At 57.8% G+C, this 57,671-nt stretch carries 51 protein-coding genes and 1 CRISPR repeat array (1 of these 52 running past the window's edge); of the genes, 43 read left to right on the forward strand and 8 right to left on the reverse strand.

The genetic code is table 11. The features are described from left to right. Together AAAV21_RS08590 and AAAV21_RS08595 are read left to right on the forward strand one after the other, a co-directional pair. Nucleotides 1-959, forward strand: a 959-nt coding sequence (locus AAAV21_RS08590; RefSeq protein WP_349108885.1) for a BspA family leucine-rich repeat surface protein, incomplete at its 5' end; no start/stop codon positions are given. A gap of 415 nt (nucleotides 960-1,374) precedes the next feature. Beyond that, nucleotides 1,375-2,208, forward strand: a complete 834-nt coding sequence (locus AAAV21_RS08595) for a PBECR4 domain-containing protein (protein ID WP_349108887.1) — start codon at nucleotides 1,375-1,377, stop codon at nucleotides 2,206-2,208. A gap of 266 nt (nucleotides 2,209-2,474) precedes the next feature. On the opposite strand, the gene AAAV21_RS08600 is transcribed toward AAAV21_RS08595, so the two are convergent. The 3 genes from AAAV21_RS08600 to AAAV21_RS08610 all read right to left on the reverse strand — a co-directional run bounded on the left by AAAV21_RS08600 (nucleotide 2,475) and on the right by AAAV21_RS08610 (nucleotide 3,787). Further along, nucleotides 2,475-2,705, reverse strand: a complete 231-nt coding sequence (locus AAAV21_RS08600; RefSeq protein ID WP_349108889.1) for a hypothetical protein — start codon at nucleotides 2,703-2,705, stop codon at nucleotides 2,475-2,477. Next, complete coding sequence (locus AAAV21_RS08605) at nucleotides 2,695-3,003, reverse strand: BrnT family toxin (protein ID WP_349108891.1); 309 nt, start codon at nucleotides 3,001-3,003, stop codon at nucleotides 2,695-2,697. The genes AAAV21_RS08600 and AAAV21_RS08605 overlap by 11 nt, the downstream gene beginning before the upstream one ends. 619 nt (nucleotides 3,004-3,622) lie before the next feature. After that, nucleotides 3,623-3,787, reverse strand: coding sequence for a hypothetical protein (locus AAAV21_RS08610; RefSeq protein ID WP_349108892.1), 165 nt, complete (start codon nucleotides 3,785-3,787; stop codon nucleotides 3,623-3,625). Nucleotides 3,788-4,036: 249 nt separating this feature from the next. Between AAAV21_RS08610 and AAAV21_RS08615 the strand changes: the two genes are divergently transcribed. Further along, nucleotides 4,037-4,960: a DNA cytosine methyltransferase gene (locus AAAV21_RS08615; protein WP_349108895.1), complete on the forward strand. Its 924-nt coding sequence runs from the start codon at nucleotides 4,037-4,039 to the stop codon at nucleotides 4,958-4,960. A 680-nt stretch (nucleotides 4,961-5,640) separates the two neighbouring features. On the opposite strand, the gene AAAV21_RS08620 is transcribed toward AAAV21_RS08615, so the two are convergent. Next, nucleotides 5,641-8,277 carry a hypothetical protein gene (locus AAAV21_RS08620; protein WP_349108897.1) on the reverse strand — a complete coding sequence of 879 codons (2,637 nt, stop codon included), beginning with the start codon at nucleotides 8,275-8,277 and terminating at the stop codon, nucleotides 5,641-5,643. 494 nt (nucleotides 8,278-8,771) lie between these two features. On the opposite strand from AAAV21_RS08620, the gene AAAV21_RS08625 reads away from it, so the two are divergent. Continuing rightward, nucleotides 8,772-9,026: a hypothetical protein gene (locus tag AAAV21_RS08625; protein WP_349108899.1), complete on the forward strand. Its 255-nt coding sequence runs from the start codon at nucleotides 8,772-8,774 to the stop codon at nucleotides 9,024-9,026. A gap of 78 nt (nucleotides 9,027-9,104) precedes the next feature. Here the strand turns inward: AAAV21_RS08625 and AAAV21_RS08630 are convergent, their stop codons facing one another. Both AAAV21_RS08630 and AAAV21_RS08635 read right to left on the reverse strand, forming a co-directional pair. Beyond that, nucleotides 9,105-9,524: a helix-turn-helix transcriptional regulator gene (locus tag AAAV21_RS08630; protein ID WP_349108902.1), complete on the reverse strand. Its 420-nt coding sequence runs from the start codon at nucleotides 9,522-9,524 to the stop codon at nucleotides 9,105-9,107. Nucleotides 9,525-9,653: 129 nt separating this feature from the next. Continuing rightward, nucleotides 9,654-10,079, reverse strand: a complete 426-nt coding sequence (locus tag AAAV21_RS08635; protein WP_349108904.1) for a helix-turn-helix transcriptional regulator — start codon at nucleotides 10,077-10,079, stop codon at nucleotides 9,654-9,656. A 244-nt stretch (nucleotides 10,080-10,323) separates the two neighbouring features. Between AAAV21_RS08635 and AAAV21_RS08640 the strand changes: the two genes are divergently transcribed. The 39 genes from AAAV21_RS08640 to cas2 all read left to right on the forward strand — a co-directional run bounded on the left by AAAV21_RS08640 (nucleotide 10,324) and on the right by cas2 (nucleotide 53,580). Beyond that, nucleotides 10,324-10,611, forward strand: a complete 288-nt coding sequence (locus AAAV21_RS08640) for a hypothetical protein (protein WP_349108905.1) — start codon at nucleotides 10,324-10,326, stop codon at nucleotides 10,609-10,611. Nucleotide 10,612: 1 nt separating this feature from the next. Beyond that, nucleotides 10,613-11,089 carry a hypothetical protein gene (locus AAAV21_RS08645; RefSeq protein WP_349108907.1) on the forward strand — a complete coding sequence of 159 codons (477 nt, stop codon included), beginning with the start codon at nucleotides 10,613-10,615 and terminating at the stop codon, nucleotides 11,087-11,089. A gap of 208 nt (nucleotides 11,090-11,297) precedes the next feature. Next, a complete protein-coding gene (locus AAAV21_RS08650) occupies nucleotides 11,298-11,630 on the forward strand; it encodes a MarR family winged helix-turn-helix transcriptional regulator (RefSeq protein WP_349108909.1) in 333 nt (110 codons plus the stop codon). A 10-nt stretch (nucleotides 11,631-11,640) separates the two neighbouring features. Then, nucleotides 11,641-12,087, forward strand: coding sequence for a hypothetical protein (locus AAAV21_RS08655; protein WP_349108910.1), 447 nt, complete (start codon nucleotides 11,641-11,643; stop codon nucleotides 12,085-12,087). Between the two features lie 91 nt (nucleotides 12,088-12,178). Continuing rightward, on the forward strand, nucleotides 12,179-13,420 hold the full coding sequence (locus AAAV21_RS08660) for a hypothetical protein (RefSeq protein ID WP_349108911.1): 1,242 nt from the start codon (nucleotides 12,179-12,181) through the stop codon (nucleotides 13,418-13,420). Nucleotides 13,421-13,438: 18 nt separating this feature from the next. Next, the gene (locus AAAV21_RS08665) at nucleotides 13,439-15,223 is read left to right on the forward strand and encodes a hypothetical protein (protein ID WP_349108913.1); all 1,785 of its coding nucleotides are present in this window, start codon (nucleotides 13,439-13,441) and stop codon (nucleotides 15,221-15,223) included. Nucleotides 15,224-15,375: 152 nt separating this feature from the next. Then, a complete protein-coding gene (locus AAAV21_RS08670; RefSeq protein WP_349108915.1) occupies nucleotides 15,376-16,797 on the forward strand; it encodes a hypothetical protein in 1,422 nt (473 codons plus the stop codon). Then, nucleotides 16,797-18,902 (forward strand): type IV secretory system conjugative DNA transfer family protein, encoded by a 2,106-nt coding sequence (locus tag AAAV21_RS08675; RefSeq protein ID WP_349108917.1) that lies wholly within the window; start codon nucleotides 16,797-16,799, stop codon nucleotides 18,900-18,902. The genes AAAV21_RS08670 and AAAV21_RS08675 overlap by 1 nt, the downstream gene beginning before the upstream one ends. Before the next feature lie 501 nt (nucleotides 18,903-19,403). Next, on the forward strand, nucleotides 19,404-19,694 hold the full coding sequence (locus AAAV21_RS08680; protein ID WP_349108920.1) for a hypothetical protein: 291 nt from the start codon (nucleotides 19,404-19,406) through the stop codon (nucleotides 19,692-19,694). A 4-nt stretch (nucleotides 19,695-19,698) separates the two neighbouring features. Continuing rightward, complete coding sequence (locus AAAV21_RS08685; protein ID WP_349108922.1) at nucleotides 19,699-20,199, forward strand: PrgI family protein; 501 nt, start codon at nucleotides 19,699-19,701, stop codon at nucleotides 20,197-20,199. After that, on the forward strand, nucleotides 20,199-22,985 hold the full coding sequence (locus tag AAAV21_RS08690; RefSeq protein WP_349108924.1) for a VirB4-like conjugal transfer ATPase, CD1110 family: 2,787 nt from the start codon (nucleotides 20,199-20,201) through the stop codon (nucleotides 22,983-22,985). Before AAAV21_RS08685 ends, AAAV21_RS08690 begins: the two co-directional genes overlap by 1 nt. A gap of 108 nt (nucleotides 22,986-23,093) precedes the next feature. Then, nucleotides 23,094-26,531 (forward strand): phage tail tip lysozyme, encoded by a 3,438-nt coding sequence (locus AAAV21_RS08695; protein ID WP_349108929.1) that lies wholly within the window; start codon nucleotides 23,094-23,096, stop codon nucleotides 26,529-26,531. A 23-nt stretch (nucleotides 26,532-26,554) separates the two neighbouring features. Then, nucleotides 26,555-27,445: a hypothetical protein gene (locus tag AAAV21_RS08700; RefSeq protein WP_349108932.1), complete on the forward strand. Its 891-nt coding sequence runs from the start codon at nucleotides 26,555-26,557 to the stop codon at nucleotides 27,443-27,445. Continuing rightward, nucleotides 27,442-28,635: a type IV secretion system protein gene (locus AAAV21_RS08705; RefSeq protein ID WP_349108935.1), complete on the forward strand. Its 1,194-nt coding sequence runs from the start codon at nucleotides 27,442-27,444 to the stop codon at nucleotides 28,633-28,635. Before AAAV21_RS08700 ends, AAAV21_RS08705 begins: the two co-directional genes overlap by 4 nt. Beyond that, on the forward strand, nucleotides 28,635-29,030 hold the full coding sequence (locus AAAV21_RS08710) for a helix-turn-helix transcriptional regulator (protein WP_349108936.1): 396 nt from the start codon (nucleotides 28,635-28,637) through the stop codon (nucleotides 29,028-29,030). The genes AAAV21_RS08705 and AAAV21_RS08710 overlap by 1 nt, the downstream gene beginning before the upstream one ends. After that, the gene (locus tag AAAV21_RS08715; RefSeq protein WP_349108938.1) at nucleotides 28,990-31,101 is read left to right on the forward strand and encodes a DNA topoisomerase; all 2,112 of its coding nucleotides are present in this window, start codon (nucleotides 28,990-28,992) and stop codon (nucleotides 31,099-31,101) included. Before AAAV21_RS08710 ends, AAAV21_RS08715 begins: the two co-directional genes overlap by 41 nt. Further along, complete coding sequence (locus AAAV21_RS08720; RefSeq protein WP_349108940.1) at nucleotides 31,098-31,541, forward strand: hypothetical protein; 444 nt, start codon at nucleotides 31,098-31,100, stop codon at nucleotides 31,539-31,541. Before AAAV21_RS08715 ends, AAAV21_RS08720 begins: the two co-directional genes overlap by 4 nt. After that, nucleotides 31,538-32,191: a CPBP family intramembrane glutamic endopeptidase gene (locus tag AAAV21_RS08725; protein WP_349108943.1), complete on the forward strand. Its 654-nt coding sequence runs from the start codon at nucleotides 31,538-31,540 to the stop codon at nucleotides 32,189-32,191. The genes AAAV21_RS08720 and AAAV21_RS08725 overlap by 4 nt, the downstream gene beginning before the upstream one ends. Before the next feature lie 120 nt (nucleotides 32,192-32,311). Further along, entirely contained in the window at nucleotides 32,312-32,857 is a 546-nt protein-coding gene (locus tag AAAV21_RS08730; RefSeq protein ID WP_349108945.1) for a DUF5067 domain-containing protein, read from the forward strand. A 104-nt stretch (nucleotides 32,858-32,961) separates the two neighbouring features. Further along, nucleotides 32,962-33,603: a hypothetical protein gene (locus tag AAAV21_RS08735; protein ID WP_349108947.1), complete on the forward strand. Its 642-nt coding sequence runs from the start codon at nucleotides 32,962-32,964 to the stop codon at nucleotides 33,601-33,603. Between the two features lie 261 nt (nucleotides 33,604-33,864). Next, nucleotides 33,865-35,598: a hypothetical protein gene (locus tag AAAV21_RS08740; RefSeq protein WP_349108949.1), complete on the forward strand. Its 1,734-nt coding sequence runs from the start codon at nucleotides 33,865-33,867 to the stop codon at nucleotides 35,596-35,598. 2 nt (nucleotides 35,599-35,600) lie between these two features. After that, nucleotides 35,601-36,929: a hypothetical protein gene (locus tag AAAV21_RS08745; protein WP_349108951.1), complete on the forward strand. Its 1,329-nt coding sequence runs from the start codon at nucleotides 35,601-35,603 to the stop codon at nucleotides 36,927-36,929. A 139-nt stretch (nucleotides 36,930-37,068) separates the two neighbouring features. After that, complete coding sequence (locus AAAV21_RS08750) at nucleotides 37,069-39,063, forward strand: hypothetical protein (RefSeq protein ID WP_349108954.1); 1,995 nt, start codon at nucleotides 37,069-37,071, stop codon at nucleotides 39,061-39,063. Nucleotides 39,064-39,224: 161 nt separating this feature from the next. After that, entirely contained in the window at nucleotides 39,225-40,496 is a 1,272-nt protein-coding gene (locus AAAV21_RS08755) for a hypothetical protein (protein WP_349108956.1), read from the forward strand. Nucleotides 40,497-40,506: 10 nt separating this feature from the next. Continuing rightward, entirely contained in the window at nucleotides 40,507-41,055 is a 549-nt protein-coding gene (locus AAAV21_RS08760; protein ID WP_349108959.1) for a hypothetical protein, read from the forward strand. 109 nt (nucleotides 41,056-41,164) lie between these two features. Beyond that, entirely contained in the window at nucleotides 41,165-41,374 is a 210-nt protein-coding gene (locus tag AAAV21_RS08765) for a hypothetical protein (RefSeq protein WP_349108961.1), read from the forward strand. A gap of 6 nt (nucleotides 41,375-41,380) precedes the next feature. Next, nucleotides 41,381-41,935: a hypothetical protein gene (locus AAAV21_RS08770; protein ID WP_349108963.1), complete on the forward strand. Its 555-nt coding sequence runs from the start codon at nucleotides 41,381-41,383 to the stop codon at nucleotides 41,933-41,935. 21 nt (nucleotides 41,936-41,956) lie between these two features. Beyond that, entirely contained in the window at nucleotides 41,957-42,463 is a 507-nt protein-coding gene (locus AAAV21_RS08775) for a hypothetical protein (protein WP_349108966.1), read from the forward strand. 42 nt (nucleotides 42,464-42,505) lie between these two features. Beyond that, on the forward strand, nucleotides 42,506-43,012 hold the full coding sequence (locus tag AAAV21_RS08780; protein WP_349108968.1) for a hypothetical protein: 507 nt from the start codon (nucleotides 42,506-42,508) through the stop codon (nucleotides 43,010-43,012). An 8-nt stretch (nucleotides 43,013-43,020) separates the two neighbouring features. Beyond that, the gene (locus tag AAAV21_RS08785) at nucleotides 43,021-43,590 is read left to right on the forward strand and encodes a hypothetical protein (protein WP_349108971.1); all 570 of its coding nucleotides are present in this window, start codon (nucleotides 43,021-43,023) and stop codon (nucleotides 43,588-43,590) included. A 505-nt stretch (nucleotides 43,591-44,095) separates the two neighbouring features. Next, nucleotides 44,096-44,968, forward strand: coding sequence for a DUF6273 domain-containing protein (locus tag AAAV21_RS08790; protein ID WP_349108974.1), 873 nt, complete (start codon nucleotides 44,096-44,098; stop codon nucleotides 44,966-44,968). Nucleotides 44,969-45,174: 206 nt separating this feature from the next. After that, on the forward strand, nucleotides 45,175-45,570 hold the full coding sequence (locus AAAV21_RS08795; RefSeq protein WP_349108977.1) for an HNH endonuclease: 396 nt from the start codon (nucleotides 45,175-45,177) through the stop codon (nucleotides 45,568-45,570). Between the two features lie 19 nt (nucleotides 45,571-45,589). Continuing rightward, complete coding sequence (locus AAAV21_RS08800; RefSeq protein WP_349108980.1) at nucleotides 45,590-45,805, forward strand: hypothetical protein; 216 nt, start codon at nucleotides 45,590-45,592, stop codon at nucleotides 45,803-45,805. A gap of 201 nt (nucleotides 45,806-46,006) precedes the next feature. After that, nucleotides 46,007-47,068 carry a DUF6273 domain-containing protein gene (locus AAAV21_RS08805; protein ID WP_349108983.1) on the forward strand — a complete coding sequence of 354 codons (1,062 nt, stop codon included), beginning with the start codon at nucleotides 46,007-46,009 and terminating at the stop codon, nucleotides 47,066-47,068. Between the two features lie 206 nt (nucleotides 47,069-47,274). Continuing rightward, on the forward strand, nucleotides 47,275-47,496 hold the full coding sequence (locus AAAV21_RS08810; protein WP_349109015.1) for a DUF6290 family protein: 222 nt from the start codon (nucleotides 47,275-47,277) through the stop codon (nucleotides 47,494-47,496). A 293-nt stretch (nucleotides 47,497-47,789) separates the two neighbouring features. After that, a complete protein-coding gene (locus AAAV21_RS08815; RefSeq protein WP_349108986.1) occupies nucleotides 47,790-48,758 on the forward strand; it encodes a DUF6273 domain-containing protein in 969 nt (322 codons plus the stop codon). 983 nt (nucleotides 48,759-49,741) lie between these two features. Further along, on the forward strand, nucleotides 49,742-50,644 hold the full coding sequence (locus tag AAAV21_RS08820; RefSeq protein ID WP_349108989.1) for a hypothetical protein: 903 nt from the start codon (nucleotides 49,742-49,744) through the stop codon (nucleotides 50,642-50,644). Between the two features lie 71 nt (nucleotides 50,645-50,715). After that, a CRISPR array of direct repeats spans nucleotides 50,716-52,005; the repeat unit is 36 nt; unit sequence GCCCTAGCAGAGTGCCATTCATTGAGATGCTAGAAT. A gap of 322 nt (nucleotides 52,006-52,327) precedes the next feature. Then, nucleotides 52,328-53,257: a type II CRISPR-associated endonuclease Cas1 gene (gene cas1 / locus AAAV21_RS08825; RefSeq protein WP_349108992.1), complete on the forward strand. Its 930-nt coding sequence runs from the start codon at nucleotides 52,328-52,330 to the stop codon at nucleotides 53,255-53,257. Next, nucleotides 53,254-53,580: a CRISPR-associated endonuclease Cas2 gene (gene cas2 / locus AAAV21_RS08830; RefSeq protein ID WP_349108995.1), complete on the forward strand. Its 327-nt coding sequence runs from the start codon at nucleotides 53,254-53,256 to the stop codon at nucleotides 53,578-53,580. Before cas1 ends, cas2 begins: the two co-directional genes overlap by 4 nt. A gap of 52 nt (nucleotides 53,581-53,632) precedes the next feature. Here cas2 and cas9 read toward each other — a convergent pair whose 3' ends face one another. Both cas9 and AAAV21_RS08840 read right to left on the reverse strand, forming a co-directional pair. Next, on the reverse strand, nucleotides 53,633-56,716 hold the full coding sequence (cas9, locus tag AAAV21_RS08835) for a type II CRISPR RNA-guided endonuclease Cas9 (RefSeq protein ID WP_349108998.1): 3,084 nt from the start codon (nucleotides 56,714-56,716) through the stop codon (nucleotides 53,633-53,635). Nucleotides 56,717-57,016: 300 nt separating this feature from the next. Further along, a protein-coding gene (locus AAAV21_RS08840; RefSeq protein WP_349109001.1) for a hypothetical protein crosses the window boundary here: on the reverse strand, nucleotides 57,017-57,671 show its 3' end. Its footprint extends 902 nt past the window's final position; the window shows 655 of its 1,557 coding nt (coding positions 903-1,557); its start codon lies off the right edge, out of view — the gene reads right to left on this strand; the stop codon is at nucleotides 57,017-57,019.

Consider the following 57,671-nt stretch of genomic DNA (forward strand, 5'->3'; position numbering starts at 1 on the left):
GGGGGGGGGTATCTCCGAGATTTACCCGCCTCCCGAAAGGGCAGTCGACTATCGAGTACGTCCTGATCATCGCGATCATGGTCCTGGTGGTGCTGATCGCGGGACCGTGGGTCTCGTCTGCGATCAGGAACCAGTTCAACACGGTGGCGGGGACGCTCGACAACGGGATCGACAAGGGGAGCTGGGAAGCTGGTGGCACGGGCGGCGGCAACGGGTCGATGACAGACGCCGATATCGTCGACCCCGTACACGGAACGGCGTTCGCCGTATACTCCGAGGACGATCACAGCCTCATGTTCTACAAACGTAAGGGTCTGCCGAAAGTCGGTGACATGCTGAATAACCGCAGGGTGACTGAGGTGTACACAGGGTTCGAGACGGAAACGTATCGGGCAACTTGGGACACCGATCACAGTTCTAATAACAACGGTCCGACAAATTGTCCTTGGTTTAAGCATCACGATGACATCTTGTCTGTTTCTGTTGTCGATTACGGCATCAAACCGCATGATATGAGCTTTTGGTTCCAGCTGTTCTCAATTTTGAGAACAGTCGATATCAAGAGATTCAACATGTCCGACTGCATAAATTGGCAACACGCCTTTTGGCACTGTGATGCCTTGACCGTCCTCGATCTCTCGGGGATGAATGTCGAACGCCTTGCCAACATTGAGTCGATGTGCACCGCGTGCTACTCGCTTAAAACCGTCAGTTTCGCCGGATGGAATGGATCTCCGACCTTCATTGGCATAATGTTTAGTGAGTGCCACGCCCTCGACAGCGTTGAATTCGGCGGACTCGACTTCGCAAAAATGAAAACCGCATGCTACGCCTTCTCTAATTGCCGCTCCTTAATGCTCGATTGCTCGAATTGGGATGTCTCAATTTCTGCCGACCGTACTGGATTCAATGCCGGTGCTCCCGGCGTGATTGCGCCGAAGGTTTGGACAGCGAAATGATCTCCGTATTCTTCCCTAGGCGTAGCCATGTAGCTCTGTAGCTGAGTAGTCCGATTGTATTCAAATGTGTCAGGTCATTTCGGATTTGTGGATGCTATAATATCTTTGCTCTCGAACGAGAGTTCAGCCCCGGCTGGTAAACCTGACGTTTGGCGTGGTGTGCGTCTACACGCATAGCGGGCATGGCCGCGATAGAACTTCCCATGTATAGGGGCTCGACCCCAAGCACCCCGATGGTTTCGGGGGGAGCGAACTGGCAGGCAGGTAACCGGGCTATAGACTATCTAGGAGGAGGGGCTTCGCGCCCCTCCTCCTTTTTTGGCATTCAGTTCGCGCTTGTCAAATACCGCTGCGGCATGACTCGCTGGGTTTCCACTGTCTGGGCAATCCTTGTCGAAAAGGCAAGGAGGACGCTATGAAAGCCGACAACAGGGACGTTCAGAGAATTTCCAATCTCGCAAAAGGATACGACCGTAATCTCTGCGGAAAGGATTTCCTCATCTGCTATGGAGAGGAAGGAAACACCCGCATGCTCGAGGTGACATTTTCCAAGAAGAGATTTAACCACCTTGTTGGCATCGATATCGATCAATGCCATGTCAAACCGTGGGTACTCTATAAGAAAGCGGTCACCGGGACGTTGACTACGCGTGACTTGGGGAGCTCGCTCTCGCAATACTTCCCTTCTAAAGCCTTGGCGGCACGCATGATGAATCTCTTCGCCAGCTCCGCCACCCATGTCAGCAAGGTCGACCCCCTATCAACCCGAGTCAACGCCGAGATCTGGATATCGGGCGATGCGGCGCAATTTGCCATCGGGTGCCTAAAGGTAAATGCCGAGTACCACAGCTCATCCTGCTATGTACCGAGTAGCCTGCAGCTTCTGAAACCCGAAAAGGTAGACAAGAAGTCAAACGGTGAGCGGATGTCCATCGTCGCCATGCTCAGCAAAGACGCATCGGCAAAAGGCTACGACACCCTTCTCTACGTCAACGATCAGCTGCTCGAATCCAGCCGCAACAGCCTCGGATTCATCATCCGCAGCTTCGGCGATACCGATGCCCTCCGGACATCCTATCCGGTCATCATGGATACAGTCTTGGGCTTGGATCCGGATAAGGATATGAGTGTCGATGACCTGTTCGAAGACAAGACCGCCCTCGCTCACGAACTCGATGAACTCAATCGGCGGCGGGAGGGCTTCAGGAATATGCTGTCGCACTCCCCCGCCGATAAGAGCGGTAGGTAGCTACGCAGGCTGGCGGCTATGCGTGTGGCTGTGTAGTCCGGTAGGCGTGTAGCTCTGTAGACGTGTTGCACGGTATGAGTGTAGCGCGGTAGTCTCGTAATTCGATAGGCGTATAGCGCGGGAAGAACCACGGCCTGAGTGGGACCGCGACGTTGACGGTCATTGAGGGATAACGTGAAAAAGGGTCGAGCTTGCGGCACGACCCTTAGGACAATTTACCTGTGTTGCTTCGCCTTATCACCTCGCGTCACTCACCAGCCGGTGTGCTAGGAGAATGCAAGATGCTTTCCCTGTTCGCGACACTCGGTGAGAAACATGTTGATGATGACCTGGTACGGCACGCCCGTACGGGCGGCTTCCGCCTTGAAGTAGTCGATGTTCTCGCCGTCGATATTCATGGTGACGCGGCGGCGGACCTTGCCGATGTAGGGGTTCGGAACGCTGTCGGAGAAGTCGACCTCGGCGGGCATCTCCATAATCTCGTCCTTACCATTCATTTCGATACCTCCAATACTGCCGTTCCTCTGTCCTCGTCGATTTTCTCGCCGAGATTATCCTGATGGTGGAGCCACCATTCCTCTCGCAGTGGCAGACCGTCAGCACACGCGATTCCAAGTCCATTCCTATCAGAAAGAATCTCTCCTCGTAGTCCGAGTGCTTGCCATCCGACACGACGCGGGCGTATGGATCCGAGAACGCATCGGCCGCCGATTCGAAGCTCACTCCGTGCTTCTTTACGTTGATGGCGGCCTTGCGCTCGTCCCACTCGAATTCTATGTATCCGTTCTCAATCATACTGACATGATACATATATAGTGCATATAAGTCAAAATCCACCCTATCGGATGGAGCAAAAATCGGACTGAAACTTCCTGTCTATTCGAATAGCTCTGTATCCGTGTAGCCACATAGCCCGATAGGTCTGTAGCTTGGTAGCGACGAAGCCGTATAGGGCGAAAACTTCTGATCGATATAGGTCGATAGATAGCTATCTAGCTGCGAAATTGCCGCTGCGGCAAGACTCCGTCGGGTCTTTCTTGGTGCCAGAGACTGGGAACCGTTGTAGGTTCGCGGTCAGGAGGACCCCTTGGGCTTTCGCTACGTAAGCATTTTTTCCGGCGTCGAGGCGGCGACACTCGCCTGGGAGCCACTCGGCTGGGAGCCGTTGGCCTTCTCGGAAATCGAGCCGTTCCCGTGCGCCGTGCTGGCCGAGAGATGGCCAGACGTTCCCAATCTGGGAGACATCACCAAAATCGACTGGAAGGAAGAAATCGATGGAGCTATCGACCTTGTTGTTGGCGGATCCCCGTGTCAATCGTTCTCGGTGGCGGGTAAGCGCGAGGGTCTCAAAGGCGCGTCCGGCCTTATGTTCGAGTACATTCGATGCGTACAGGAGCTTCGTCCTCGCTGGTTTCTATGGGAAAACGTCCCAGGAGCGCTCACGAGCGAGGATGGGGGCGCTTTCGGGCAGCTGCTCAGCGAAATGGATGAACTCGGGTATAGTCTCGCATGGCGAGTACTGGACGCGCAATTCTTCGGAGTGGCCCAGCGACGCCGCCGTCTGTTTCTTGTCGGACATCTTGGATCCGAATCCCCCGCAGAGGTTCTCTTTGAGCCCGACTGCCTGTCGGGGAATCCTCAATCGAGCCGTGAAAAGAGGCAGGAGCTTGCCCGCCGAGCTGGACGCAACGCTGCGTGCGCAGGCTTCAAGTACAGCGCCGCGCCCCGAGCAAACACGCTAGGATACGCAGAAGAGCAGGCGAACACGCTCACCGCGGATTGGCATGCACCGGCAGTCTTGCCACTGAACTGCGCTGACCGACAGGGTATGGCCTTGTCGCAGTACAGCACCGAGATCGCGGGATGTCTGACGGCTCGGGGCGATTCATCTCCCTGCGCTGACAGGGGCCAGAATGTCGTCTGCATGACTGGCACGCAGGCTCACTGCCATATCAGCGATGAGATTGCTGGTTGCCTGACTGCGCATATGGGCAAGGACGATGCTCCAGTGGTGGTGGACGGCTCAAATCTACAGACGCCTGTCTGCGAGACAGCGCACTTGGGCAGCAACGGTCTTGGGGTCGGTGAGTCCGATATCTTCCCAACGCTCGACACCTCATCCGGCCCCGCCGTCTGGGCCCGTGAAAACAGCGTTCTACCGCCCTTCGGATTCGCGCAGAACGTGCGCAACGAGGTGCGTATCGGCGGTGACGGAACCATCAGCGGGGCGCTTGCCGCCAGACCCGGCGTGAAGCAGACCACTTTCGTATGCACGGGCGGCACCTATCCCATCAATAAGCAAGTCGCAACCCGTCACAAGAAGCTCGGGCGCGGAACGGCCCTTGGAATCGGTGCGGACGGCGATCCCGCCTTCGCGCTGCTCGCGAACCATCCGCATATGGTCGCCGCCGGCAGCGGGAGCAAACCTATCGCCATGGGCGACCTCAATGCGCATACGGCAATCTGCCGCAACGTCTGCCCGACCCTCAAATGCGGTGGCGATGAAGCAATGGTTGCCTCTGAAACCGCAGACAAGATCATGGAGGCAAATCCCATGCTCGTCCGCAGGCTCACCCCGCTCGAGTGCGAACGCCTCCAGGGTTTCCCCGATGGGCATACGCTTATCAGATGGAAGGGCAGGCCCGCCGAGGAATGCCCCGATGGGCCACGCTACAAGGCTATCGGCAACTCGATGGCGGTTCCCGTCATGAGATGGATTGGCAGGCGTATCGCGGCGGTCGATGCGAATTAGGTGGCGGACTTCCAGTTCCATTAAAAGGGGCACCTTTTGCGGTGTCCCTTTTCCTTTGGCATGATCTGTGCGTAGGCGTGTAGCTGAGTATGCCCGTAGCGATGTAGCTCGGTAGGCACGTATGTATGGAGCCGCATAGCCGGATTGTGCCGATCAGGATTTGAACGAGAACAATTAGAATAAGAAAAATAATAAGAAGAAAAAGAAATCGACGACTGGCAAAGGTGAAGGGTTTCTCCCGCCCGAGCGTATTCGCGTAGTCATGCAGCCGTGTAGCCATGTAGCCCGATAGACGCGTAGCCACATAGCGCGGATAAAAAAGATAATAACAACTAGCTGTCCTGCGGGGTGCCATTTCGGGCACCCCTTTGTCTTGCTGGATACCTGCTGGATGGCAGGCGTATAGCTATGTAGTGGTGTAGCCCCGTAGTGAAGTGTGGGGAAAGCCGTGCAGATACGCGGTGCGGTAATAGAAGGATGCCGCTGGGGGCAGAGCCGTTAGCGACCGGCTTCCATGCGGGATGGGTATGCAGTTCGCGTGGGTGTATAGCCGTGTAGCCATGTAGCTATGTTGCAGGATAGCGACATAGCTTTGCATCGCGACAAAAAAAGAGGAGGAACCGCCTTTCGGGCGGATCCTCCTCTCGAGGAAAGGGGCTTGGGGTCTAGACCGCTAGAGCCTAGAGCGCGACATGGTGACCGCGGCGACGTGCGATGCCGGCGGCGGCAATCGCGGCGGCACCCATACCGGAGATGACGCTCACCTCGAAAAGGGTGGAATCACCCGTCTGGGGCATGGCTCCCTGAGCGGTAGCAGTGCCGTCTGCGGCCTGCTGACCGCCCGCGTTCGCGGCCTGATTGGTACTCGACTGCTCGGCATTACCGCCGTTCTCGCCGGTTGCTCCAGCCTGCTCGGTACCGGTCTCGTCAGAGCTACCAGAGTTGTCACCAATAGAGCCATTCTCGGTGGAGCTGCCCTCGCCGCCAGTTGTACCGTTGCCGCCAGTAGTGCCGTTGCCGGTGTCACCACCGTTCTCGGTCTTGGCGGCCTCATAGGCATCGGAGAGGTTCTTGTAGGTCGCAGCGGCCTGATCGTATGCCGCCTGTGCCGCATCGACGGCATCCGATGCGCCATCGAAATTGCTCTGTGCGACTTGGACGGCCGCGATGGCCTCAATCAGGATGCCGTTTGCCTTCTCGACTTCAGCCTTGAGGCCGGCGAGCTTCTGCTCGGCCGCGCCCTGCGCGGTGCCGGCGGCATCGGCAGCAGCATTGGTCTGGTCATAGGTAGCCTTGGCCGTATCGTATGCCTTCTGGGCGGCCTTAAGGTCAGCTTCCGCAGCCTCCTTGGCATCCAAGGCCTTCTGCTCAGCTGTGACCGCATACTCGTAATCGCTCAGAGCCTGCTCGTAGGCAGCTTTCGCTGCGGCTCGCTCGCCCTTCTTCACGTCAATCTCGTTGACGGCGTTCTCAAGGGACTTCTGGGCATCGACGAGAGCACCCTGGGCATCGGTGAGCTGACCCTGAAGCAGAACGGTCTTTTCATGCGCGGCATTGAAAGCCTTCTCGCCCGCATCGTAGTCGGACTGCTTCTCATCGGCAACGCCCTTGGCGGCATCGCGGACGCCTGTGGCGGCATCGATGCCGGGCTTCAGGCCCTGATACTTGGAGGAGGCGGCGGCGAAGACGTTGCCCGCCTCGATCTGATTCTGATTCAGCTGCTCGAGGTCATTGGCGTGGGTCAGGGCATCATCGAGCGCATCGGCTGCATCCTTGGCGGCCTGATCGGCAGCGGTCTTGGCATCGGTAGCCTGGGCCACGGCCTGCTCTGCGGCGGTCTGGGCATCCTGTGCAGCCTTAAGCTGTGCCTCGCATGTCGGGATGTAGTTGTTCACGATGTCATCGTAGGATGCCTGTGCCGCGTCGACTGCCTGCTGGGCAGCCTCGACCGCGGCTTGTTTGTCGCCGAGCGTGGCGGCCTGCGCCTCGTTCGCGTCGACAGCCGCCTTGATGTCGTTGTAGGCATCCTGCGCCTGCTGGAGTGTATCGCGGGCGGCATTGACTGCGTCCATGAGGGAAGTCAGCTCATCCTCGGTCGCGGTGCCGGCAACCTGGGCCTGATAATAGGCGTCTGCCGCCGCGGTGTAGGCGGCCTGCTCCTGGTCGAGTTTCTGCTTGGCGGCATCCAGGTTCTGGCGATACTGGGGCAGCGAGTCGGCAATGGACTTGACGAGGTCGTACTCGTCCTGGGCGGCAGCGAGAGCGGCCTTCGCGTCCTGGATGTTCTGCTCGGCTTGGGGGACGGCGGCATTTGCGGCATCGAGACGGGTCTGCTCGTTGGCGACGTCCTGCTTGGCCGCCTCGAGCTTGGCATTCGCCTGGTCGAGGGCCGTCTGGGCGTCTGCCGCCTTCGCTGCGGCGGAATCCTTGACCTCCGTCAGCTTCTGAATGGCACCGTCACCCCATTTGCCGAAGGCATCGAGATAGGCGTGAACCTTGCCATACCAATCGGTTTTCTTGGACTCCATGTCGGCCTGCGCGGCATCAAGCTCAGCCTGCTTCTCATCGAGCGTCTTCTGGGCATCTGCAAGCTCGGCGTTTGCTTGGTCGAGTTCAGCCTGGAGGGCATCGAGCTGATCGCCGGCGGCATCCTCGGCCGCCTGAGCATTGGACACCCGCTGCTCGAGGTCGGCTACCTTTGCCTCGGCCTCATTGACCGCCCGCTGGGCATCCTCGGTGGCCTTCTTCGCGGTATGGACAGCTGCCTTGGCATCGACCCATGCCTGCTTGGTAGTCTCGATCTTCTTGAATGCGTCCTTGCGACCCGTCTTGGCGGTCTCGTAGGTCGCTCGAGCCTGGTCGGCCGCCTTTGCGGCATCGGATTGCTTCGCGGCGGCGGCGTCATATGCCGTCTGCGCCTCGGTGAGCTTCTGGTCTGCCGCATTCTTTGCTTCTGTCGCGGCCTGAACGTCCGTCTCTGCCGTCTCGGCGCCGGCGAGCGCCTGGTCGTATGCGGTCTGGGCATCGGCCTGTGCCGTTTTCGCGGCATCCAATACGCCCTGCGCTGCGGACAGCTGCTCGTTCGCCTCGTCCAGCTTGCCCTCGGCTGCATCCATAGCCGCCTTGGCATCCTTCACGGCCTGCTCGGTGACCTTCTGGGTGTCAGTCTGGGTCTCAGTCTGGTTGTCCATCGGTGCGGCAGACTGGGCGAATGCCATGGTCTGCATGACCGGGGACAGCATGAGGCCCGCGGTCACGGCCATGGTGACTGCCGGCTTCATAATCATTTTCTTGCTCTTGGCCTCGTGTTTGCGCATATCGAGGTACTCCTTCCAATTGGAGGTTTTGCTAGCCCCGCGACCATACGGCAAACTATGTGCCGTCGTTCGGGTCTTGCCGCAGCGGCAATCAGCGCACCCCAACCAGACGTATCGAATACTCAAAATATTGCATCTACCTGTGTTCCTGTCGGTTATGTAGCGATGTAGCCCTGTAGCCGACTACCGAAACGAAACGGTAGCAATGTATGCAGGTTGCCGGTTGCGGGAGCAGCGGCATCATATGGAGGGGCAGAGAAGACGTTACGGTAACCCGCCATACCCGACTTCAGGCGAATGAGGGGATGAACCGTCCCAGCTGCCCTACTATCGTGCTGCGTGTGTAGTCGTGTATGCGTGTAGCTCTGTAGCGGTGTAGCCGATATGCCGCCTAGGCAACTGCCCCCTACGCACTCGGTAATATGCGATGGTGCTGTAATGAAAAACGCCCGCGTTGCTGCGGGCGTTGGATTATTTCGTCTATAGGGGGATGAATGGTCGGAGATGGGATGAACCTCATGGAGGTAGCAATCGAAAAGGATGCAGACGACAACCCGACCTGCATCGTCTGGCCCGATGGTCGTCGCTTCGCGATCTCGAGCAGCGGGGCACCTCTCATGTGTCCGTCGCGGACAGCGGGCAGGTTCGCATATGTCCGCGACGTCTATGTCATCGGTCGCGGCAACAGGACCCACCGCAGGTCGCTTATCGCGGACGGCGGTAAGTGGTATGTCGTCTGTCTTAAATAGGCATGTAGGCATGTAGACATGTAGGCGTGCTGCACGGTAGTTGGGCACGGGGCTACATGCCTACATGCCCGTCTGAAGCTATTCTCGATTTTGCGGCCAGACCATGAGACGGTTCGGGTCCTTCGCAAGACTCCTCATCATGCCGATCAGCTCGCCGCGAGTCTTGGTATTCAGGCGATTGAACAGCATGACCAGTTCCAAGCGCTGACCTACCGGGGCATCGGTATCCTCGGTAAGTGGCGCTTGATTATCGAAGAGCTGCTCGATGGTTATATTCAGCACTCGGCAAAGCGAAAGCAGGTTCGAGACGCGCACGGTCCCCAAATCGGCCTCGGGCCGGATTATCGTCTGAAGCGTGCTGATCGGTATACCCGCTAGGTGTGCCACTTGAGTATTCGTGTAGCCGGCACCCTTGATAATGGCCTCCAGCTTCGTATAGGGGCGATCCTTGCCCGCTATCTGCTTTTTAACTGCCGGTAGTCGTTTCTCCTCGGCCATGGCTAAAACTCCTATCTCTCCATATGCGTCTAGATGTTGTCAGGTAGTCGGCTACATAGCTATCCGGCTACGTATGTAGCAAGGTAGCTTGGTACACCCAAAGTGTTCCGCCTGCAGCGCCACGGCGGGCTATTCGGTATCCTCACAGACGGCACCGCGACCGTCTTTGCCGGCAGCCACCTCATCCATCGCTTGCGGTTCGCGATTCCTCTGCATGTTCGAGGGGTCCAATTTCATTGCGCTCGACACGCGCATGAGGCAGGACTTCGCCTGTGCGTTGAAGCCCCTGAAATCGCTCACGAGACATTCCTCGTCACCCGAGAGGAGCGCCTCCTTTCCGGGATTTCCCTCCTCGCCATCGAACAGGTCCTCGACAAAGGTCTCAAACGGAATGTCCAGCCCCTTGCAAATCCTCAGGAACGTGGAGATCTGCATGTTTTGGCATTTCGACCTTCCGTTTACGAACGTGCTCAGGGTCGAAGTCGAGACACCGGACCTGCGGCTGAGCTCCGATGCGGTGATGCCGTATTTCTCAAGTATTTCCTTGAATGTCATGGTCTCCCCTATCTGTAGTCTGGTTGCTACCTGGCTACAGAATACATGATTTGGAAGTGATTTTCGCGTATGTAGATATAAATCGCGCAAATAGGCAATTTCCACGTATGTAAATTGCGATTCTAAATCATATTGCTCAAATCTGGAAAAAGGACTAATATCTCGCTTGTAGCTACGAATGCGGAATCAGATTCCCTATTCGTCAACTATGCCCCAAGTAGTTCGATTTAGTTACGGAGACATGATGACCAAAAACCCTGCATTTGAATCTGCGACGACAGTCCTTCTGGATTATGTCGAGGATGAGGAAACTTTCGCCAATGCCATGAATGAGTCAATTGACGGTCCCGCATTGCTCGATGAGGAATGCAACTTCCTGCGCGAACCGACCGCAATGGAGTTCCTGCTCATGAGGGCCCTGCTCCCAGCAGACGGTGCCGCCCGATTCCTGGCCGCATTTGAATCCGTTATCGAGCGGGAGGTTCTGTGGTCAACAGAGGAACCTGATAGCGAAATTGCGGAGGCGATGTAGGGTGAATGAAGCCGAAGCCAAAAAGAGCATCAAGCCCGCTCCGTTTACCGATGAGGAGCTCTTGCAGCTTCCCCTCGTCCTAAACTCCGAGCAGACCGCAAGGATTCTCGGCTGCAGCCGCTCAAAGCTCCAGTCCATGTGCCGCGCCGACGCCATTGAGTACCAGCGCCTCCAGAAGCGCTTCACCTTCAACCGCGATTACGTCTTCAAACTCGCGGGAATCAGCTACGAGTCCCTCTTCAAGACGGTCAGCGAGCGCTGCCTGGCAAGGGCGAAAATCAAGGAGCAGTACGCACCCCTCTTCAGGAAATACGGCGTGGACATCCTCGGAGACGAACCCCTCTTGGGCGGCGAGTCGGCCGTCGACGACCCGATCGTTAAAGACGATGGAGACGATCTGGACGATGCCCTGCTCGACCATCTCGGGGAAGCCCAGCTCGGAAAGCTGTTGCTCAAAGCCCTTCTCAAAAATGCCTAGTTGACAAGCTCGGCATACCGCCACAAAATCAAGGCATACCGGTTCCCCAAGCCGGACGATAGGAGATGAACTGCATGACCCGCCCTGCTGGGCGTGCAGCCGTTGATGCTGCCGCCTATCCGTGCAACCTGTTAGCCATCGACCCCGAGAGCGTTAAGCCCTTCGGGGTCTTTTCGCCATGCAGATGTACCATGGCAGGTGAACCCGAATGAGCATCACCATCGACTCTTGGATGATGCGCGAACTCGATCTATCGGGAAACGAGCTCATCGTCTTCGCGCTTATCTGCGAAGCGGGCAAAGAGGGCGTCAGCGTCTCGAAACCCATGCTCGCATTCCTCACCAACACATCGGTCGCGACCGTCAGGCGCGTTCTGGGCAAGTTGTCCAAGCGCGGTTACATCGAGCGCACCCATGTCGGCGAGAACGAACCCAGCACTTGGGTCGCCTGCATCGACGAAGGGTCTTGCCGCCCCTCCTCTCCTATCGAAAGCATTTCCGGCCGAAACGGTTGGAACCGAGTCATGTCGATAGCAAAATAGGAGGACTACCATGGATTTCAGCTACAACGACACCACCGCACCCCGTTTGGAAAACGAGCCCTACTGGAAACAGTACGGCTGGATGAACAAGCTCGGCCTCAACGGCCCCCGCGCAATCGTCTTCGCCCTCATCTTCGAGCGCGACTGCTCCGATGACCCCGCACGCGAGCGCATCACATCGAAATACATCGCCCGCGCCCTCGATGAGGGCTGCCCCGTCCGCGGTCGCGGCGAGGGCGGCATCGCGCGGGTCTTCAAGGTGCTCAACGAGCTATCCGCAAAGGGCCTTGTCTGCGCCGTTATGGACGAGGACGGACTGTCCATGAGCTTCAAGTGCGATTACGATGCCGTGGAGTCGATTCTTGCGGATGCCGTATCCGTATCAGAAGATGCCAAGCCGACCGATGAATCAAGCGAAAGCGAGGTCGATGACGGTGCCTACGACAAGATGTCCTGATAACGCACTCGACCGCAACTTCTATACCGTTTTCGATTGGATGGTGGACCCCGCGGGTCTGGGTCTCAAGGCATCCAGCGCCGAGCTGTCGGTGTACGCCAAGATCTACTCGATGAGTCACCACGCGGCGTACGGCTACTACGTCACGCAAGACCAGCTCGCCATCGACCTCTATATCTCTCGCCGCTCCGTCCAACGTGCGCTCGACAGCCTCTGCAAGTCGGGCCTCATCGGCTACAACGAGCTGTACCGCACCGGCAGGGAGGCGAACGGCATGAAATCGCCCCGCTCCTATTTCGCCATCCAGGAGAAGATCAATGCCGCAATCGAGGCGACGACCCCCGTCTCCGCATCCCGCGGCAGGCAAATCCTCGATTTCGACTTTCGGGAACCCGCAGGTCAGGCAGATGCGTCAACTTGTCACATCTCGGCTGTTGAAAACTCGAGTTTTCAACAATCCGCAGGTCAGGCAGATGCGTCATTTTGTCACAACGATGCGCCAAGTTGTCACAACGATGCGTCATTTTGTCACAACGATGCGCCAAGTCGTCGTATCGGCGCGACCTGCGAAAACGTCGAGCAAGATGAATTTACGGCACCGTCATCTAGCTGGGAAAATGCAACAAAACCGCAGGAAAACGACATGCCCGAGACGAGCAACGACGTATATATAAATAATAATAAGAATAATAATGATAATTATTTTTCTTATTCTTCTAATGACCCCAACAAGAGAAGTGAACTCTCTGGAAAGAATGGGGATTGCGGTTCGGGTGACATCGGCGGCTGGAGTGCCGAGGTCCGCTACGTGGCACGTTTCATCGCCGAATCGTCTCCAAAACACATCGATGGGGTCTTTCTCGATAAGACCATGGCGGCAATCCGCGATGTCATGGATTCGGGCGCCGAGGCCGATGAGATCTGCGATGCATGGGACCTGTATCTCGACGAGCTCATGAATCAAAATTCCGAAGGCGGATCGGCGGCATTCAAGCGCTATGCGATGTTCCCGCTCAACTGGCTTCGCCGCGCGGACGGTTTTAGGTTCTATCTGAAGAGGATTCGGGCGAAGTCCGAGAAGGCAGCGGACGCCTCCCGCGATACCGCCCTCGAGGCCGATCGGGAATGCTCGAACGAAGCGGAAAGGCTTGCAGAGAAATATTCCCTCACTGCCAACAAGACCACTTCGGGCATCATCTGGACGTTCATGGGCGATTACCATTCGGCGATGGTCGCACCCCGCGCCCAGAATCGACGCGAGGCGCTGCGTTACATGTGTTCCGTCAAAGGAATCGAGGTTCCGAAGGATATCGAAGAAATGTCTGAAATCTAAGCTCGGATTGGAGAGACCATGGGTCAATTGCCTGAAGATGCCCCCTTCAAGGCTGCGCATAGCTCACGAAATCGTGCACGGCGCATGAAGGCCGCGCGGACCGAGGCGAGACGGCTGGTCGGTGATGCCCTGCATCAGCGCGATACCGCCTTGGCGGAACTTTCTTCCGTTAAGAACCAGCTAACGGAGGCCAACCGCACGCACGAGCGCGAATGCGCCGAATTCAAGCTCAGGATCGCCGAGTTGGCCGCGAAGGTCGAAGCCGCGTCCGAAAATGCCGCGTCCTCACATGAGGCCGAGAACCTGAGGCGTGTCAACGCCGAGACGCTTGAATCGCTTGAGTCCGAGCGGAGAAAGACGCAGAGCCTGATGACGCGGCTCGGAGAACTCAATGCCCAGGTCGAGGGCGAACGAACCGAGAAGGAGGAGTTCCGCCAGGAGATCCTCGGCCTGCGATCCAAGATGGAGAACGCGAGCGGACTCTCAAAAGATGAGGTCAACGGTCTCGTCGCCAGGGCGCAGGCCGCCGAGGAGCAATCGATCGAGCTCTCCCAAAACATGGCCACCCTCCAGAACCAGGCAGAGGATTATGAGAGGCAACTCAACGAGGCCAAGGACGACTACGAGCGTCTCATGAGGGTCTGCAGGGAGGAACTCAAGAAGCGCAAGGGCGAACTCGGCAAGATCTATGACCTCCATGAGGGCGAGCTAGAGACCAACCGCGAGCTGAGGAAAGACAATGCGGCCCTCACCGATTCCATCGCCAAGGCCAAAGTAGAGCTCGAGACGGTATCGGCCGAAAGGGACGAGTTGCAAAAGAGGCTCGCCGATTCCTCAACTCGAGTCGAGGAACTCGAATCCTCGCTCGATGCCGAGCGAGAGGGCGCTTGCCGGCTGCGCGACAGCGAGCAGGAAAACACCGGCAAGTTCAACGACCTGGTTCAAGAAAAAGAGGCCATCGCCAGGAGTCTGGCACAGACCCAGAAAGCCCGCGCCGACGCCGTCGCCGCCCTGTCCGCCGCACAGGAGAAGAGCAAGCTGATCCAAGCGGACCTGCAGGCGGCACGGGAGGAGGCGTATCACCAGCGCCATGATTTCGAGCAGAAACTCGGCGAGTTGGAGCGCGGAAACGCGCGAATCCACGAACAGGCACGGTCGGCGCAGAGCAGATACGACAAGAGTACGGCGGAGTACGAAAGGAAGATCGGCGAGCTTCAGAAAGCGCTCGACTTGAAGCAGGCCGAACTCGACCGCGCCGCGAGCGATTCACTTCAAGGCGATCTCGAGAGCCTGAAGAAGGCCGTCGAGTCCGAACGCGAGCGAGCCGACCGAGCCGAAGGCAAGGCACGAGCCGCAGAGCTGCTTCAGGAAGACTTGGAGACCTTCAAGGGCAAGGTCAGCGCCCTCCGCCGGCAGCTGGCGGTGTGCTCGAGCCTGAAAGATGATCTCGCGGATGCGGAGACCAAGCTGGCGGATGCCACCGCGAGGGCATCCGATGCCGAGAGCCGAGCACGTGCAGCCGAGCGGGACTCCGGCAGGCTCTCCAGGGAGCTTGAGCGCGTCAACCTGAAGCTGGCCGAGGAGTCCTCTAGGGCAGAAGGCGCGAAAGCCGCCCTGCTCGATGCGGACGGAGTCAGGAGTCTCGCGTTGCCTTGCGGCCTTCTGCCCGGAGAGGAAACCACCGTCGCCCTCGGGTCCGGTTTCCAGAAATTCCGCGTCCAGAAAATCGTCTACAAATCCGATGGCACCATCTTCTTGGAGAACGACCTGGGACAATCGGTTCCCATGGGGACATGGAGATAGGCGTCCCGCATCGTCTATCGACGGTTGACCGTCTGAAAGCCGGTTGAATAAGACCGCTGCGGCACGGAGGGATGGAACTGCCCTTTCCGTTGTAGCTTTCACTGTGGTCGGGCATGGGGCTCGACCACAGTGGACACACGGAGGTAGAAGACATGCCAGCGATTGCAGACGAGGCGGGAACAAAACTGTTCAACCTGCTCGAGATGTTCGGCAGGGAGTTGATCAGAAATGAACTCCACAAGAACGCGCAGTTCCGCGAGGAGGCCGACAGAGCCAAGAAGACCGCAAAGGATCTCTCCAATGCGGGTCAGGGTCTTTTCGGCAAGGGTGCGAGGGCTTCCCAAGCATATACACAGACGTGGTTTAAATCGCATGAGGGCGCCCAAGCCACACTTCGAGAGCTCAAACAGCTGTCCCCCAAGCTGTTTGCCAACTCAACCGTCATCGGCCACTTCATCATCCATCCAAAGAACAAGGTCATCACAGATGCCATCGAAGATATCAGCAGAGACCATCGACTGGTCACTTATGCAATGAACCTCGATGCGCTTGACAGGGATAAGTCTAAATCGGCTTACCTGAAAAGCCAGCCCGATGGCAATTGCACGCGATTCTCATTTGGTGAGTTCGGTGACGAGGGTGCGTCCTTCAATGCGGCATATTACTGCTCTGTCCTGCAGGATTACGATATCAACGCCCGCCACATCGGCAACCAGGTCATCCTCGACAATGCCGACTGCGAACGAGCCATCGAGGCCCTCAACCTCGAGAAGAGAAAAGTCGAGGCTATGGGTCCCGAGCGCGGAGAGATGTTCATGCGCCAGCGCTTCATGGACCGTATCGGCGTGGAATATGAGCCTCCTTTGATTGGCGGTGAAGCCGAAGGATATGAGGGTGCGGGCGGAGACCTAAGCGTTGAAGCGCCGATGCCCGATCCTCAGCACGTCCATGTAGATACCGATGCTGAGGACCGCGAATCAGGTGAGGACGGCTTTTACGTACCGAGTCTCGACGACGTCGATGAGGCTCGCGACGGGGATGGCGCCGGCAGCTCACCTGCTGACGGCAAGACCGGACCCGAATCCACGGAGGAGATCGCCGAGGAGGAGCTTGCCGAGAAGACGGTGGAGCCCTCTCCTGCCGCTCGATCCGATGCCGAGCTGAGCGCGGACGATGCCGATGAAATGCTGTCCCGCGAGACCCGGAAGGCGGAGCTGCATGAGGACATCTCCAACAGCAAGACCACGGCGGATTGCGTGCAGGCGCGTCCCGATGCGCATAACGGCGACCTCTCAACCCCCTATGCCGACGGACAGGACGCGCCCGGTACCGGGGACTCCGATGGGGACGGCATCCGCGATGCAGCCGAGGACCGCGATGGTGACGGAACCCCAGACAGCCATGACCAAGATGCCGAGTATATCGACGACGACCCCGACTACGAGCCCGTCAGCATGAAGGAGCGCAGCGTCGACGAATTGATGAGCGATAAGAGCGAAGAGGCCGCCTTCGTGGCATCCCGCTCTGCAGCCCAGGCCGAGAAGGACGTCTCGCTCGAGACGGTGAACCGATAATGAAGGTCACGAAGGAAGTGGCGCCGCTCCTCGCCGCTGCGGTTGCCACCATCCCCTTTGCCTACCTCGGGAATAGGTTTATCGACTGCGCCTGCTCGTATTCGGACATGCTCGAGGGAATCACGGCCGCCCCGACGGAGATGTGGGGCTATATCGCCCGTCAGCCGTTCCATCTTTTGGTGAACGACGCGGGAATGCTCGGCATACTGCTCGGAATCTGCATCCCATGGGCGCTTGCCATGGTCTGCCTCGTCTACGGGCAGAAGAACACGCGCGTCGGCGAGGAACACGGCTCCGCGCGATGGGCGACTCCCGAGGAACTCGCCCCATTTATCGATGACAAGAACCCCGAAGGCGCCTCGAACGCACTTCTTCTTTCCAAGAACACGGGTCGAGCATGGAGCAGAGAGGGATTCTCGATGAACTACGACGGAAACATGAACGTGCTCGTCATCGGCGGCTCCGGTGCCGGCAAGACGCGCTACTACGTGAAGCCGAACGTCTGCCAGATGAACAGCGACCTGTTCATCACGGACCCGAAGGGCGATCTTTTGCTCGATGTCGGCAACATGCTCACGAACAACGGATACGAGATCCGCTCGTTCAATACGTTCTTCCCCGACCGCTCGCTTATCTACAATCCCCTCCACTATGTCAGAACCGATCTCGAAATCCAGTCCTTCGCCGGACTGCTCATCTCGATGACGACCCCGCCTAAGTCGAGTTCGGGCGACCCGTTCTGGGAGAAATCCGAGAAGATGCTCTATATGGCACTCATCGCGTTCCTGCGAGACTACTGCCCGGCCAGCGATTACCATATCGGCGGCCTGCTCAAGCTGCTGTCGATGGCCAAGGCATCGGAATCCAACGAGAACTTCAAGAGCCCGCTTGACCTCATCTTCGATGAGATCGAGACCGGCATGCGCCGCGTCAAGCGCCAGCCGAAGAATCCCGAAGTCCAGGAACGTGCGGCGGAGAACCCGACCCCGCCCGATGCCCCGGAGGAAATCACCGTCTATACGGGCTCGGACGGAGAGCGATTCGACCTCGTCCCGTCCGCCTTCCGCCGCCACTCGGACAACAAGCGCCCATACGACAACGTACACAAGAACGGCAAGCGCGGCTTCGACCCCACCGAGGACTACGCCCTGGAGAACTACCGCAAGTTCCAGTCGGCAGCCGGCAAGACTCTGAAATCGATCCTGATCACCTGCAACGCGCGTCTCGCACCGTTCACCGCTGCGGAAGTGAAGCAGCTCGTCGTCGGCGAGGACCAGATGCACCTCGAGCGCTTCGGAGACCCCGACTCGAAGAACGCCATCTTCGCCATCTTCGACGACACCGACCAGCGGACGCTCGGCTTCCTCCACGGCATGATGGTCTACCAGACGGTGCGCGTCCTGTGCCACAAGGCATTGGAGAAGTACAACGGCAAGCTCCCCCGCCCCGTCAACTTCATCCTCGACGAGTACCGTTCGCTGTCCCTGCCCGCCGACATCTCCGGCTTCATCTCCGTCCTGAGGTCGCGAAACATCGCGATGTCAGTCATCCTGCAGGCGAAATCGCAGCTCGCCGAGCTATATGACGAGGCGACGGCCGATTCCATCGTCGGCTGCTGCGATACGATCCTGTACCTCGGCGGCGGCAAGGCCAACAAGGGAACGACATCCACCTGCGAGTTCATTTCCGACTCCTGCGGTCAGCAGACCGTCTTCCAGGAGAACTACTCGCAGAGTCACGGCGGTCAGGGCAGCTGGTCAAAGAGCGGTCAGACGGTCGGCCGCGCTCTCATCGATCCCGCCGAGGTGGCGAAGCTGCCCAAGACGGAGTGCGTCGTACTCATCAACGGCGCAAACCCCATCATCGATGAGAAATACCCGCTCACCGAGCACCCGAATTACAAGTTGATGGCTGATTCGCCCGACTTCGACATCAAGAAGTACATGGCCGAGAAGCGACGCCGCGAGGAACGCGAGCTGTCCGCCCGTATCGCGGCCAAGTCGAGGGCGAAAAGCCTGCACAGGCCAAAGTCGGATCGTCCGAGCGCCGCCGGCGGCAGGCACTATAAGCCATCCGATGAGAACAAGGGTAGTCAGGAGGGATAAGGACCCGCGCCTTTAGGAATTGTGTGCAAGGGGTTCCCGAGGTCTCTCGCCGAACCCCTTTTTACTTTCTATCCGAAAGTTCTACCTGCGTAAACGCCGCGGTGTTGCCGCTGCGGCAAGACTTGGGAGCCGCGTGGACGCGCCATGTATCTTCGTGATGTCCATGAGGTCGGCGAATCGCCGACCCGTACCCGGTACGGAGGATCGCATGCCTGTCGAAGCATCTGGAAAAGAAAAGCGCCGGACCAGAGACGGTCCGACGCCTTGACACGCGGTGCGCACCCCGACCGCGAACGGTCTACCTGCATTCCCTTACGGGCCCCAAACAGTTCATGGGTGCGCTAGACAGGAGATGACAGCGGTTCTCACGAACCTCTTCACCCTGGCGCCTCTCGGCGCATAGGAATAGTAACACATTCGGCACATTTGGACCAATGAGGCATTTTCAAGCTACATGGTCGATTTAGCGCATCTGCGCCGACTTACCTGAAAGGATCACATATGAACCCGATTTACCACGCCCTCGCCGTCGCCACCGTCCAGCTCGGCCAACTCGATTCCGCAGGCGGCATCCTCGGCAATATCACCGGACTGCTCAGGGGCGGCATCCAGATGCTCGGCGCCATCATGGTCGTCTGGGGCGGCGTCACCATCGGCATCAACGTCCACAACGGCGCATCCGGCAACGGTGCCGCCATCGCCGCAGGCGTCGGCACGCTGATCGGCGGCGTAATCGTCTCTGCCGCGGCGCTTTATTTCGGCACGCTCGACACCAGCTGGGTGCGAGGCTAAGCGGGTGCTGTCGGTACCTGTCCACAAGGATGTAACCGAGTATCAGCCCAAAGTCATCGGCGGCCTCACCGCACGCACGATCATCTGCATCGGAGCGGCGGTGGGCTGTGCCTTGGCTTTCGGCATGCTCTGCACGTTTGTGTTCCATGTGGATATCAACGATGTCATCTACCTCGTCTGGCTCGCCGCCGCACCTGCCGCCTTGGTCGGCTTCTATACGCCCCACGGATTGAATTTCGAGAAGTTCGCGCCTCTGTGGTTTGCACACAACTTCAACGAGCAGTGCCTCGTATACGTCAGCGCCAGCAACCGCGGCGAATTCAAGGCCGAGGCCGATGCCCTCAAGAAGGCATACGCCGATGAGCGTAAATGCGCCAACGGCAAGGAGCTCTCGAAGCTCTACAAGACCAACGGCATCGAGATGTGGGAACCCGGCGGGCAGCTCGAGCCGATGAATATCACAGACCCCAACAAGAGACAGATTGAAGACTTTTGGAGCGACTAATGGCTAATAATGACGAGAGCTTCAAGAACATGGAGACGCTCGCCGCAGGCCTTCGCAAACCGGGTGAGGTCGGTTTCGAGCTCGACCCCGAGTACGCGAAGATGGGCAAGCGGGAACGCAAGCGCTATGTCAAGAAGGTGCATAGGGAACTCGACCGAGAGCTCGCCGGCAAGCGCAACGAGATCCGCGATGCCCGCGCCGCGGCGAAGGAGGCCGAGCGCACGCAGGCGAAAAGCGCGGCCGAGGTGACCAAGAAGCTCAAGGAGCGCAGCTCCAAGAGCGATAAACTCACCGCTGAGCAGCGACGCCGACGCGACAACGCGAAGAACGTGGTCGATGCGATCGGCTACAACCGAATGTTCGAGAACGGCATCTGCGAGGTCGAGGACGGATATTACTCCGAGACCCTCTCCTTCGACGACATCACCTATCAGAACGCCCGCGATGACGACCAGAAGACCATCCTCGCGGCGATGTGCGATATCTACAACTATTTCCCCGCCGACACCACGGTGCAGTTCTCCGTCATCAACACCCCCCTGCGCCACGACCAGATTCGCGACCGTCAGTTCTACGACCCGTCACGCCAGGCAAACGATGTCCTCAAGGAAGATGCAGAGACGATGAACGAGGTGCTCTCCGATAAACTCGCGGAGGGCGTGTCGAACATCAAACGCGCCCGCTATATGACGATCGGCATCCATGCGAACAACCCCATCGAGGCACGCACGCGCTTTTCGCGCATCAATACCGACCTTACGGGCAATTTCGAGCAGATCCGCTGCGATGTCACGCCGATGACGGGTCTCGAGCGACTTTCCGTACTCCAGTCCCTGCTGCGTCCAGACCGTAAGTTCTCGTTCGATTACGAACGCGACCTGTCGATCTACAGCCCCGACAGCTCCAAGGACTTCATCGCGCCGATGAGCATCAACTTCAAGCCCGACGGCTCGAACATGTACTTCAAGGTCGACGATAAGTACTGCCAAGTCCTGGTCATGCGCAAGTACGACTCCCCCCTCGAGGACACGGTCGTCGCGAACCTCGTGAACATGTCGATGCCAATCGAGGTGACTTGGTACCTCCAGCCCATGGAGAAGGCCAAGGCAATTAACTTCGTCAAGACCCGCCGCGCGTGGATCGATGCCGAGACCATCGAGGAGCAGAAGAAGGCCGTCCAGCAGGGCTACGACTATTCGATTCTGCCCTCCGAACTCCGATACTCGCGCGAGGAGACCGAGGACCTGCTGACGCAGCTCCAGGGACAGCAGCAGCACCTCTTCATGTTCTCCGGCCTCATCTTCACGTGGGCGGAGTCCCCCGAGAAGCTGACCGAGCAGGTACTGCAGATCCTCGATGTCGCGTCGTCGGCTGGCGTGCAGGTCGAGACCCTCGAGTACCGTCAGCGCCAGGGCCTGAATTCGATCCTGCCCCTCGGACTCAACCATATCGAGATCTCTCGACCCTTCACCACGTCGGAGGCGTGCATTTTCGTCCCTTTCGCCACCCAGGAGCTCGAACAGGAGGGCGGTAGCTGGTACTACCAGAACAAACTGTCGAACAACCTCGTGTTCGGCAATCGAGCCAACCTGGCAAGTCCCGTCGGCTTCATCTCCGGCAAGACGGGATCCGGCAAGGGATTCTTCGCCAAGAACGAGATCGAGGGAACCCTGCTCTCGAAACCCGACGACCAGGTGATCATCTTCGACCGTGCCGGCGAATACAAGCTGCTGGTCGAGCATGCGGGCGGTACCTATGCGTCCTTCGGCGTCGGCCTCAACGCGCATTTGAACCCGCTCGGCATGGACAAGCGCCGCGAATCCGAGGATTTCGGCACGCAGGTTGCCTTCAAGGCGGACGCCATGATCGCGCAGGCGGCGGCCGCGGCCAACGAGACCATGACGGTGTTCTCCGAGGAGGAGCGCTCCATCATCCAGCGCTGCGTCGAGAACATCTTCCGCCGCTACAACATGGAGGGCGGTCGCGAGCCGATTCTCGAGGACTTCTACGAGGAGCTGAAGCGCCAGCCCGAGCCGATGGCGCAGAATATCGCCCTGCGCTACGAGCGTTTCGTCAGCGGCTACTCGAACTTCTTCAACCATGAGACCGACATCGACCTCACGGCCCGCACCGTCGGATTGAACTTCAAGGACGTGCCCGACTCCATGCTCGTCTTCGCGCTAATCTCGTTCTGCGAGACGGTGCGAAACATCATGTACAGCAACTTCGACCATGGACGTCGGACATGGCTGTACATCGAGGAGATGGAATCGCTGTTCAAGTACCCGTCGGTACTCAACTACTTCCGCCGATTCGCCAACGAGTGCCGTAAGTTCGGCATGTACCTGACGGGCATCACGCAGTCGACCGAATCCATGATCCGCAACCAGGATGCCAATGCCATCGTCAAGAATTCCGACTTCATCATGCTGCTTAAGCAGTCCAAGGAGGACCGCGACTACTGGGCGGATGCACTCGGCCTGTCCCCCCTCGAGGTCGCCTGCATCGATGAGGGCGCTCCCCGCGGATGGGGCCTTCTCGTCTTCGGCTCCGCCCGCGTCCCGATCAAGGGCGAGTTCCCGAGCGACAACCACCTCTACGAGCTGTTCTCGACCGATCCGAACGAATGGGCGGAGAAGAAGGCCCGTGAGGCCCTCGAGGCCGCCAAGCATGGCGGCGTAGCTGAGAATATCGCCCCTCAGGATGAATTCCGCCGCCGCAAGCGCGTCCGCGGCCGAAAGAAAAAGCGCGGCCCCTCGATTCCAGAAAAAGAGCCGAGCGAGTAGCCAAATGTGGAGAATGGCAGTTGCCGCTGCGGCAACTGCCCCCATATTCTCGACCACCGGACCGATACTCCAAGACTGTAACCACTTTGATTCCGAAAGGAGGGCATCTTGCCAGACGCTTCCAAAAATGGAAATCCAAGTGACGCGTCCAATTTGAAAAACGGCAGCGTGGCGGGTATGTCCTCCGAAATCGAACGGCAGCAACAGACTGCAGCGTCATATGATGACGGCGTGCAAAGGGCCGTCGCCCATACCGCTGATTTCTCCCGTCATGCCGATACGGTCAGCTTGGAATATTCTGCGGGAACCGCTGCCATCGGCGTGTCGAATCCGGTGGCCAATCGGGCTCAAGATGCCCAGCGGTCAGCCATTCCACCGAGTGAATCCAATTTCAGCGTCCTGGATGCCCGGGAAACGTTCGGTTCCTCTTTCGGTGACTCGCGAAGCGAGCAGGACGCATTCAAGACGGGCATGGATACCGGTATCGACCGGCTCGGTCAGGCAGGCGTAGCCCGCTCGTCCGAGTTCGGTACCGATATCTCGGCCTCGGCGCAAGTCGACACCCGCGATGCCTTCTCCGGTTCCTACGATTCCGGCAGGACGGGATTCGACCAGCCGATAGGCGGTTCGGGACGGGACTTCAGCCAGCCCCAGACCCAGCAGGCTATCCCCGCTATCGCGGCCCAGCCAATTCAGCCAGTCTCCAATGCCTTCAACTCCCGTATGGAGCAGCAGGGTTCCGACAGTCCGTTTTCCGACGGCACCGACCGCAGCGCCGCCGCACAGCGAAACATGATGACCTCCAACGACGCCGTCGAGCAGGCAGGCATCGCCGGCTCCCGAGACTTTATCGAGGGGGCCGCCGTGTCCGTGCAGGCCGATGCCCGCGACGTCTTCTCTGGTTCCTACGATTCCGGCAGGACGGTACTCGACCAGCCGACAGGCGGTCTCGGGCAGAACTCGGGTTCTCCGCAAGCAGGGCAGCAATCTTTTGGCAGCCCCTCCCCTATGGGCACCGCCAACGCTCCCGCGGAGGATAAAGCCGATTTCGTATCGGAGGCAGCCGGGCTCGGTTCGCATCAACCCTCGACCTCATCGTGGGCATCTGCCGATATGTTCGCCGGCGGCCATGTGAAAGACGTGCATCTCAGCAAGAGGATTCAAGAGAATCTGGATAACTCGAAGGCCGCCTATTCCGAGGCGAAGCAAGACTATGCCGCTGCCGAGAAGGATGCCTTGGAGACGCTCGGCGCATCGGGCTGGAGCTCGGGTGACCAAACATCCGCCTTCTCCGATTCCGCCGAGAGGGCCGAGGGCTTCAAGGACGGCCTCGGCACAGGTGTCGACTCCATCGTGCGAGCCGGAGTATCCGATTCGCACGACTTCGGGTTCGTGGCACAAACAGAGCAGAAAGTCCCATCCGGCATGCCTGCCCGCCACGGCTCTCATCCCGAAAAGACCGAGACCTCCCCGAGCCAAACCCATACGGTAGAGCATGGTTCCGGGCATACCCGCCAGACCTCCGATCCATCCGGTCCAGAATCGCGGGCCGAAAAGTTTAAGGGCGAGTTCGAGGCATCCGCGGACGCAATCGAGCACACTGGAATCAGCGATACTCGGGACTTCGGGTTCATATCGCAAGCCGAGCGGGAGGCCGAGCCATCCGTACCGAAGCCCACCGCCTATCGGGCTGGCAAGGAAAGCCCCGCTGGCGGGGCCAAGTATGCCGATGCTCCGGAGGACGTGCGAAACGCCGCCGGGAACGTCGTCGCCAAAGGCAAGGACGTCCGAAAGGCATCCGATGAAATGGCCGCGGCCCACAGGGAGGCCTCGGAGTTCATCACCAAGGCCGAGAAGAGAGCCCAGGCGGTAGCGAATTTCAAATCCGCGGCAGCCAATGCGGTCGTCAATTCCGCCGTCGCCTCCATCGGAGACGATTCGGTGTCCGGCACCGCCGTCAGGTCCTCTGCCCGCGCCGTTGTAGCCGCGGGGCGCTCAATCAAGGCCAGCAGAGCTGTCGGCAAGCAAGTCGGTGCACGCGGCTTCTTCTCATCTTCCGCCGAGACTTCCAAGGCCGCCATCCTTGCGCTTGACGATGACGGCAGTCTCGATGGGCTCGATAAGGTTGATGAATCCGCCCGCGCCGGGCGTTATGTCCGCGGCAAGGCCAAGGACTTCAGGAATGCCCGAGCCAAGGCAAAGGGCGGCAGCAAGTCGCAGCTCATGTCGCAGGCCGAGAAGAGGGCTGCGAGAACATCTGGAGATGTGCAACGCGCCTCCTTTTCAAATTCCATGCAGCGTAGGTCTATGTCCATCGCAAAGGCCAAGGCCGCTGCGGGGGAAATCGCCGACGCGAACGAAAAGGCAAACCTTATCGGTAAGCTCGTTTCCGGATTGGCGAATGCCGGCAAGCAGGCCCTTCAAAGTCTCGCCGCGCTCGTTCAAGGTATCGGCTCCTTTCTGTCCGGCCTGTTCGGCAGTATCGCCGCCGCCCTCGGCAGCTCCGTCTTCGCCGTCATTGCGGTCGTCGTCCTACTCATCATCTTGTTCGTCGTCGCGCTTTTCTGCGATCCGAGCCAGGCTACCGTCCAAGGCCTGAATGAAACCGAGACTCAGGTCGCAACCTTCTTCAGGGAAAAGGGACTCGATGACGTGCAGATCGCCGCCATCATGGGCAATATGTATGGAGAGAGCGGCATGCATGCCGGTTCGGAAGAGGGCGGCGGCACCAACGCGAACGGCATCGGCCTATGTCAGTGGACGAACGGACGTCACACTAATCTCGTGAACTACGCCAATTCAGTCGGCAAGTCTTGGACCGATGTCGGTGTCCAACTTGATTTTTTCTGGGATCACGACAAGTGGCAATCAAATTGGTGGAGCGGTTACCACATCAACACATATGATCACTCGCCCGAATCAATGTCCGAGGACCCGCCATCCGGCTCCTATGTCGAAGGCTCGAAAAAGGGCTTTTTGGCGGCAACCGATGTCAAAGACGCCGTCCGCCAGTTCCTCTATGGCTGGGAGGTCGCAGGTATCCCCCGCCTGAAGGTTCGTTACGATGCCGCAGAAAGGTATCTCGAGGCACTGCAGAATGGCGGGGATGCCGATGGCGACCATGGTGCCAATGGAGGCGCCCCGCAAATCGCAGGAGCCACGGCCCGCCAGCAGGCAATCGTCAACTCGGCTTATGCGACGCCGACACCCGGTCAAGGCCTGTGTGCCGCATGGGTCTCCAACGTCTTCAGGAACGCGGGTTACGGCTTCTACGGGGGCAACGCCTGCGATATGTGCCGCTCTTGGTGCCATAGCTCCAACCGAAACGAACTCAAGGTCGGGATGATCATCGCCGATGTCTCCCACCCGGGTACCGGATCGGCGGGACTCACATACGGACACGTCGGTATCTACATCGGTAACAACAAAGTCATGAGCAACGAAGGTCCCATCACGGTTAAGAGCCTAGATACCTTTATCAGATTCTACGGTGCAGGCACCGGATGCAGATGGGGCTGGCTCGGAGGCATCGACCTCACGCAATAGCCATGATGAGGAAAGGAGACAGGATGGATAGGTTTTTTGAATTTCTTAAGAACAATACGGCCATCGTCGCAGTCGCTGCGGGCATCGTTCTCTTCATCGCGATGAACGGCATCACGTCGTGCGTCGCTCACGGAGACGGAGGCAATCCCCCGACCGAGCAGCATGATCAGATCGAGCGTTCGGAAGACGCCGGCACCGATCGCGGCCAAAAGGAGAAGGTCTCACTGTCCGAAGCACAGCGAGACGTGGCTAAGGACTATGACGATGCCACACTGGGTATTGTGGCCACCCTCGAGAACTCAAAATGGGGCGCCATCGACGGCACAGGTTCGATGACCATCAAGGACGGTATCATTACCGAAAAATACGGCGAAACCGGCGGCGATAAAACCAAGACAGTGACCAAAAAGCAGTCCTTCGCCATCACGGCTGCGGATACGCTCGGCGCCGACCAGTCCGGAGCCCTCTCTTGGAACGTGCTGTCCGTCATCGATTCCGATGGCAAGTCCCATATCATGACCCTCTCGACCGTCAACCCCGCCGCCAACGGCGAGGGCAATGACGAATACCACGATATCTCCTGCGACCTCTTTCACAACGAGGGGGGCTACACCAACAGCCGTTCCTGCGAAGACGTCTCGATTCCCGCCCTCGACGACCCGAATTTCAAATCGTCCATCGATGGAAAAACAAAAGAGCTTCGCGCCTCGCTTGTAGACTACCTTCTCGCCAACCACTCGACTACCACCGAACTCGTCTGGGACGGAGCCGTAACCGATGTCTTCGCAAACGGGGTCAAGACGTTCAGCTTCGGCATCAGGAATGCCAATACGGGCGACGGCGACAGCAGCACCCGCATCAACGTCACCTATCACACCGACACACATGAGTTCGAGGAGGTCGATGTCCAATGACGGACGCCGCCGCAATCAGGTTCGACGCCTTGGGCTATGCCCGCAACGAGGGTATCATCAACATGTCGAAAGGCACCATAGCCTCAGCATGCAACTCGATGGCCAAACGCCTCGACCGTGTCAGCAGCCCATCATATAGGCGGGCCATCGCGACGTTTACGATTTCCCTCGCGGTTTTCGCAATCGGGATTCTCGCCACCCCCCGGGGCGCAACCGCTTGGGGACTTGACGATATCGTCACGACCGTCGCAGGCGCGATCGGCGACTGGGTCGGCAGCGCCTTCACCGCCCTTCTCAAAGTACTTCAAGAGCAGACAGTCGAGCCCTTGGCAAACGGTTTCCTCAAGGCCCTGTTCCAGGGAATCGAGTCCAGCCTCAAGTCTTCCGATTTGCTGCTCGGGTTCGATAACCTCCTCGGGTCCTACGGCGGTAGGTTCAGCCTGTCTACCTTCATCGAGAACGTCTCCGATGTCGCCATCAAGCCAGTCGCGGCAACGCTGCTCGCCATGGGCATGCTTCTCCAGCTTCTGAAAATCGCGAAGAAGATGGATCAAGGCGGCGGCATGATGCCTTCCGTCCGCGAGGTCATCTCGCTATTCGTCTGGTGCGCCGTCATGATGTATATGGTGCGCAACGGCCTGGGTATCGTAAAGGACCTCTACACGATGGTTCTCGGGATCATCAAGTCAGCCAACACCACGGCGGGATCGATGGGCAGTGCCGCCGATGTCATCCATACCTGGGCGGGCAACGATACGCTCATCAAGTTCGCGGACGACACCCAGTTCATCCAGGGCCTCATCATCTGCCTAGAGTGCCTGCTCGCCTGGGTTGTCGGGTCCTTCGCGGTCGTCATCTCCTATTACATGATGATCGGCCGCGCCCTCGAGATCTACCTGACCGCCATGTTCGCCCCGATTCCGTTTGCCCTCATGGGCTTCGACGAGACCCGCAGCTGGGGATGGGGGTATCTCAAACAATTCCTATCTCTCTGCCTCGCCGGCGTCATCATGATCGTCGTCCTCTACATGTTCCCGTTCATCGTCGTGTCGGTCGCGGGCGATATCAGCCACGGCATCAGCGTCACGGACACGCTCGGCGTCCTCGTCAAGGTGATTGCCGCATGCCTCGTCCTCGCCATGACGCTTCTGAAATCGACCCAAATCGCCCGCAGCATCCTAGGCGGCTGATGGCTGTGGTCGCGACCGATCCCGACACCGACCGTACGGTCGCCCTGCGCAAGGCACGCTTCAAGGTGCGCCTGCGCAGGGCCGCCGAGGCATGCGATTACGAGAACCTGTATCAACTCGGTCGCGTCTGCGGCATCAGCAAGGATTCTTTCAAGAAGTACCTGTCGGGGACGCGGCTTCCGAACTACGAATGCATCCTGCGGCTCTCCCTCGTCCTCGGCGTACCCTGCGATTGGCTCATGGGATGCGATGAGGGGCCGATGCTCCGCGCCGTGCTGAAGGCACGAGAAATCGATTCCGCTTGGAAAACCAAGGACGGCAGCATGCCCCGCCCTTCCCTTGAAAGGAGCTGCGATGATTCTCATTCTCGCAGAGAAACCGAGTGCGAAGCGTAACTTCGCGAAGGCTCTCGGAGGAAGTTCCGGTTCGTATGCCGGTGTGCAATACAAGATATGCGCCCTCAGGGGGCACGTCATGGGCCTGCTGCCACCCGACAGGCAGGTTCCCGCCGACAAGTCCGAAGCCATGCTGAAATGGTCGCTTGCCGAACTGCCCTGGGACCTTGCGCAGTTCAGTTGGAAAAAAGGTGTGCTGAAGGGCTGCTCAGATGTCATCTCGGAGTTGAAACGCGAGCTTTCGGGGGCGGACGAGGTCTGCATAGCGACCGATGTGGACCCTTCCGGTGAGGGCGAGCTTTTGGCCTGGGAGGCGCTCGAGAAGTGCGGTTGGCACGGCAAGACCAGCCGCATGTACTTCACCGACGAGGCTCCCGCGAGCGTCCAGAAGGCCTTTAGGGGGCGTAAGACCCTCGGGGCCATGGAGGAGGACGGGGATTTCGTCAAGGCGCATGTGCGCGAGCGCTGGGATCTCGCATCCATGCAGTTCGTGCGTGCGGCGACCTGCATTGCCCGCGACCATGGGTTCCGAACGGTCGTGCGCGAGGGGCGCCTGAAGTCGGTCATGGTGAAGCTCACGGGCGACCAGCTCGAGGCGTACAACGGCTATGTCAAGAAGCCCTTCTTCGAGGCGCGTTTCCGCGACGAGAACGGTAACGTCTTCGCACGTACCTATGAGGACGGGGACGGGTGGCGTCTCGATTCCGCCGACAAGGTCGATTTGAGCCATCTCCATGAGTCGCGCGTGGTCGAGGATTCCAGGACGAAAAAGCATACCGCACCCGGCAAGCTGCTCGACCTCGCGGGGCTGTCCGGCATCTTGGCTAGGCGCGGGCATAAGCCCGCGGACGTGCTGGCGTGCTACCAGAAGATGTATGAGGACCAGGTGGTGAGCTACCCACGCACCGAGGACAAGCAGATCACACCGGAGCAGTTCAATGAGCTTCTCCCCTTGGTGGACAGGATCTGCGCGGTCGTCGGTGTCGACCCATTGGTCTGCTCCCATAGAGTCGCTCGAAAGACGCACGTCAAGGAGGGCGGGGCACACGGCGCCAACCGACCCGGCGTTAATATCCCTGCGAGCCTCGACGTGCTCGATAAGTACGGCAAATGCGCCCGCGACATCTATATCGTCCTGGCGAAAAACTACCTCGCGATGCTCGCGGAAGACTATGAGTATGAGCTCGTGCGTGCGCACGTGGCGGGTTTTCCCGAGTTCACGGGCTCGACGCAGGTGCCGCTGTCGCGCGGGTTCAAGGCCATCTTCGATTCCGATGCCTCGCAGGAGGAAGCCCAGGAGGGTGCCGAGAAGGAGAACACGGCCGAATTCGGCAGAACCGCAGCCCCGTTCTGCTTCGAGGGGGCAAACAAACGCCCGCAGAAGCCGACTATGAAGTGGCTCACCAAGCGACTTGAGAAATACAACGTGGGTACGGGTGCCACGCGCACCAGCACGCTCGCCGAGATCACCAAGGACGAGGACCGCGCCCTCATGAGGGAGAAAAAGGGAACGCTGTCTCTTACCGATTGCGGCGCCGTCTCCTACAAGTTGCTCGATGGGTGCCAGATAGCGTCGCCTGAAGCCACCGAGAAGCTCTTCAATCAGATGGAGGCGGTCGGCAGGTTCGAGGTCGATGCCGACGGTGTCGTTAACTCCGTCACCGATATGGTCATCCATGACCTTGAGGTCATGAAGAGGAACGGCGAGAAGCTCGGCAGCTTGGGACCCGTGGGTTCCAAGGTCGTCGGGAAATGCCCGCGATGCGGCGCGGATGTCGTCGACCGAGGTTCCAGTGCGAAGGCGTGCAGCTGCTCGTCCAACAAGGGCAAGCGCGACGGGCACGGTAATTGGGTTCAAACCGAGGGATGCGGATTCACGATCTGGAAGACGGTTGCCGGCAAGAAGCTGACGGCGACACAGCTCGCCAAGCTGCTCGAGGGCGGTACGACCGGGAAGATCTCGGGGTTCAAGTCGAAAGCGGGCAAGGAATTCAGCGCGAAGCTCAGGCTGGCCGCAGACAAGTCGGGCAAGGTGGAGTTCGTGTTCGATGAAAAGGGGAAACGGAAATGAGCGGTGATTCAGGGTGCCGCGATAGGGCGGATGAACTTACGGTAATCGTGCTCAGGAAGGCCGAATGCGTCAGACATGTGGGCAACGGCGAGGCGTTTCGACTCGTCCGCCCCCTGCTCGAGACGAACGGGCTCGAGGTCGGGGATTCGGTCGATTTGGTGGACGGGTTCCTGTTCTCCGTCCGTCCCCATACCGAGGAGTGGAACGATACTGAGCGCAATGCGCTCGCGGCGGGACTCTCGTGCCTGGGGTCTATCGGTTTCTCGGGCTATATCGCGCAGAAAGCCCTTGAGGACGAGGTGGCGATTGATGCCGGCACGGTCGCGCTCGGCCTTGTCGCACTTGCCGCGACTGCTGCGCTCGCAGCGAGCGGTTTCGTCGCCTGCGTGAAGGGTGTCCGCGCTATCGGCAGGCATCTGAGCGCAGGGAGGGCTAAATGAGGCAGGTCGAGGTCGAGTCCGAGGGGAAGAGCGAGGCTGATAACGAGGGCAATGGTGTCCCGTTGCGCTTCGCCTTCATCGCGCCCGTGCTTTTCGGAATCTCGCTTTTCGCGGCGGGGCTGGCCACCCTCTCCTTGGGACTTTCCGAAGACGTCGCGCACACTGTCTCATCGCTATTCGTGCTTGCGGTCATGGTCTGGCTGTATCAGTCTTTCGGCCTCGGGGTCGGTCGCGTGGGGACGCTCGGCGTGCTTTCGGCCATCAGCGCGGGGATCCTGCTTCAAGCCGTCTCGATCGGCATCATCGCGCTCGTCTCCAAGGTCGATACCGCGGCCTCGGCCGCCGTCACGCTCCCCTATCTGGCCCAGCTTTGCGTCATCGATCCGCTCGCCGAGGAGCTTTGCTTCCGCGGTGTCTCGCTGACCGCGCTTGAGCGCTACGGCCTGCCGTTTTGGGCGGCGAACCTCGTGCAGGCCGCGCTGTTCGGTGCTTTCCATTTCAATATCGTGCAGTCGGCGTATGCGTTCGTCTGCGCCTTGGTTCTGGGCGGTCTCAGGCAGCGCAGCGGAATCGGCTCAAGCATTATCGCGCATTGCGCCTGCAACCTGTCGGGCCTGATTCTCGGTGTGGTTCTCGTCCACTTCGTCTAGCGAAAGGGTTTGAGGGAAAATCGCCGGCGTGCCGTCAATTCTATCAAAGGTTTTTCGTCGTGTTATCATTTTATCAAAGACCGTACCCCAAGCGGCCTTTGAGATAGACAGGATAGAGACATGAAACGGTTCATCGTTCCGGCGGCTATGGCCGCCATTGTTTTCAGCATCGCCTCCGTCGGGCTTTCCGGCTGCGGGGCGGCTGCGGTCGGCGGTCAATCCGATACCATCCAATCCGCAAGTATTGAGCCTGCCGATTCCTCGGTGAATATCAGCGTAGTCGGGTATCGCCTGGGACGCGGGTCTTGGGATGTCAACGCCTCGACTGAGACGGGGGCCTCGTCCGGCTCCCTCGGGCCGCAGGAGGTACTCGTCTGCGATCTTCTCCTTACGAACAATTCAGACACCAAGACGGTCATCTCGCCTGTCGATCTGCTGTGCGCGGTGCAGGACGGTGAGATGTTGCAGTTCGGGGCACTCTATGACGATGATGGCGGCTACCGGAACCCCGAGTCGGTCGAGGTCGGACCGGGGCAGACTGCGAGCGGGATTGCCATCTGGAACATCGATGATCTGCAGACGCCTGTGAAAATCAAATTCAAATGCGGCGATGAGGTCCCGCTAACGATTATGCCGAGCAAGCTCAAGGAAAGCGGTGACGTGTAGGCATCCGCCAGACGGTGTCGGGCGGCTACTTCTGTCCCGTCGCTGTGCCAGTGGACGGCAAACATCGAGTATGGAAGCGGTAAACCGCTTTGAAAGGACTTGCTATGAGCCAGACTGAGTACAAAATGGATGATTTCGAGCCCTTCGGGGGCGAGGTGCGAACCAAATACCCAGAGGACGATGAAACGGTGCAACATGCCGTCATCGATGCATGTTTCGTCGCATTGGATGACATTATGTATCCCGTGGACGATCAGGGGAAGCGACCTGCGGAGTGTCAGGTTCATTTCGCCGTGCAGCGCATGTACGGTGCCGAGGGGAAACGGGATTACTTCCTTCTCAGCGATGCCGATACGATCCCCGATGAGCACCCATTTACACGCGATGGAGCAGACTGGGGCGAGTGCGGCGGCACCCTTGCGTGCAAGGTCTACAGTGAGCCGCCGACCCTCCTGACGTTCCATGAGCTTACGCCCGCCGCCCTCGATGCGCTACGCGATGAGGACGGTTATCTGTTCGATGTGCCCAGCGAGGCAGTCGAGAAGGTCTTCGGCGATGAGCTTCTCACCATGCCGTCGATGCTCACGCTTCTGGAGGTCGAGCTGAAGGTCGACGATGTCCTTGCCGAGCTCGAGACACAGCCCTCCGCAGGCGAATCGCTCGATGAGCTTGCCGCCGCTAAAGCCGAAGAGGCAACGCTTAATGGCGAAGAGGATTTGGGAGAGCGTGAGGACGCGAATCGATGACGGTTCGGTCCTGCGTGTAGCTCGGTAGGCGCATAGGGCGCTTCCGAGCTACACAGATATGAAGAAGAAAAAAAGAAGAACGAGGAAAAGCAGGGGGATATGCGGACGAGGAAGGATTCTCGGGACTTACTGCCACGACTCAAGTTCGCATATGTAGAACCTAATTACGCAACTGCGTGTCTACTTGTGTCCCACTGGGATTTCCGGCTTGTGTCGAGCGTGATGATTCGAATGTGACCACCCTGACCCTCTGGAGGAACTATGAACCGCGTGGGTTTGAAAGACTACCTGCTCAACGAGGCTAGCGACAGCGATTTGCTGGACTGTGCGAAGGCATACGACTCCGCGAACCAGTACGGCCATTTCGACACGTATGATTCCGTGGAGGAAGCCGCTAGGCTCTGCGGCTGGGACGTGGAAACCGCTCTCAGCGAGAGCCGCCACGTTGAGTCGGATGCCGACTGCTACCGCTTCAACGGATATGGGCACCTCGAGGCCGTCAGCAACGAGAGCCTGCTCGAGGATGCCCGCGACAGCATCGACGATATCATCGATTGGCTCGAAGGTGCCAGCCGATATGAACTTATGGATGTCAGCTCCGATGTCGAGTTGTTTATCGATGCGGAAGACCCGATTGAGATTATCAACGATGTCTATTGTTCTGCGCGAAAGCTCGGAAACGACATTGAGGTCGAGTTGATTCGCGGACAGGACAAGGCAACGCTGTCCTTCTCTAAGCTCGATGATATCGATGCCGATAAGATTGATTTGGCCAATGCGGCATACGCCACCGTCGAGAACTATTACAAGTATGCCGATGGTTACAGCACTGAGGAAGTCCAGGCGAAGTTCCGCAATGAGCACGGTCGAGGACTGTCGGCAGAGCGTGCAGACCAGCTGACGGCTGCCTGCGAGAAGAATATGGATGCGCTGAAACAGGTGCTCGATGATGACGAAATCGATGCACTTGGACAGTTCTTCGATGTCGAACTTTGCAGTAAGACATATTGCGCGACACTTGCCAATGAGGCCCCGGGATGTAAGTACATTGCATCGGCTCTTGAGAAGATGGGCTTCGACGTGGAAAATGGCCGTGCCATCGAGAAACATGCAGATCTCGAGGCTAAGCAACGCTTTGAATTCGATGCTGAACAAGGTGGCGATTTCGGCGAGGTTTCCGAGTATCTCGGAGAGTTCTTCGGCTCCGGAAGCGTCAACCGATCTGAAAAAATCAACGAGAACTGGGGAAATTCCATCCTCGTCAAAGGCGGCAACGGACTCTATGATGGTCCGCGCGGCGGAATCACCGTCTACGAGAGCTTCGAGCAGGCGGTCGATACGTCTGAGAGCTGGCACGGCGGGGACAATATCTTCGCCGATTGTGAAATCGACGGGATCTGGGATGAGAACGGATCGCTGTTCGTGACCGGGGCGCACCACGATGGGCGTGCGCTCGTTGAGATGCGCCAGCTGACTGACAAGGGCGAGGACCTCTATTCGGGTTTTCAGATGGATGGCGGGTTCTATCTACCGGAGGACGGCTTCGAGACGATGGGGTTCGTCTACCGAGAGGGCGATGAGAATGCGTTCATCCATGACCTGTGGGACAACCCCGAGATGTGCTCCAAGCCGCATTTTGCCGAGAAGGTGAGCGGTTTCCCGACCGAGGAGTACATCATGGAACATGATGGTGTGAAAACCGAGTTCCAGATTTCCGAGATCAAGGAAGATTCGTTCGCATATGACCAAGGAGCGCGGTTCGATGTGAAGGTCCTCACCGACGGGCATAACTGCGGTTACGGACACTTCTGCGCCGACCTCGATGATGCGCACGGGTTTTGCGAGCGGTTCGCCGACGATATCGCCGGTCTCGGGGAGAGCTTGGATGATATGTGCGAAGACCGCCGCGAGGTTGCCTCTATCTCGCAGGATATCGATGCGGGCAATCGCGACCAGGAAGATAAGAATCACGACAATTCGGAAATCGGAGAGTAGCCATGTATAGACCCCGTGGTTTCCAGGACAAAGACCAGCTTCTCGAGGCGCTCGTCAAGGACGACAGCATGACGTTCTTCCCTGAGTTCAACCTTCTTGCCGTCACTTCCAGTTTCGATCCGAGCGAAGAGCCGGAGACACGGCAGACCGCCATCTTCAACGTCAAAACCCCCGAAATCGCCAGCGGTGAGTTCTTCAAAGGCTGCGACTATGTATCCGATATGGTTTTCGAGGGCGGGCAATGCAAGGCCTTCGCCATCATCGATTCATACGAGCGCGATGCCGACGGTTTCACCTTCAAGGATGGTCGAATGGTTGGCCTGTCCCGTCTGTTCTCTTGGAGTCCGACCATCGATGCCGGCAGTATTTCCGATTTGGTTGATGCTGCCTCGTACTATCAAAAACATCTGATGTCCGACCGAGAGGGTTACGAGCTATCGCATGGCAAGCCGCTGCCCGAGATGTTCGCACGGACCCTCGGCCCGGGAGCCAAGGAACTGCTCGACAAGCTCACGTCGAGTGAGAGGGTGAACTATTTCCCTGAGTTCAACCTCCTTGTCACGACCACTGATTTCGTGCCGAGCGGTCTTCATGATCACGAGACTGCAATCTTCAATGTCTTTCCGTCCGAGCTCGCCTACGGGAAACTGTTCCAAGGATTCGAGAGCGTAGCCGATATCCCCTACAGCGGCCCCGTAGTCGACCCCATCGCCCTGCTTTCGACTTTTGGCGAAGATGCCTGTGAAAAACATGCGGCCGATAGGTCCCTACGCTCCCTTGCAACGCTTCTCAGCGGTGCCGACGTCATCAGCACGCAGTCCGTGCCCGAGCTTCTCGGCATCATGGCCGAGCGCTTCAGCCTTGAGCCTGAAGAGCGGGCGCGTATCGCCGAGCGAGCACAGGCGGAGGAATGCATCCGCACGGGCGTGCCGGATATCCAAGTCGAGATCGAAAGCACCAACGACGACAACTTCATCGAAGGAACAGTGACGGTTGAGGGCGAATCCTGCTACTTCTACCGCCCGAACAGCGTCCGAAGTACGAAGGATTACGATTCGATCATCTTCGAGCCTTTCCGTCCCGATGGATTCGAGGGCGATATCGAGGAGGTTGAACTGCCCGCCGCCATCGATGAGAACCGCGAGATTGTCGAGCTGGTCGTGACCGTGGCGACTGAGCCGTATATGGATCCGGACAAGGCTCCCGAATGTGAGCAGACTATCGATTCGCTGTGCGATGAGAAAACCGAGGTGTCCGAATCTATGAGTTACGGCATGGAGGGCGTGGGGCTTCCGATGTTGGATGCCGCGGAACATCTCGCGAACTACTAAGTTTGCGAATCTGTTATAGAGGGCGGGATGGCCGTTAAGACGGTATCCCGCCCTCTACTTTCGTCCCATCGTCCGGTCCAGAATCCTTCGGCTTCCATACTCTGAATCAAATACGCAACGTGAAGCGATTGGAGTCATCATGGCCTTGGTCATCAACCTGCACGGCCCGAATACCAACACGCTCGGTAAACTTATCGCCGGCGCTCTCACCGAAATGGGCTACAGCGCCAGCGCCGTCCCATCCTGCCGGCGCAACATGGAACTCGAGGCGTTGCGCGGAGACGAGCGGGCGATTCGGCTCACAGACGGGTCACTCGAAAGCTGCATCGAGCTTGCGTCCATTCAGGCCGACCTCAATCGGCGCTCCATCGATCCCAAGCAGGACGCCGTGATCGTGTGCGGCCCGGTGGTCGACAGCTTCTGGGGTTACAAGGGCGACCGCGAAGATTCCTTCTACCGCGCCGCCATCGAGACGGCGGTCGATTTCGACGCCGCACAGTACGAACTCGTCCCCAGCGGCGGCCTTTCCGAGCAGACCCTCAAGAAGTTCAGGTCCTTCCTCAGGGATTGCGGGGTCAGACCGCGAATCAGCGGGCAACTCGATTTCGGATACCACGATGTCATCGATATCGTCCGAGATGAGGTCAAACTCGACCGCGAGAAGCATCCCGTGGAAAACGTCGATAAGGCCGATGCGGGCTTCGAGTGCGAGAAGGCCGTCGCGGGCTTCAAGAATGCCGCAATCAGCGTGCAGGAGGCCATCAGACAGCTCCCCGAGGGAAGCGAGATGCGAATGAAGCTCGAGGGCATGGTCGACCGCGCCCTTGAGGACGGCTATGGCGGTATCCATCTCGAGACCGTGAGAAAGCCCACCGGCAAGACGATTAGCCTCGGAGACCTCGTTCAGTCGGAAGTCGATGCCGCATCCAAGCGCAAGGGTGTCGCCGCCGACCGTTCGAGCGACGCGGGCGTTCCCGAGGAAGACCCTGCGGCAAAAACAACCTTCTCCCCCGCCGTCGCGCAAGACGAGAAAGCCGAAGAGGGTGAAGAGAAGAATAAGAAGAATAATAATGAAAAGGAGGAGGACATGAAAAATAGCGGTGCGGAAAAGAAGCCCGAGTACATCAATATCAGCTTCGAGAACAAGGATGTCCGCGTGAAGCCCTATACGGACCGCAACGGCACCGAGCGCCTCCGTATCAACATGACGATGCCGAAGGGCACTGTGGTCGGGGGCAAGGACCTTTCGGGCCTAAAGGTCTCCATGCCCGCCCGTGAGTTCATGAAGCAGGACAAGGATGCGGGGAAACCCGTGAAGTACGGCTTCCGCTCCGACCGCGACGTGCATTTCTTCAAGTACGACGAGCAGAACCGGCGCATCGACTATCCCGGCGAGGGCAATCCCGCCATCATGCCGAGTGATTTGGCGGCTGCCGTGGCGTCGGCCTATCAGGGCAACGAAGCCGCCAAGTCCGAGCCGCAGCGCGATGTGTCCTACGAATACACGGGACTCACTTTCGCCCCTTGCGACATGAAGGTCAAGACCGTCCCCGTAGAAGGCGGCCCAGATAAGAATTTCCTGCTGTGCAAGCTCCCTCCCCACACGATGGTCGGCAACCAAGACCTCGGCGGCATGATCGTGAGCAAGTTCCTCACGGACAGGCAGCTCGCCTATGCGCAGTCCGGTAAGCCCTTCACGGCGAGCTTCAAGTCGGATACGCCCGTCCGCGTCTACCCCATCAGCGGTGAGGACTCCCGCGGCAATTTCGATTATGACTTCCGCGCCCCACAGGAATTCAGCGCGTGCGCATTGGTCGCCGGCATCGAGGATGCCTACGATGCCCGCCTTCTCAACGCTCGCGACTACGAGCAGAATCTGGAGGCATCCGGCAAGGAGATGTCGCGTGCCGCCGCAGATGCGAAGCAGATGCTCGAGGACCGCGATGCGGCGGCGTCTCGCCAAGGCAGCAAGGAGGTGGCCTTGGAATATCACCGCATGGGTGGCGCCGAGGACATGCCGCTGAATGACCTGTGCGATGCGAAGGGCGAGGAGGCAGCGGACCGACAGGCGGGACAGCCGTCTGTCATCCCGAGACCCGAACTCGAGCTCTACGACGAGGATGTCGAGTTCTAGGACCATATACAAGCTAGAAGGAGAGGGGATATTCCGCAGGGGGTATCCCCTCTCCTTCTGCCGTTCGCGTCTACTTCTGTCCCCCATTCGGTATGCATCTATTCGCATTCGTAAAGTCAGGCTATACGAATGTGCAGAATATCGAAAGGACTGGAACGACAGTGGCAATGCGGGAGATTCCCATAGAGATTCTCGAAGGATTCAAGGTACCCGATGCGGTTCTCCTCTGCCGCCGAGGCGATACGTGGACGGTGGAACGGGATGGATTGAAGGCTGGTGCCTTCATCTCGGGTTCCCTCCGAGATTGCGAGCGACTGTATCCCGAACCCAACGGGCAGCTCATCCTCTCTCGGGACGGGGGCGATACCGTATCCGCGAGAATCTCCGCTATCTCGGCAAAGTTCTTCTCGGTCGCGGAAAAGATTCTCGGGCTTCGAGACATCTCCGCAGAGGAAAGCTATGAGATGCTCCTCTCCAAGGCGGTAGGAAGTCGCTCGCTCGTCAACCTCGGCAACCTCATCGCGACCATCATGAAGGCGGCCGAGACCGCACGCATCCAACCGGACAGACACATCGTCCTATCGCATGGAACCTCGCGTATACAGGAACTCGTCGAGGATATATGCAATAGCTGGGCGCGTGAAGCCGTCTCGCGAATTGCGAAGCCGTCCCGCTTCCCAGACGTCGAGATACCGAACGGATTGACCGATGAGATTCTGGATAGCGCTTTGCAACGGGCGGGCGAAGACCAAGCTGTCTATGATGACCTACGGTCGGATATTGAGTTCGCACAGGGCATCATTCGCGCCGCATTCGGCAAGGAGCTCGAATCCGAGGCGGGGTTCTACGATTCCAGCGCAACGGACAACGTCTGCTCCATGCTCGAAGCCATCGACACATCCGGATGCATCGTCATCCTCAAGGATTCTGCCTCGGGGGTCTGCGATTACCTATTTTCTGACACGGCATCCTTCACCAGGGCGCAACCGCGCAACGTCGGCGATTTCGTGGCCAAGCTGACCGACGGTCGCTATGGGCTCGGAAACGACTCGCAAGAATTCGAGCTTATCTTGGATGGCGGCAAGCTGATTCTAGATGAGACGCCGGGCATGGCGCACGGCAACATGAAATTCGAAGTCCTGTTCATCGTCAAGTCGCTGAGCGACAAGGTGATCGCCCTGGAGAACGCAGAGCTCTCGAGGGAAATGTCGCGTCTCCATATGCGGCGCGGGTCTTCCGCTGAGGACCTCTTGGTCCGCTTGGCTGAGACGACCGGCGGCATCCTCAACATCGAACGGGATATCTGCGCGATCTTCGGTTGGGAATTCACCGGAAACGGGCGAATGGAATCCCTCAACGACCTCATGGAGGCCGTCGATCTTGAACCGATGCAACCGCAGAGACCTGCCGGCAGCGGCAAAACGAGATTTTAGGAGGACGGAAATGGATGCCGATATCCGGGACACCGGGATAGCACCCGATCCGAAGGGCAACGTCGAACTCGTGAGGTTCGGCTCGACGGCGATATTGTTTTGCGGCGGGGATGAGCCGTTCGCGGTCGTGAAGGGGTATGACGGCAGGACCGGCGAATGGTCGGGAGACTCCGTGCGCGTCGACGACCTGTCGGTCGCATGGGATATCGCCGACCCAGAGATCATCGAGGATGCGACCGTCAAATGGACGCGCAGCGATGTGGCGGGCATGCTCGAGGGCAGGGGCATCGAGGCGAACGCTTGGAACATCGACGCGGTGGTCCAGACTCCCGATCTGGAGAACTCCCCCTCCCTGCTGGGCGAGATGTCGAAGGACGGAGGTAGAGACTATATAGATTTGACCATCACTCAGCTCTGCTCCGCGGGCATGCTCGATGTCCCCGAGGGATTCAGGCTCGAGGAAGGGCTGGAGGAAGGTTTGGACGATATCGCGGACCGTTTGGATGAGTACTGCGTCGGCGATGGGCTCGACTATGCGATTCAGTCGAGAGCGCGTTAGGAGAGCTGGCAGAATCGGCAGACATGCCGCTGCGGCAAGGAACTGACCGCCCGCATATCTGTCCCATATCCTGTTCCGCAAAGATAGTCGTCTATTGAAAGAGACACATATGAATGAACAGGACAGTTTTTTCGAGAAGACCGAGCAGCAGATCCTCTTCTACCTATACGACAACAGGGACCATGCCGTGAGCAAAACTGAACTTCAGAAGAATATCGATACCGCGCCTGCGGAATCCACGCTCGAATCAATTCTCTTCTCACTCAAGGTCAAGAAGCTCATCGAGTTCGATACGTACGGTAACGTAGCAATCGCCTAGGAGGCCATGATGATCGTCAAAGGCTCCTGCAATATATCCCTTACCCGCGCAGAACTCGTCGAGATGCTTGCAAAGCTGTATCTGCTCGATGGCGGGTACTCGTCTCTCGACCCGATTCCGTCCAGTGAAATCGCCAAGCTGGTGGTCAAAAAGTGCTCCCTCGGCGCCCCTGCGGGCGATTTCACCCTCTCGCTCACGGCACGGCAGTCGCTAAGGCTCTTCTGCTTGCTCGAAAAGGCCTCGGGTAGGCATATTCCCACGGAATCCTATCGCCGCGCCGATGCTGCCGCCGATGAAATCTCGAACCGCTGCGACCCGAGCCACTTCAAGTTGACCCCATCGGAGCGGGAATTCTACATGGCGGCGCTCGATGCCCTCGAGAAGAGCGTCGGCCAGCGCATAACGATTCGAGAGCTTTCCAACCAGGCGGGCGTGCAATACGAGCCGTTCCGCCGCCTGGTGAAGCGCCTCGAGCATATCGGCTATATCGAGCGTTTCGGCAAGCTCACCGCCTCCTTCGATCGCGACCATGCCATGGAACTTCTGCGCATAGGCATCTAGATAGATTCTCGGAGCCGCCTCATGGATATCGACCGCAACACCTTCCCCATCACCTTCGAGCCCGTCAGGAAACTCCTCCTCGCTGCCTACCGCTCCGGTGACTTCAGTTCGGCGGATGCCGCCATCGCCCGCAACACGGTCAAGCAGGCGGCCATGGTCTGGAAACTCATGAACGGGTCCATGGATGCGTATTGCTGGTCGAGCGGGCGGGCCGTTGCGTATATGCTCTCCCGTACCTCCCATCCGGGATACATGCTCCAGCTCACCAGTTTCGTCCGAGGCCATGCGACCGGTGATACAAATATCAAACATGCCGGCGAGCTGCACCTGCCGGACGGAGCATGTGCGGTAGGCGTGGAGCATGCGGACTTGGGCATCGAGGGCGAGCTGGCCGAGCGTTTCGGCATCTTCATCACGCTAGATGCGTATGAGCGCTTCGGCCACGCCGGAGACCCACTCGATCACGGCGAATCCGTCCAACCTGATGCGCGAGATGCGGACCGCGAAATATCGAGCTGCGAGCGTTAGGAACTACGCACAGGCATCAAGACAAACTTTTGGAGGCGCCCCATGGATACCGAGTGCAACATCCTCCCCATTACCTTTGAGCGCATCGAGGAGCTTATCGATGCAGCGTACATCTCCGATGATTTCAGTTTGGCGGATGCGGCAATCGCCCGCAACGCAGTCAAGGAGACAAGTATGTTGTCGAAGCTCGTCAACGGCACCATGGATGCATATTGTTGGTCGAGTGGCGATCGCGTGTCCCACATGCTCTCCCGTACCTCCCATCCGGGATATACGCTCCAGCTCACCGATTTTTACCAAGGGCGTGCAATCGGCGATATCGATATCAAGCACGCAGGGGAACTATGTCTGCCTGATGGCGTATGTGCAGTGGGTATCGGGCATGCGGACCTCGGTATCGAGAATGAGCTTGCCGAGCGCTTCGGCATCTATATCACGTGCGATGCATTTGAGCAGTCCGAGCATATTGACGAAAGGGCCGACTCCCGCGATTCCACCCAGTCAGATACACGGTCTGCGGACCTTGAAATATCGATTTGCGAACGCTAGGAGAAAGCATGGGAACCCATCACCAGCCGTATTTCCTCGAGAGGGCAAAAGAGGACTTGGTGCACCATAGCGCCGCATGGGTCGTGAAGAAGCCGGAGCGCTCCCCCATCTTCGTGGACTGCCATGCCATCGAGGACCTCTCCCTCGACCGGGGCTGGAATCTTCGGGTAACGGTCTGGAGCCGTGACGAGCTGGATGCCTGGACTTCCGGCGAGGCGATTCAAGAGCGAGGCGTACTCGGTGACGCCTATGATGCCGCAACGTTTGCCGAGTCGCTTGCTGGCGAATATGGTGCCGCCGCCATGATCCCCTACAATGTCTTCGAGGAGGTCGTAGACGAGCACGATACGAACTATCTTATCGCCCTCGCCATCTCCATCGACCAGCTGCCAGAACGCGTGACCGATGACGAAATCTCCAGACGGATCAGGCTCAATGCCGACCAGGATATGGACGAGCGCCGAGGGCTCACGGTTCGCGAGCAGGACGCACCTTCCATCTCGCTCGATGAGTTGGCCGAGGCATACGGGGACGTTCAGATGGAAGCCGATGAAGTGGAAGTCGCTCTAGAGCGTTGACTGCTGCCGATGCGGCATGAGGTCTTGCGCGGCCTTGCCGTTTAGGATACTTGGGCAGATGGAGGGTCATGCCTTACAGCTTTCCTGTCTCGCCCTCCATCCTTTTTGGGGCGCCGTGCCGGGTGAGTCTCACTCGGCACGGCTTTTTTCTGGAAAAGAACAATAAGAATTATAAGAAGACTGTTATGTATAAGCTGGGCTGTAGTAAGCCCCAAAAGAATGAAGATAATAACGACTAGCTGCACTACGGGATGTCAAGGAAGACATCCCGTCTGCTGTTCGGGGCGTATTGACGGCGCGTTCCTGGATGCCACAGCGGCAAGACCGGTGCGGATACTTGGAATAGCCCTACGCTCGGCAATGTATCTGCAAACCCTGAGCGAAGGGAGTGTCGCATATGCATGCAGCGGCAATTAACCTTCGGGGGGGGGTATCTCCTAGGAGTACCCGCCTCCGAGGGCAATCTATCATCGAGTACGTCCTGATCATCGCGGTCATCGGTCTCGTGATCGTGTTCGCAGGCCCCGCCGTCGCAGGCGCCATCCGCAACCAATTCAACCAGGTCACCAACGCGGTCGACTCCGGTACCGACGGCGGCAATTTCATGAGCGCGGAGGAGAAGGCCTACCAAGAGGCGATGAAGACCGTCGCGAACAAGGACGCGAAGGACTGGACGCTCGATGAGCAGAAAGCGGCCGCGACCGATATCGCCAAGAACGGCACGTCCTCGGTCGTCTATGCCAAGGCCAAGGCCGCGATGGGCGCGGGAACGAAGTTTTCCACCAAACTGACGAACGGTCAGACGCTGACCTACCGCATCATCGGTATCAACCATGACGACTTGGCCGATGGTTCCGGCAAGGCCGGCCTGACGATCCTCACCACCTCAGCGGGCATTTCATCCCGTATGAATGCCACCAACGCCAACGCCGGCGGTTGGGAGCAGTCGGAGCTCCGCCAGAAGATGAACTCCGGCGAGATCTGGAACCTCATGCCGGCTGAGTTACAGTTCAAGGTTAAGGCCGTAAAGAAGCTCACGAATAACGTTGGCGGCGGCAATGAGAACAAGAATGCCGCTGTCACCGCGACCGCCGACAAGCTGTTCCTGCTCAGCTACGCCGAGATCGTCCCCACTTCCTATTGGGCGAGCGAATCCCATTGGACCTCCTCCGAAGGGACCCAGTACGAGGCGTTTCAGGGCAAGGTGACGGATAACTTCGGGGGCAACTCTGCCATTGCCATTGGCGTCGGTTGGTGGGAGCGCTCGGTGAATCCGAGCAGCTCTTCGTACTTCCTCCATGTCTGCACCTACGGCGAGCCGGTGGACAGCAACGACGCGACGAGCTTGTATTGCGTCTGCCCCGCTTGGTGCTTCTAGCCTTCTCCGCAGACCTACGCAACCACACGAACGATTTGATGGTCGTGGCACATGTAGTCGGTTCGAGGAAAAAAGAGGTCGTACTGCGCCTCTCAGAGTGCCTGCCGCACTCCTATGTCGTTGCCGCAGCGGCAAGACATCGTAGTAGGCCTCGAGGGGTCGATATGTTGGGCATGGCAGAGCCCCAACATACTGAAAGGATAGACATGGATCAAGTAATCGATGCCATGATGCCGTTCTTCAAACTCGCCATCGTCCTATTTGTCATAGAGACCGTGTTCGATATGCTTTGGCGCGAGCATAAGAAGGCCAAGCGCGAGCGTGAGCGTGAGAAAAAGCGGGAGAAGCGGCGGCAGGAATACCAAGACCGCCGAATGGCGAACGATGCCGAGCATGCGAAGGTGACCCGAGCCATGCGATATGACGTCCTGCGCCGCGATGGGTTCAAGTGCGTCAGGTGCGGGCGCGGCAGCGCCGACGGGGTCAAGCTGCACGTTGACCATATCGTCCCCGTCTCGCGCGGCGGCAAGTCCACCATGGACAACCTTCAGACGCTCTGCGAGGACTGCAATTGCGGCAAGGGTAATAAATATCTCGAATAGGAGAATAGGAGTATCGGCTATGTTTCAAAACGTTCTCGGTTCGGATGGCAGGATGCACCTCGAACGGCAATTCGGCAACCAGAGAATCGACATCACCACGGGAAAGACCAAGACGGTCATCCCCGGCTTCGGCGGCATGGACACCGTCATCGATGAGGACGGCGTCCATGCCGAAATGCAGATCGGGAACATGCGCCAGACGCTTGGCAAGAACGGGTTCGACTGGATGCTGTAGGTGGAGTTTGCCACAGCGGCAAGACCCCCACAAAGACCCGCGCCGCCCCTACGATTACGCCGTATTTACTAACCCTGAGCGAAGGGAGCCGCATATGCATGCAGCGGCATTTTCGCCACGGGGGGGGTCGCTCCTAAGACGACCCGCCTTCGAGGCCAATCTATCATCGAGTACGTCCTGATCATCGCGATAATCGGATTGGTGATCGTGTTCGCCGGCCCCGGTGTGGCCGGAGCCATCCGAAACCAGTTCAACCTGGTCGACAACACGGTGAACAATGGGTCGACCGGCGGCGGAGAGGGCAACGGAGCTTCAGGCGGTTCTGGTGGCAATGCCCCCGACCAAGAGCAGATAAAGTATCTCGAGAGCATGAAATCCGTAACTGAAAAGGACGCAAAGGACTGGACGCTCGACGACCAGCAGAAGGCAGCCGAAGACATTGCAAAGAGGGGTACCGCCTCGGTCGCCTTCTCCAAAGCCAAGGCGGCCATGGATGACGGCATCACGTGGTCTATCAAGTTGACGAACGGTCAGACGTTCGAGTACAAGATCATCGGCATCAACCACGACGACCTCGCGGACGGCACCGGCAAGGCCGGGTTGACGTTCCTCACCACCTCCATGGGTATCGAGGGTCGCATGAATCCCCCTGATTGGGGGGCTCCTGAACCGGAGCCCGAGCCGCCTACCGAAAAGCCCGTGTTGCCAAATAGGCCAAAGCCGAAACTCGCAAGGCTAATCGCTGAATCGTCCGCCTCGATTCAAGGCTATAACGGCGGCGGCTGGGAGGCCTCCGAGCTCCGCGCGAAGATGAACTCCGGCGAGATCTGGAACCTCATGCCGTCCGATTTCCAGTCCAAGGTCAAGTCCGTCAAGAAGCTCACGAACAACGTCGGTGGCGGCGATGAGAACAAGAACGCCGCTGTCACCGCGACATCGGACAGGCTGTTCCTGCTCAGCTACTCCGAAACCGTCAACTATATTCCGTATGGCTTCGCAATGGATCCAGATTACAGTATGTTATCTTGGCTACCCAAGGAGGGAAGCCAATATGAAGCATTCCAGGGTAAAGTGTTTCCTCATGGCACCAGTAAGCTCTTTCGGCTTGAAGAGAGCCTATGGTCATCAGTACGCTGGGGTCGCTCGTGCGGCGAATCTCGAGATGTGTTCATGGGTATTCCTGGACTCGGAGATATTATGTTTTATAACTACCGTGAAAATGGCTCCAAGACTTTCATCGTCTGCCCGGCCTTCTGTTTCTAGGTTTTTCTGAAAGCCCGCACGGTAATGTTCGGGCTTTTCTGTTGGCGGTTGTAGGAGTAATTTGAGCTTTGTCCCATGACTAATCGAAGTGCAAACGTATGTGGCGTTAAATCGTCCTTCTTGGCACCCTTTTCCGCACCCGTGAGTTTGTTGAAGCCGGGGTGTTACCGCGAGCGAATAATGTGCTAACCCCGATGATGATGGAGATGTGCGAGATTGCGGTCAGGGTCGACGAGGACGAAAGGGATTTGATTCAGGGTCATGCGGTTGCCGCGGGCATGTCCTTTTCCGAGTTCGTTAAAAGAGCCGTGCTCGAGAGAGCGGAAGATATGGCTGATTCCGAGACCTATGGCAAGGCTTTGGATGGGGCTGGCGGCAACCGTTGCCCGATGGAAGAGGTCGTGCGCATGGCGGTGGAGGTCGAGTGATTATCCGCACGCATCATCTGTCCCGACTCTAAAGGCTTCTCTTGGGCGGAGTTCGGCTTATAGCTGGACCCTGCTTTTCTGAAGCGTTGATTCGGTTTTCTGGTGACGAGAAGCGTTTGGCTCGATAGGAACTCGAGCGGTGTACCAAACGGTCTTCATGACGGCTTTCAGAGCGTTTGCCACCCTTCCCTACGCGCTTCGTTGCCGCAGCGGCAACACTGGAGCTTAATTATGAAATAGCCCTACGCTCGGCGATGTATCTACAAGCCCTGAGCGAAGGGAGCCGCATATGCATGCAGCGGCATTTTCGCCTCGGGGGGGGGGTCGCTCCTAAAACGATTCGCCTCCGAGGCCAATCCATCATCGAGTACGTCCTGATCATCGCCGTCATCGGCCTGGTTATCGTGTTCGCGGGACCCGGCGTGGCCGGTGCCATCCGCAACCAGTTCAACCTGGTCGGCAACACGCTTAATAGCGGGACTAATGGAGGCACGGAGGGCGGTGCTGCTGGCGGCGGTTCCACAGGCACCGGTTCTGCGACCGTCCAGGCGGCCATTGCCAAGGACGCGAAGGACTGGACGCTCGGTGAGCAGAAGGCCGTGGCCGAGGACATCGCCGCGAAGGGCGAGGCGTCGCCGGCGTACGCCAAGGCGAAGGCCGCCATGGATGCGGGGACGAAGTTCTCGATGAAGCTGACGGACGGACAGACGCTCGAGTACCGCATCATCGGCATCAACCACGACGACTTGGCCGACGGTTCGGGCAAGGCGGGCCTGACGTTCCTCACAACCTCGAGGGACATCAGGTCCCGCATGAACGGCTCAGAAACCAGCTATGGCGGCTGGGAGAAGTCGGAACTTCGCCAGAAGATGAACTCCGGTGAGATTTGGACCCTGATGCCGTCCGATTTCCAGTCCAAGGTGAAATCGGTCAGGAAGCTCACGAACAACGTCGGAGGCGGCAGCGCGAACAAGAACGCCTCCGTCACTGCAACCACTGACAAGATGTTCCTGCTCAGCTACTCCGAGATCGTCCCCACTTCCTACTGGGCATCCAGCTTCCCTTGGACTTCCTCCGAGGGTGCCCAGTACGAGGTCTTCAAGAGCGAAGTTGGTAAGGCCTATCTGAGGAACGACGGAAGTTGGGAGCGTTCGGCGAGTCCGTACGACTCTGCCAACTTTCTCTATGTAATGGGTGGCGCTGCGGAAAACTCCACTCATGCGAAAGCCACGCCTTGCGTCTGCCCCGCCTGGTGCTTCTAGCCTGTCTTCTAGCTTGTCTGGTGCAAGACCCGCGCAACTTCGCGCGGGCCTTTCTTTTAGCAACCGCACGAACGGTTTGAGGTTCGTGGCACAGGTAATCGGGTTGAGGAGAAATGGGGCCATACGGCGGCTCTCAGAGCGCCTGCCGTACTTCTATATCGTTGCCGCCGCGGCAATATGCACTTGTTAACTTGGTTAGCGAGGTTGGAATTATTGAGGTAAGATGCCTAATGAAAGCGGCGTTTCCGTATGTTGTATCGAGAGTATGGAGGACGCCGCTTTCGGCTTTTATAAATGCCTGGGAGTTGCCCCCAAGCACTTTTGTTTTGACGGGACAAAATTGGTCACGGTCGGTTGTGAAGAACTCTCCGCCGCCGGCCTATAAGACTTCGCTTCTGATTGCAGCGGCATAAGGATGGGAAAACCGAGACGCGCCCTCCGTTGCACCCCATCCATCGCAAGTAAGGATAAGAGAAGCGCGTTCTAAAGCTGCGTTTGGCTTGCCTTAGCCGTGAATGAGGGGCAATTTAATTGCCGGTCGAGTCTGTGGAAGCAGATACAGGAACGCCGGCTTAAATCGACTCTCATTCGGTTTACGCGGGGAGGGACGGATGTCCCTCCCCTGCTCTCGGGTATTGACACGATTCATGACGAGCCTAGAATAAAATCAATTGCGGTGGAAGCCTTCGGGCGACACCTGAAGGGGGCTGATGCGTCGGTCCCCTTTTCTTTGGACAGATTATCGAAAAATCATGAATTACCTAGGGAGCGGAACGACCCAATACCGCGGCTGAGCTACACCTGCCTAGGCATCGGCCTGCAAACTACTAGTCTGTCTTCTAGTCTATATTCCAGCAGAATGTCAAGCGTTTTGCCATCGAGTGGTCAACATGCCCAGCCGCTTCTATATCTGTCCCATGGTCCCTTTGTTGGCCGTCTGCCCGACAAACTGAAAGACAGGCAAAACGGCAATTGGAGGCACCATGGGAAAAGACAAGTACATCATCTGGAATAACGATTCTTCAGCGCATGATGACCAAGAGGAATGCATCAAGGAAGACTGGATTTATGAAGTCCAAGCTGCGTTGGGTCTGTGTGAGCCAAACGGTCTCTGGGTTCCGTCGGGGCTCGTGGATGCCGTCAAGGATGCGGCTATCGATGATGCCATCGCCAAGGCTATGGACGACCACAAGGAAACTATCAATTTTGTCCAAGCGTATCACGACTTCGCCAATGAGGAGAACATCGGGGCCATCATCGATGAGCAGTTCGAGGACGATTTGGCCGAGCAGGCCGATATGGGTGTAGAGAACTGGCTTGGCGATGAGGTGGCGAACCTATCCGGCATTGACGTGCACAGATCCATTGCGTTCATCAAGGACGATGACGGATATTGCGTTCTCAACGGTTACCGTCCTGACTCGTTCTCGAAGTCTATCGACAACGTGGGCAATTTAATCGAGGCTCTCTATAACAAGATGGATGGAGATACCATTGAGCTTTCGATCAAGGACAGAGAAATGGTCGCAAGCGAATCCGTAGGGTACGTCGGGGAGATGGATGACCATGTCGTCAAGCTCGTCGATAAGGATTTCGTCAGGGAGATTGAAAAACTCGGGGACGATGAGCTGAACAGGCTCTACGGCGATAACGGGTTCAACAAAAATGAAGTGCTCGATGGCGTGATCGTTGCACTTGCAGAGAAGCAAGGTCATTTGCAGGACATCGTGCCTGCAATCTGCGAGGTCAATGGCTGGCCGGTCGGAGATGCAGAATCGCAGGAGGCCGGTGAGTCGCTCGATGAGATCTGCGATGCGAAAAGCGTTGAGATGGAGTTCGACAGCGGAAGTTGCGAGGACATTGTCGGAGAGCAGGAGCGTGGGTAGGGTTTTGCCGTGCGATATGTTTCTGCCTAAACGTGATGCGGCGGGGAGCTCTTTGGGGCTCCCCGTTTGCTTCGCTAGGTGTTTGGGGTTCATTGAGATGCTAGAATAGGACCCCACGGTCTACGCCCACTACTTCTGCTCTAGCAGAGTGCCATTCATTGAGATGCTAGAATCTATGCCATTCGCCTTCCGGCCCGAAGCCTGCCCTAGCAGAGTGCCATTCATTGAGATGCTAGAATACCTAATGCCATTATACTATTTCGCACGGTGCCCTAGCAGAGTGCCATTCATTGAGATGCTAGAATAAATGTCCGCGCGGTGCATGTAATATGGACGCCCTAGCAGAGTGCCATTCATTGAGATGCTAGAATTACGCTGCGCCTCATTCATTCGCACGTTGAGCCCTAGCAGAGTGCCATTCATTGAGATGCTAGAATCCGGATCTTATGAAGGCGCATGCGGAGCTTGCCCTAGCAGAGTGCCATTCATTGAGATGCTAGAATTGAAGGACGGCGCGCCCGCCCGTGATCACAGCCCTAGCAGAGTGCCATTCATTGAGATGCTAGAATGACCAATAAAAATTCCCTGTACGATTCTTAGCCCTAGCAGAGTGCCATTCATTGAGATGCTAGAATCTTGGGCGGACCGATAACGTCCTCGCCCTTGCCCTAGCAGAGTGCCATTCATTGAGATGCTAGAATCTTTTTTCGGCCTTGAAGACACTCCAATTGGCCCTAGCAGAGTGCCATTCATTGAGATGCTAGAATGAGTTCGCTAGGAAGGAGATTGCAGTGTTTGCCCTAGCAGAGTGCCATTCATTGAGATGCTAGAATATGGACTTTAGTCTTTGCATCAAAATAGACGCCCTAGCAGAGTGCCATTCATTGAGATGCTAGAATGTCCGGGGACACGGTCCAGTAGCGGCAGTAGCCCTAGCAGAGTGCCATTCATTGAGATGCTAGAATCTGAAGCCCGGTGGTCTGCTTATCATAATTGCCCTAGCAGAGTGCCATTCATTGAGATGCTAGAATCAGCCTTGCGGGTCACACTCGCAAACGCTAGCCCTAGCAGAGTGCCATTCATTGAGATGCTAGAATCCTCCGAAGCTGCGTTCAACGGCTACGATAGCCCTAGCAGAGTGCCATTCATTGAGATGCTAGAATAAGCTCGCCGCCGTTCCATGCTGTCGCAAGGCCCTAGCAGAGTGCCATTCATTGAGATGCTAGAATCACCAGGCCGTGCAGCAGCTTGGCCAGTGCGCCCTAGCAGAGTGCCATTCATTGAGATGCTAGAATCCGCAGCCGGTGAACGAGTCGGCTTAGATCGCCCTAGCAGAGTGCCATTCATTGAGATGCTAGAATCCCTCTGCCGAAAAAGCCCCTTTAGCAGGGGCTTTTTCATTTTCAAATTCTGTAAAACGGTATTTGGCAACCACAAATGCCTTTCAAGAAGGCCGTTTTTCAGGGAAATATCGGCGGAATACAGCTTCGAATTATCGTTTTTTTGGATGAAAATCGCCATTTCCCCTTGTCCTCCTTTCCTCGGTTTTAAAAAACTGCCCGATCAAATGTGGTGTATCGGTGAATAAATCCTGCCGCTTTGGCAATAACATTATCGATTAGTTGTCTACATACGTAAAGACCCCGTCCATATCTCACCAGATACCGGGAAACGGAGCTACCTATGTTATTGACGGTCACAATCGGCACACCTAAGTACCTCTGCGCTCAGGACAATTGTCTTGTCATCAAGGATCGCCACGAGGATAAAGTCCTCGACAAAATACCCCTATCCGATATCTGGGTCATCATAATCGACAATCCCCAAGTCTCGATCACGGCATCGCTTATGGGGCAAGTCAATGATGCGGGGATTGGCGTTCTTTTCTGCGGCTCCAACCATATGCCTAACGGCTTGGCGCTCCCGATAGGCGCACATTCAAGACATGCGGAAATCGTGGAGCATCAGTTGGCCATCTCGAAACCGCTTAGAAACCAACTCTGGGCGAAAATCGTCCGCAGAAAAATTGAGAATCAAGCGCGTGCCTTGGAGCTTTCCGGCGGCAAGCCATGCGACGTCGAGAAAATACTCAGCTATGCCAGGGATGTCCAGAGCAATGACAAGACGCATCGGGAAGGTGCGGCAGCCGGCGAATACTTCTCCAAATTGCTCCCCTACGGGTCGCGATGGACAGGTCCTATGACCGCGCCGTTGAATTTCGGGTATGCAATCCTCAGGACAGGCATCGCACAATGCGCCGTCTCGCATGGATGGCTCGTATCGCGCGGCATCCATCACCATAGCGCCGAGAATGCATTCAACCTGGTCGATGACCTCATCGAGCCATTTCGGGCCGTTGTAGACCTCATGGTGGTCAAAGAGAACCTCTTGGCACCGCTATCGAGGTTGAACAAGGATACACTGACGAAGGCCACCTCGGTTCTCGTTCTGTTGGACGACAAGAAAATGCCCGTCCAGACTGCTATCGATGTCTATTGCGAATCCCTGCGAAGGGCAATCGAACTCAAGGATTCCGATCAGCTCTTGCTGCCCACGCTTATTGGTTTGGAAATGGCAACACCGGACAGCCTGAGAACGAGAGGAAGGCTATGAGAATCATGAGACTCTTGGTGATGTTCGATCTTCCCACGAAGACCAAATCAAACAAGGATGCCTATACCAAGTTCAGGCGGTTCCTAGAAGATGACGGCTATATCAGGGAGCAGAACAGCGTCTACTCCCGTAACCTCCTCAGCAGGGCTTCTGCGGAAGCCCATACGGAACAGCTGAGAAAAAACCTCCCGCCGGCAGGACATGTCGTGGCGATGCAGTTCACCGAGAAGCAATACGTCGACAGGGAAATTCTCGTCAACACTGGAACCTCGGACTCTGGAGGAAATGAGACACCGGGAACACAGCTCTTCCTGAGTTTTTAACACGAAAAGGGGAAGGCGTTGCGCCCTCCCCTTTTCACATAGTTCCTGCTATCTACTGACAGCGATTAGCCCGTTCGGTGAGGAACTCAAGCCAGCAGAGACCCAAGCAGTCCTCCTGCATGACCCTCAATTCGTCAGTCCACTTCGTTGGCGTTGGAAACTTCTCGGCTGCGAGCGGGCCGGTTTTCTGGAAGGAAACTTTCCCAGAGGCCGACAGCTTTACGTTATTGTGCGCTATGTCATAACCGTAATAACGCCCAACAATACCGTTTTGAATCAGCACAACGCCGCGCTTCAACAATAGGCTCGGCTCGTTTCCGGTCAGCGGAATCTTCTCCCAGTAGTCGATTGAAAGATCCTTGGAGAACTTTCGAATGAACGGTTCTTCGGTCTTCCGCTTCCGCACGTCGATGTAATAGAGGGGATCAAAAAGCCAACGCGCGGCAGATTCATCATATACGGCAAGTAGACCGTACTGTTCGTCATAAGCCCTAGCGGTGCCCTTGCCGTCCTTCCATGCGGTTGTACAGGGACCCAATGCGCCCTTTTTCTTCTTGATGAGGTCCTTGCCTTTTCCATCAATACCCTTGTAGGAGAAGGTATTGTCTTTGAAAAGCGCCCCCGTCGCGGTGCGGGTCGGCGAATAGGTCGGTACGATGCAGGGAATCCATGCCTTGACCTGATCTCTGTACTCGGGATATGGCAGCGAGCCATCCAGCAGGCGGTCGGCATCTCGGTTCGAGGCGTGTTCCTCACTGATGAGGGCAATGGCCTTGACAATCGAGGGCGTGCAGGCGGCGATTACCGCGGCATCGACGGCATAGCGGCGGTCGTCCTCTCGGTTCTTCTTGCCGTCATCGTCGAGAATACCGATGCGCCAGATTCCGCGCATGAGAGCCGTCGCCGCACCGGAGACGCAGAAGACGTGTTTACGTCCGCCCTCGGGAAACGGGAGGCAGTCGGCAAGCCATTTCGCGACATCCTTGGACATGTAGCGGGTGTCGTTCAGGTTTCGGCTGATGAAGGAGTCGATGTTATTCGTGAAGTTATCTTCCTTCAGCTTTGCGAGTTTCGAGGAATAGTAGTGCTTCGGCTCCTTACCGCTTGCCCAGGCATCCATGCGGATGCAGAATTCATCCCAGTTCGGCGCGGTTGGCTCGCCCGAGGTCATCCACTCGTAGGGCGTCCGGTTCGACTTGTCGCGATTCGATTTCGTCAGGACGAGAACCTTGTTGGTCTTCGAGTTGTCGCAGGAACGGGAAAACGGAAGGACGTGGTCGATCTCGACATAACCCTTTTCCGTCAGCATGCGACCGAAATCAATGCCCTGACCCGTGTAGGGATCCTTGCCGCCCTGCTCGTTGTACAATCGGACCTTATCGATGTCACGGCCCTTCACCTGATCGGTATCGGAAAGACCGAGATATTCAACGATATCTTCTACGGCCTTCTCCTTTTCCTTCTTGTTGTACTTGTTGCCGTCATCAACGAGCTTCTTTTCGTGTTTTGTGCGCTTCAGCTCTTTAGCAACCTCCAGGCGAATCGTGTCGGGTAGGCCATAGTGCCTGATAATCGAGTTAATAATCCTGCGGAGCTGGGCGCAGGAGCGCAGGACAACCGGGTTGGTACAGATCGGGGAATAGCTGGAATAGGGTTTCAGCAGACCGTCATCGGGTACGTTGCGCTTGGCCGCGAGGGCTTTCCGCGCATCGTATAGCCCCGTTGCGACCTCGGCATCATACAGACGATTGATGTTCGTGTCCTCGAACGCATTGCGGAGCATCTGGAGCGCCTTTAGGCTCGTCGAGCCGTATCCTGTAAAGAGCCTCGAGCCATAGGGCAGCTCGAGGAGCGCATCCACGTCCTCTTTCGAGAGTCCGTCGGTGAGTTCGGCAATTCGCGTGGCGAAGGCCTCCGATGAGGATGCGAACGTAGCGGCGGCGCATACCGCATCGGCGAGATCGGTATCATCGCGCAGGCGGTTGAGCAGGGCCGGATTTAGGTCATGGAGCGTCGAGCAGAGTACGTTCCATGCGGGAACCTTCACGCAGATGTCTTTCTTCTCGTCTGATTGGCGGATGCCGGCGAACGTGGCGGTGTCGGCGAGGTCGAGCATCTTGCGCAGCTGGGACCACTTCAGCGGCTTCGGATTCTTTGAGACCTTGAACAGGTCGTGAACAATCTGGTTGCGCACCGTAGGCGAAATCTGCGTAGCGGTGCCGCCGATGTGCTCAATCTTGACGTTCGCGAGCGTCTGGTAGGCACGGACCATCTCGGAGGAGATAGATGATTTAGGGGCGCGTTTGACGGGCTCGCCGAGATAGGTGCAGTAACCAACCTTGGAGTAGATGATCCGGTCGCGTTTGGTCGTATCCGTAAGCCAGCGCAGTGCGGCGAGATACTCCCCTTCAAGGGATTCGGTGGCAAGTCCGTTTCCAAGTTCCCGCTGATGGCGGAAAATCGAGTGGACCTCGTTCACCACCATATCGCTATCCACGCAATGGATGTAGTCATCTTGACGGTTGCGGATTTTCGGCTGCGTTATGAGGTATTGGGCGAACGTCTCGTAGCCGTTGGCCTCCATAATCTCTGCGTTCGCCTTCAAGGCCTTCTTGACCTTGCCAGCATCCTTATCGTTGTCGGCCTTGCCGTGGTCGATATAGCCGCGGCGGGAGGCAAACCCATAGAGAACGCGGGCGAGCTCGCGGTCACTGAGAATCTCTCTCAAGCCCTTCACGCGCAGCTTGATGTTGTCTTGGTCGCCCTTGCGTACGGAGAACCATTCTGAAGACGCGCCCTCGGGAATGACGCCGTGAGCCATCAGAATCTTACGGATGTGCTTCTTCCTTGCCGCGCGGCGGGCGATATTGCGGCGCTGCGACCTCGCCTGGCGTCTTGCCGACGCAAGGCTCGTCTTGTTTTTCGGATTCCACGGGCAATCGAACAGATGGGTCGCCATGAGGACGATCTCTTGGTTCAGCCCGTCCATGAGGCAGATTCCGATGCCGGCGATTCCCATGTCGATACCGAGAACCAATTTTCGGGGCTTGGAGCTGAACTGCTCGCGCGTCATCAGGGCTGTCTTCACGAGCTCTGTGTCGAAGCCGAGCTCGCGCGGGTCTTCAAATGCCGCCATATTCACTTCCTGTCTTTCGAGGCGCCTGGGGTACGCCTGCTGATACATTAACAATAGTATAGACTCTCACATCGGCGGGAGGCTATATCAAGGTCAGGATTTACGGTCGAATATCAGCCGAAATCGATAACGGGAACGTTCGCGACCGCTCACACTTTTGCAGATGCGATGGCAGCAATACCGAGGAAGAGCTTCGCGTATGCGACCAGAATCGCCTTAAAGTGCCTTCTGAAAAAGATCGGGAGCCCTCGCGGAAAACCTTCTCCCTCCGAGAATCTCCGGACCTCGAACTTCACTTCCCTACCCCGCGTTCTCAAGCAGAACGAGCGTATCCGTGGCACCGACGACCTTCAGATTTAGGTTCTCCTTATACCAGTGCACCGAATCCTTCGAGACGATGTAGTAGTCGAAGTGGCTGGAGGTGAGGTAGGACAGCTTTGCCTTTTTTGATTGCATGCCGTCCACGTAGTCGCGGTAGGGGGAAGTGACTCCCATGACACCTTTCTCATCCCAGAGTTCGGGACGTAGGTCGAAGGGGACTTTTATCCCCTTCCATTCCAAGTAGCTGTAGATGACTGGATCCTCTGCGTATACGACGGGGTCGTAGAAGCCACCTTCGTCAATCTCCTTTACCAGGGAATCCGCAGAGCACTCGGAGGACACCCAGCAGGAATGCCCACCGTTCGTAGCATAGACATAACAGTTCGCCGCTAGCGGTCCGATTACAGCAAGGAGGGCTATCAGGGCGATGGATTTCGTCGTCTCCGGCGATTTCAAGGGTGACGGGTCCTCCGTTTTTGGAAGCATGCTCGCAAAGGCGAGGGCGCATGCGATCGAAAAAGTCCAGACGTTTCGCCAATGGAGCATCGTCGCAATGAAGGTGGCGAGGACGATTACGAGCAGGGGGAGACCGATTCGTCTGCGCCCGATGGCAGCTGCCGTCGCCACGGGAATG

It is taken from the genome of Collinsella sp. CLA-AA-H302 (assembly GCF_040093305.1).
Classification (GTDB): domain Bacteria; phylum Actinomycetota; class Coriobacteriia; order Coriobacteriales; family Coriobacteriaceae; genus Collinsella.

Bases quoted from the DNA above. Each gene is read 5' to 3' on its own strand.
- AAAV21_RS08760 (WP_349108959.1), top strand. From the start codon at position 40,507: ATGGATGCCGATATCCGGGACACCGGGATAGCACCCGATCCGAAGGGC.
- AAAV21_RS08615 (WP_349108895.1), top strand. From the start codon at position 4,037: ATGGCCTTGTCGCAGTACAGCACCGAGATCGCGGGATGTCTGACGGCT.
- AAAV21_RS08690 (WP_349108924.1), top strand. From the start codon at position 20,199: ATGGCTAATAATGACGAGAGCTTCAAGAACATGGAGACGCTCGCCGCA.
- AAAV21_RS08655 (WP_349108910.1), top strand. From the start codon at position 11,641: ATGGATTTCAGCTACAACGACACCACCGCACCCCGTTTGGAAAACGAG.
- AAAV21_RS08595 (WP_349108887.1), top strand. From the start codon at position 1,375: ATGAAAGCCGACAACAGGGACGTTCAGAGAATTTCCAATCTCGCAAAA.
- AAAV21_RS08740 (WP_349108949.1), top strand. From the start codon at position 33,865: ATGAACCGCGTGGGTTTGAAAGACTACCTGCTCAACGAGGCTAGCGAC.
- AAAV21_RS08600 (WP_349108889.1), bottom strand. From the start codon at position 2,705: ATGAATGGTAAGGACGAGATTATGGAGATGCCCGCCGAGGTCGACTTC.
- AAAV21_RS08670 (WP_349108915.1), top strand. From the start codon at position 15,376: ATGCCAGCGATTGCAGACGAGGCGGGAACAAAACTGTTCAACCTGCTC.
- AAAV21_RS08715 (WP_349108938.1), top strand. From the start codon at position 28,990: ATGATTCTCATTCTCGCAGAGAAACCGAGTGCGAAGCGTAACTTCGCG.
- AAAV21_RS08640 (WP_349108905.1), top strand. From the start codon at position 10,324: ATGACCAAAAACCCTGCATTTGAATCTGCGACGACAGTCCTTCTGGAT.
- AAAV21_RS08745 (WP_349108951.1), top strand. From the start codon at position 35,601: ATGTATAGACCCCGTGGTTTCCAGGACAAAGACCAGCTTCTCGAGGCG.
- AAAV21_RS08665 (WP_349108913.1), top strand. From the start codon at position 13,439: ATGGGTCAATTGCCTGAAGATGCCCCCTTCAAGGCTGCGCATAGCTCA.
- AAAV21_RS08780 (WP_349108968.1), top strand. From the start codon at position 42,506: ATGGATACCGAGTGCAACATCCTCCCCATTACCTTTGAGCGCATCGAG.
- AAAV21_RS08815 (WP_349108986.1), top strand. From the start codon at position 47,790: ATGCAGCGGCATTTTCGCCTCGGGGGGGGGGTCGCTCCTAAAACGATT.
- AAAV21_RS08605 (WP_349108891.1), bottom strand. From the start codon at position 3,003: ATGATTGAGAACGGATACATAGAATTCGAGTGGGACGAGCGCAAGGCC.
- AAAV21_RS08810 (WP_349109015.1), top strand. From the start codon at position 47,275: ATGTGCGAGATTGCGGTCAGGGTCGACGAGGACGAAAGGGATTTGATT.
- AAAV21_RS08800 (WP_349108980.1), top strand. From the start codon at position 45,590: ATGTTTCAAAACGTTCTCGGTTCGGATGGCAGGATGCACCTCGAACGG.
- AAAV21_RS08610 (WP_349108892.1), bottom strand. From the start codon at position 3,787: ATGTCCGACAAGAAACAGACGGCGGCGTCGCTGGGCCACTCCGAAGAA.
- AAAV21_RS08785 (WP_349108971.1), top strand. From the start codon at position 43,021: ATGGGAACCCATCACCAGCCGTATTTCCTCGAGAGGGCAAAAGAGGAC.
- AAAV21_RS08680 (WP_349108920.1), top strand. From the start codon at position 19,404: ATGAACCCGATTTACCACGCCCTCGCCGTCGCCACCGTCCAGCTCGGC.
- AAAV21_RS08675 (WP_349108917.1), top strand. From the start codon at position 16,797: ATGAAGGTCACGAAGGAAGTGGCGCCGCTCCTCGCCGCTGCGGTTGCC.
- AAAV21_RS08635 (WP_349108904.1), bottom strand. From the start codon at position 10,079: ATGACATTCAAGGAAATACTTGAGAAATACGGCATCACCGCATCGGAG.
- AAAV21_RS08720 (WP_349108940.1), top strand. From the start codon at position 31,098: ATGAGCGGTGATTCAGGGTGCCGCGATAGGGCGGATGAACTTACGGTA.
- AAAV21_RS08650 (WP_349108909.1), top strand. From the start codon at position 11,298: ATGAGCATCACCATCGACTCTTGGATGATGCGCGAACTCGATCTATCG.
- AAAV21_RS08750 (WP_349108954.1), top strand. From the start codon at position 37,069: ATGGCCTTGGTCATCAACCTGCACGGCCCGAATACCAACACGCTCGGT.
- AAAV21_RS08710 (WP_349108936.1), top strand. From the start codon at position 28,635: ATGGCTGTGGTCGCGACCGATCCCGACACCGACCGTACGGTCGCCCTG.
- AAAV21_RS08775 (WP_349108966.1), top strand. From the start codon at position 41,957: ATGGATATCGACCGCAACACCTTCCCCATCACCTTCGAGCCCGTCAGG.
- AAAV21_RS08620 (WP_349108897.1), bottom strand. From the start codon at position 8,277: ATGCGCAAACACGAGGCCAAGAGCAAGAAAATGATTATGAAGCCGGCA.
- AAAV21_RS08625 (WP_349108899.1), top strand. From the start codon at position 8,772: ATGGTCGGAGATGGGATGAACCTCATGGAGGTAGCAATCGAAAAGGAT.
- AAAV21_RS08820 (WP_349108989.1), top strand. From the start codon at position 49,742: ATGGGAAAAGACAAGTACATCATCTGGAATAACGATTCTTCAGCGCAT.
- cas9 (WP_349108998.1), bottom strand. From the start codon at position 56,716: ATGGCGGCATTTGAAGACCCGCGCGAGCTCGGCTTCGACACAGAGCTC.
- AAAV21_RS08730 (WP_349108945.1), top strand. From the start codon at position 32,312: ATGAAACGGTTCATCGTTCCGGCGGCTATGGCCGCCATTGTTTTCAGC.
- AAAV21_RS08770 (WP_349108963.1), top strand. From the start codon at position 41,381: ATGATGATCGTCAAAGGCTCCTGCAATATATCCCTTACCCGCGCAGAA.
- AAAV21_RS08735 (WP_349108947.1), top strand. From the start codon at position 32,962: ATGAGCCAGACTGAGTACAAAATGGATGATTTCGAGCCCTTCGGGGGC.
- cas1 (WP_349108992.1), top strand. From the start codon at position 52,328: ATGTTATTGACGGTCACAATCGGCACACCTAAGTACCTCTGCGCTCAG.
- cas2 (WP_349108995.1), top strand. From the start codon at position 53,254: ATGAGAATCATGAGACTCTTGGTGATGTTCGATCTTCCCACGAAGACC.
- AAAV21_RS08705 (WP_349108935.1), top strand. From the start codon at position 27,442: ATGACGGACGCCGCCGCAATCAGGTTCGACGCCTTGGGCTATGCCCGC.
- AAAV21_RS08700 (WP_349108932.1), top strand. From the start codon at position 26,555: ATGGATAGGTTTTTTGAATTTCTTAAGAACAATACGGCCATCGTCGCA.
- AAAV21_RS08725 (WP_349108943.1), top strand. From the start codon at position 31,538: ATGAGGCAGGTCGAGGTCGAGTCCGAGGGGAAGAGCGAGGCTGATAAC.
- AAAV21_RS08765 (WP_349108961.1), top strand. From the start codon at position 41,165: ATGAATGAACAGGACAGTTTTTTCGAGAAGACCGAGCAGCAGATCCTC.
- AAAV21_RS08795 (WP_349108977.1), top strand. From the start codon at position 45,175: ATGGATCAAGTAATCGATGCCATGATGCCGTTCTTCAAACTCGCCATC.
- AAAV21_RS08630 (WP_349108902.1), bottom strand. From the start codon at position 9,524: ATGGCCGAGGAGAAACGACTACCGGCAGTTAAAAAGCAGATAGCGGGC.